General features: G+C 66.8%; 57 protein-coding genes, 1 tRNA gene and 1 pseudogene (1 of these 59 only partly in view). 28 read left to right on the top strand and 31 right to left on the bottom strand.

Features of this window, described 5'->3' with window-relative positions:
- Positions 1-595: the 5' portion of a homoserine kinase gene (thrB, locus tag IEY31_RS14690; RefSeq protein WP_188973293.1), read on the bottom strand. Its footprint begins 314 nt before the window's first position; 595 of the gene's 909 nt are visible here — the first part of the coding sequence; the start codon lies at positions 593-595; its stop codon lies beyond the left edge, outside the window.
- Between the two features lie 391 nt (positions 596-986).
- On the opposite strand from thrB, the gene IEY31_RS14685 reads away from it, so the two are divergent.
- Positions 987-1,256 carry a GlsB/YeaQ/YmgE family stress response membrane protein gene (locus tag IEY31_RS14685; RefSeq protein WP_188973291.1) on the top strand — a complete coding sequence of 90 codons (270 nt, stop codon included), beginning with the start codon at positions 987-989 and terminating at the stop codon, positions 1,254-1,256.
- Positions 1,257-1,566: 310 nt separating this feature from the next.
- Positions 1,567-2,607 carry a DUF4357 domain-containing protein gene (locus tag IEY31_RS14680; RefSeq protein ID WP_188973289.1) on the top strand — a complete coding sequence of 347 codons (1,041 nt, stop codon included), beginning with the start codon at positions 1,567-1,569 and terminating at the stop codon, positions 2,605-2,607.
- Between the two features lie 140 nt (positions 2,608-2,747).
- On the opposite strand, the gene paaI is transcribed toward IEY31_RS14680, so the two are convergent.
- The gene (gene paaI / locus IEY31_RS14675) at positions 2,748-3,122 is read right to left on the bottom strand and encodes a hydroxyphenylacetyl-CoA thioesterase PaaI (protein WP_188973288.1); all 375 of its coding nucleotides are present in this window, start codon (positions 3,120-3,122) and stop codon (positions 2,748-2,750) included.
- A gap of 129 nt (positions 3,123-3,251) precedes the next feature.
- On the opposite strand from paaI, the gene IEY31_RS14670 reads away from it, so the two are divergent.
- From IEY31_RS14670 to IEY31_RS14635, 8 genes are all read left to right on the top strand, one after another.
- Positions 3,252-4,292, top strand: a complete 1,041-nt coding sequence (locus IEY31_RS14670; protein WP_188973286.1) for an NAD(P)/FAD-dependent oxidoreductase — start codon at positions 3,252-3,254, stop codon at positions 4,290-4,292.
- Positions 4,285-5,142 carry an HpcH/HpaI aldolase/citrate lyase family protein gene (locus IEY31_RS14665; RefSeq protein ID WP_188973284.1) on the top strand — a complete coding sequence of 286 codons (858 nt, stop codon included), beginning with the start codon at positions 4,285-4,287 and terminating at the stop codon, positions 5,140-5,142. The genes IEY31_RS14670 and IEY31_RS14665 overlap by 8 nt, the downstream gene beginning before the upstream one ends.
- A gap of 205 nt (positions 5,143-5,347) precedes the next feature.
- Positions 5,348-6,004, top strand: a complete 657-nt coding sequence (gene trhA, locus IEY31_RS14660; RefSeq protein ID WP_188973282.1) for a PAQR family membrane homeostasis protein TrhA — start codon at positions 5,348-5,350, stop codon at positions 6,002-6,004.
- Between the two features lie 129 nt (positions 6,005-6,133).
- Positions 6,134-6,580, top strand: coding sequence for a DUF3197 domain-containing protein (locus tag IEY31_RS14655; protein WP_188973280.1), 447 nt, complete (start codon positions 6,134-6,136; stop codon positions 6,578-6,580).
- A gap of 524 nt (positions 6,581-7,104) precedes the next feature.
- Positions 7,105-9,873, top strand: coding sequence for a sensor domain-containing protein (locus tag IEY31_RS14650; protein WP_229723654.1), 2,769 nt, complete (start codon positions 7,105-7,107; stop codon positions 9,871-9,873).
- A gap of 114 nt (positions 9,874-9,987) precedes the next feature.
- Positions 9,988-10,362, top strand: coding sequence for a nuclear transport factor 2 family protein (locus IEY31_RS14645; protein ID WP_188973276.1), 375 nt, complete (start codon positions 9,988-9,990; stop codon positions 10,360-10,362).
- 80 nt (positions 10,363-10,442) lie between these two features.
- A complete protein-coding gene (gene rlmB, locus IEY31_RS14640) occupies positions 10,443-11,171 on the top strand; it encodes a 23S rRNA (guanosine(2251)-2'-O)-methyltransferase RlmB (protein ID WP_188973274.1) in 729 nt (242 codons plus the stop codon).
- A complete protein-coding gene (locus IEY31_RS14635; protein ID WP_229723653.1) occupies positions 11,168-12,079 on the top strand; it encodes an aldose 1-epimerase in 912 nt (303 codons plus the stop codon). The genes rlmB and IEY31_RS14635 overlap by 4 nt, the downstream gene beginning before the upstream one ends.
- 27 nt (positions 12,080-12,106) lie before the next feature.
- On the opposite strand, the gene IEY31_RS14630 is transcribed toward IEY31_RS14635, so the two are convergent.
- The 3 genes from IEY31_RS14630 to IEY31_RS14620 all read right to left on the bottom strand — a co-directional run bounded on the left by IEY31_RS14630 (position 12,107) and on the right by IEY31_RS14620 (position 14,498).
- The gene (locus tag IEY31_RS14630; RefSeq protein WP_188973272.1) at positions 12,107-12,343 is read right to left on the bottom strand and encodes a hypothetical protein; all 237 of its coding nucleotides are present in this window, start codon (positions 12,341-12,343) and stop codon (positions 12,107-12,109) included.
- 88 nt (positions 12,344-12,431) lie between these two features.
- Complete coding sequence (locus IEY31_RS14625; RefSeq protein ID WP_188973270.1) at positions 12,432-13,502, bottom strand: S1C family serine protease; 1,071 nt, start codon at positions 13,500-13,502, stop codon at positions 12,432-12,434.
- A 117-nt stretch (positions 13,503-13,619) separates the two neighbouring features.
- Positions 13,620-14,498 (bottom strand): N-acetylglucosamine kinase, encoded by an 879-nt coding sequence (locus IEY31_RS14620; protein WP_188973268.1) that lies wholly within the window; start codon positions 14,496-14,498, stop codon positions 13,620-13,622.
- A gap of 100 nt (positions 14,499-14,598) precedes the next feature.
- Here IEY31_RS14620 and IEY31_RS14615 point away from each other — a divergent pair, with 100 nt between their 5' ends.
- From IEY31_RS14615 to IEY31_RS18765, 9 genes are all read left to right on the top strand, one after another.
- Positions 14,599-15,087 (top strand): EVE domain-containing protein, encoded by a 489-nt coding sequence (locus IEY31_RS14615; RefSeq protein WP_188973266.1) that lies wholly within the window; start codon positions 14,599-14,601, stop codon positions 15,085-15,087.
- A 241-nt stretch (positions 15,088-15,328) separates the two neighbouring features.
- Positions 15,329-15,955 (top strand): 1-acyl-sn-glycerol-3-phosphate acyltransferase, encoded by a 627-nt coding sequence (locus IEY31_RS14610; RefSeq protein ID WP_188973264.1) that lies wholly within the window; start codon positions 15,329-15,331, stop codon positions 15,953-15,955.
- A gap of 171 nt (positions 15,956-16,126) precedes the next feature.
- The gene (locus IEY31_RS14605) at positions 16,127-16,900 is read left to right on the top strand and encodes an ABC transporter ATP-binding protein (protein WP_188973322.1); all 774 of its coding nucleotides are present in this window, start codon (positions 16,127-16,129) and stop codon (positions 16,898-16,900) included.
- Positions 16,897-17,643, top strand: a complete 747-nt coding sequence (locus IEY31_RS14600) for an ABC transporter ATP-binding protein (RefSeq protein ID WP_188973261.1) — start codon at positions 16,897-16,899, stop codon at positions 17,641-17,643. Before IEY31_RS14605 ends, IEY31_RS14600 begins: the two co-directional genes overlap by 4 nt.
- Positions 17,644-17,676: 33 nt before the next feature.
- Positions 17,677-18,900, top strand: a complete 1,224-nt coding sequence (locus IEY31_RS14595) for an ABC transporter substrate-binding protein (RefSeq protein WP_188973259.1) — start codon at positions 17,677-17,679, stop codon at positions 18,898-18,900.
- A gap of 83 nt (positions 18,901-18,983) precedes the next feature.
- Complete coding sequence (locus IEY31_RS14590) at positions 18,984-19,874, top strand: branched-chain amino acid ABC transporter permease (protein WP_188973257.1); 891 nt, start codon at positions 18,984-18,986, stop codon at positions 19,872-19,874.
- The gene (locus tag IEY31_RS14585; RefSeq protein ID WP_188973255.1) at positions 19,871-20,827 is read left to right on the top strand and encodes a branched-chain amino acid ABC transporter permease; all 957 of its coding nucleotides are present in this window, start codon (positions 19,871-19,873) and stop codon (positions 20,825-20,827) included. The genes IEY31_RS14590 and IEY31_RS14585 overlap by 4 nt, the downstream gene beginning before the upstream one ends.
- A gap of 94 nt (positions 20,828-20,921) precedes the next feature.
- Positions 20,922-21,191 carry a hypothetical protein gene (locus tag IEY31_RS18770; protein WP_229723649.1) on the top strand — a complete coding sequence of 90 codons (270 nt, stop codon included), beginning with the start codon at positions 20,922-20,924 and terminating at the stop codon, positions 21,189-21,191.
- Complete coding sequence (locus IEY31_RS18765) at positions 21,188-21,352, top strand: hypothetical protein (protein ID WP_229723647.1); 165 nt, start codon at positions 21,188-21,190, stop codon at positions 21,350-21,352. The genes IEY31_RS18770 and IEY31_RS18765 overlap by 4 nt, the downstream gene beginning before the upstream one ends.
- A 113-nt stretch (positions 21,353-21,465) precedes the next feature.
- Here the strand turns inward: IEY31_RS18765 and nrdR are convergent, their stop codons facing one another.
- The 6 genes from nrdR to IEY31_RS14550 all read right to left on the bottom strand — a co-directional run bounded on the left by nrdR (position 21,466) and on the right by IEY31_RS14550 (position 25,044).
- Positions 21,466-21,918: a transcriptional regulator NrdR gene (gene nrdR / locus IEY31_RS14575; RefSeq protein WP_188973253.1), complete on the bottom strand. Its 453-nt coding sequence runs from the start codon at positions 21,916-21,918 to the stop codon at positions 21,466-21,468.
- A 13-nt stretch (positions 21,919-21,931) separates the two neighbouring features.
- Positions 21,932-22,672: an SDR family NAD(P)-dependent oxidoreductase gene (locus tag IEY31_RS14570; RefSeq protein ID WP_188973251.1), complete on the bottom strand. Its 741-nt coding sequence runs from the start codon at positions 22,670-22,672 to the stop codon at positions 21,932-21,934.
- A gap of 31 nt (positions 22,673-22,703) precedes the next feature.
- Complete coding sequence (locus tag IEY31_RS14565; protein WP_188973249.1) at positions 22,704-22,910, bottom strand: hypothetical protein; 207 nt, start codon at positions 22,908-22,910, stop codon at positions 22,704-22,706.
- An 83-nt stretch (positions 22,911-22,993) separates the two neighbouring features.
- Positions 22,994-23,704 (bottom strand): heme exporter protein CcmB, encoded by a 711-nt coding sequence (locus IEY31_RS14560; protein ID WP_188973247.1) that lies wholly within the window; start codon positions 23,702-23,704, stop codon positions 22,994-22,996.
- A 21-nt stretch (positions 23,705-23,725) separates the two neighbouring features.
- The gene (locus IEY31_RS14555; protein WP_188973245.1) at positions 23,726-24,376 is read right to left on the bottom strand and encodes an ABC transporter ATP-binding protein; all 651 of its coding nucleotides are present in this window, start codon (positions 24,374-24,376) and stop codon (positions 23,726-23,728) included.
- Positions 24,361-25,044, bottom strand: coding sequence for a cytochrome c biogenesis CcdA family protein (locus IEY31_RS14550; RefSeq protein WP_188973243.1), 684 nt, complete (start codon positions 25,042-25,044; stop codon positions 24,361-24,363). Before IEY31_RS14550 ends, IEY31_RS14555 begins: the two co-directional genes overlap by 16 nt.
- 260 nt (positions 25,045-25,304) lie before the next feature.
- On the opposite strand from IEY31_RS14550, the gene trpE reads away from it, so the two are divergent.
- The 3 genes from trpE to trpD all read left to right on the top strand — a co-directional run bounded on the left by trpE (position 25,305) and on the right by trpD (position 28,484).
- Positions 25,305-26,759: an anthranilate synthase component I gene (trpE, locus tag IEY31_RS14545; protein ID WP_188973241.1), complete on the top strand. Its 1,455-nt coding sequence runs from the start codon at positions 25,305-25,307 to the stop codon at positions 26,757-26,759.
- A 100-nt stretch (positions 26,760-26,859) separates the two neighbouring features.
- On the top strand, positions 26,860-27,486 hold the full coding sequence (locus tag IEY31_RS14540; protein WP_188973239.1) for an anthranilate synthase component II: 627 nt from the start codon (positions 26,860-26,862) through the stop codon (positions 27,484-27,486).
- A complete protein-coding gene (trpD, locus tag IEY31_RS14535; protein ID WP_188973237.1) occupies positions 27,483-28,484 on the top strand; it encodes an anthranilate phosphoribosyltransferase in 1,002 nt (333 codons plus the stop codon). The genes IEY31_RS14540 and trpD overlap by 4 nt, the downstream gene beginning before the upstream one ends.
- Positions 28,485-28,531: 47 nt before the next feature.
- On the opposite strand, the gene IEY31_RS14530 is transcribed toward trpD, so the two are convergent.
- On the bottom strand, positions 28,532-28,993 hold the full coding sequence (locus IEY31_RS14530; protein ID WP_188973235.1) for an Lrp/AsnC family transcriptional regulator: 462 nt from the start codon (positions 28,991-28,993) through the stop codon (positions 28,532-28,534).
- Positions 28,994-29,165: 172 nt separating this feature from the next.
- Here IEY31_RS14530 and IEY31_RS14525 point away from each other — a divergent pair, with 172 nt between their 5' ends.
- Both IEY31_RS14525 and IEY31_RS14520 read left to right on the top strand, forming a co-directional pair.
- On the top strand, positions 29,166-30,602 hold the full coding sequence (locus IEY31_RS14525; RefSeq protein ID WP_188973233.1) for a KamA family radical SAM protein: 1,437 nt from the start codon (positions 29,166-29,168) through the stop codon (positions 30,600-30,602).
- Positions 30,603-30,714: 112 nt separating this feature from the next.
- A complete protein-coding gene (locus IEY31_RS14520; protein WP_188973231.1) occupies positions 30,715-32,088 on the top strand; it encodes an acetyl ornithine aminotransferase family protein in 1,374 nt (457 codons plus the stop codon).
- 464 nt (positions 32,089-32,552) lie between these two features.
- Here IEY31_RS14520 and rraA read toward each other — a convergent pair whose 3' ends face one another.
- The 4 genes from rraA to IEY31_RS14500 are packed head-to-tail and all read right to left on the bottom strand — an operon-like array spanning position 32,553 to position 35,895.
- Positions 32,553-33,035 (bottom strand): ribonuclease E activity regulator RraA, encoded by a 483-nt coding sequence (gene rraA, locus IEY31_RS14515; protein ID WP_188973230.1) that lies wholly within the window; start codon positions 33,033-33,035, stop codon positions 32,553-32,555.
- A 35-nt stretch (positions 33,036-33,070) separates the two neighbouring features.
- Positions 33,071-34,213: an XdhC family protein gene (locus IEY31_RS14510; protein WP_188973228.1), complete on the bottom strand. Its 1,143-nt coding sequence runs from the start codon at positions 34,211-34,213 to the stop codon at positions 33,071-33,073.
- On the bottom strand, positions 34,210-35,424 hold the full coding sequence (locus IEY31_RS14505; protein ID WP_188973226.1) for an MFS transporter: 1,215 nt from the start codon (positions 35,422-35,424) through the stop codon (positions 34,210-34,212). Before IEY31_RS14505 ends, IEY31_RS14510 begins: the two co-directional genes overlap by 4 nt.
- 48 nt (positions 35,425-35,472) lie before the next feature.
- On the bottom strand, positions 35,473-35,895 hold the full coding sequence (locus IEY31_RS14500) for a cobalamin B12-binding domain-containing protein (RefSeq protein WP_188973224.1): 423 nt from the start codon (positions 35,893-35,895) through the stop codon (positions 35,473-35,475).
- A 181-nt stretch (positions 35,896-36,076) separates the two neighbouring features.
- On the opposite strand from IEY31_RS14500, the gene IEY31_RS14495 reads away from it, so the two are divergent.
- Positions 36,077-36,152, top strand: a tRNA-Ala gene (locus IEY31_RS14495).
- Positions 36,153-36,434: 282 nt separating this feature from the next.
- Here IEY31_RS14495 and IEY31_RS14490 read toward each other — a convergent pair.
- From IEY31_RS14490 to IEY31_RS14430, 13 genes are all read right to left on the bottom strand, one after another.
- Positions 36,435-37,976 carry an ABC transporter substrate-binding protein gene (locus IEY31_RS14490; protein ID WP_188973222.1) on the bottom strand — a complete coding sequence of 514 codons (1,542 nt, stop codon included), beginning with the start codon at positions 37,974-37,976 and terminating at the stop codon, positions 36,435-36,437.
- 41 nt (positions 37,977-38,017) lie between these two features.
- The gene (locus IEY31_RS14485; RefSeq protein WP_188973220.1) at positions 38,018-38,893 is read right to left on the bottom strand and encodes an ABC transporter permease; all 876 of its coding nucleotides are present in this window, start codon (positions 38,891-38,893) and stop codon (positions 38,018-38,020) included.
- Entirely contained in the window at positions 38,890-39,843 is a 954-nt protein-coding gene (locus IEY31_RS14480) for an ABC transporter permease (RefSeq protein ID WP_188973218.1), read from the bottom strand. Before IEY31_RS14480 ends, IEY31_RS14485 begins: the two co-directional genes overlap by 4 nt.
- Positions 39,840-40,124 carry a cupin domain-containing protein gene (locus IEY31_RS14475; protein ID WP_188973216.1) on the bottom strand — a complete coding sequence of 95 codons (285 nt, stop codon included), beginning with the start codon at positions 40,122-40,124 and terminating at the stop codon, positions 39,840-39,842. The genes IEY31_RS14480 and IEY31_RS14475 overlap by 4 nt, the downstream gene beginning before the upstream one ends.
- A 70-nt stretch (positions 40,125-40,194) precedes the next feature.
- Positions 40,195-41,397 (bottom strand): M24 family metallopeptidase, encoded by a 1,203-nt coding sequence (locus tag IEY31_RS14470; protein ID WP_188973214.1) that lies wholly within the window; start codon positions 41,395-41,397, stop codon positions 40,195-40,197.
- Positions 41,394-42,251, bottom strand: a complete 858-nt coding sequence (locus tag IEY31_RS14465) for an alpha/beta fold hydrolase (RefSeq protein WP_188973212.1) — start codon at positions 42,249-42,251, stop codon at positions 41,394-41,396. Before IEY31_RS14465 ends, IEY31_RS14470 begins: the two co-directional genes overlap by 4 nt.
- Positions 42,248-43,489, bottom strand: coding sequence for a dipeptidase (locus tag IEY31_RS14460; RefSeq protein ID WP_188973210.1), 1,242 nt, complete (start codon positions 43,487-43,489; stop codon positions 42,248-42,250). The genes IEY31_RS14465 and IEY31_RS14460 overlap by 4 nt, the downstream gene beginning before the upstream one ends.
- A gap of 51 nt (positions 43,490-43,540) precedes the next feature.
- Positions 43,541-45,106 carry an ABC transporter substrate-binding protein gene (locus IEY31_RS14455; RefSeq protein WP_188973208.1) on the bottom strand — a complete coding sequence of 522 codons (1,566 nt, stop codon included), beginning with the start codon at positions 45,104-45,106 and terminating at the stop codon, positions 43,541-43,543.
- Positions 45,099-46,517 carry a M20/M25/M40 family metallo-hydrolase gene (locus tag IEY31_RS14450; protein ID WP_188973206.1) on the bottom strand — a complete coding sequence of 473 codons (1,419 nt, stop codon included), beginning with the start codon at positions 46,515-46,517 and terminating at the stop codon, positions 45,099-45,101. Before IEY31_RS14450 ends, IEY31_RS14455 begins: the two co-directional genes overlap by 8 nt.
- A gap of 33 nt (positions 46,518-46,550) precedes the next feature.
- Complete coding sequence (locus tag IEY31_RS14445; RefSeq protein WP_188973204.1) at positions 46,551-47,408, bottom strand: ABC transporter permease; 858 nt, start codon at positions 47,406-47,408, stop codon at positions 46,551-46,553.
- Positions 47,408-48,361, bottom strand: coding sequence for an ABC transporter permease (locus IEY31_RS14440; protein WP_188973202.1), 954 nt, complete (start codon positions 48,359-48,361; stop codon positions 47,408-47,410). Before IEY31_RS14440 ends, IEY31_RS14445 begins: the two co-directional genes overlap by 1 nt.
- A gap of 51 nt (positions 48,362-48,412) precedes the next feature.
- The gene (locus tag IEY31_RS14435; RefSeq protein WP_188973200.1) at positions 48,413-49,966 is read right to left on the bottom strand and encodes an ABC transporter substrate-binding protein; all 1,554 of its coding nucleotides are present in this window, start codon (positions 49,964-49,966) and stop codon (positions 48,413-48,415) included.
- Positions 49,967-50,047: 81 nt separating this feature from the next.
- On the bottom strand, positions 50,048-51,802 hold the full coding sequence (locus IEY31_RS14430; protein WP_188973198.1) for a M28 family peptidase: 1,755 nt from the start codon (positions 51,800-51,802) through the stop codon (positions 50,048-50,050).
- Positions 51,803-51,882: 80 nt separating this feature from the next.
- On the opposite strand from IEY31_RS14430, the gene IEY31_RS14425 reads away from it, so the two are divergent.
- Both IEY31_RS14425 and IEY31_RS14420 read left to right on the top strand, forming a co-directional pair.
- Complete coding sequence (locus tag IEY31_RS14425) at positions 51,883-52,701, top strand: IclR family transcriptional regulator (RefSeq protein WP_188973196.1); 819 nt, start codon at positions 51,883-51,885, stop codon at positions 52,699-52,701.
- Positions 52,698-53,060, top strand: a complete 363-nt coding sequence (locus IEY31_RS14420) for a hypothetical protein (RefSeq protein ID WP_188973194.1) — start codon at positions 52,698-52,700, stop codon at positions 53,058-53,060. The genes IEY31_RS14425 and IEY31_RS14420 overlap by 4 nt, the downstream gene beginning before the upstream one ends.
- Here the strand turns inward: IEY31_RS14420 and IEY31_RS14415 are convergent.
- Positions 53,044-53,901: a metal ABC transporter solute-binding protein, Zn/Mn family gene (locus IEY31_RS14415; RefSeq protein WP_188973192.1), complete on the bottom strand. Its 858-nt coding sequence runs from the start codon at positions 53,899-53,901 to the stop codon at positions 53,044-53,046. The genes IEY31_RS14420 and IEY31_RS14415 overlap by 17 nt on opposite strands.
- 139 nt (positions 53,902-54,040) lie before the next feature.
- Between IEY31_RS14415 and trxB the strand changes: the two genes are divergently transcribed.
- Positions 54,041-55,018 carry a thioredoxin-disulfide reductase gene (gene trxB / locus IEY31_RS14410; protein ID WP_188973190.1) on the top strand — a complete coding sequence of 326 codons (978 nt, stop codon included), beginning with the start codon at positions 54,041-54,043 and terminating at the stop codon, positions 55,016-55,018.
- 12 nt (positions 55,019-55,030) lie between these two features.
- On the opposite strand, the pseudogene IEY31_RS18760 reads toward trxB, so the two are convergent.
- Positions 55,031-55,215: pseudogene (locus tag IEY31_RS18760) on the bottom strand (IS630-like element ISAva6 family transposase); the annotation flags it as partial.

Here is a 55,215-nt window from a genome sequence, read left to right as displayed (position 1 = left end):
CAGCGTGCGACAGCGCGTGGACAGCGTCCGCCCGGCTGTACTCGCGCGGCAGTACGGCGCGGGCCTTGCTGGTACTGAGTTCAAAGTCTGGAATCAGCACGGTCACGCCCAGATTCGCGGGCGGGTCCAGCCGCACGTAATGCGTGCCCAGCTTGTCCAGCGTCGCCACCACGATGCCGCCGAACAGCGCCGGAGCCACGTTGTCGGGGTGGCCCTCCTCGCGGGCAGCCACGTCCAGCACGGCGCCGCTGTCCAGCGGGCGGCCCAGCAACTCGTTGGCGGCCACGATGCCGGCCACCAGGGCGGCGGCGCTGCTGCCCAGGCCGCGGGCCAGCGGCACCTCGCTGCTGATCTCGATGCGGGCGGGCGGCAGCATCAGGCCAGTGCGCCGTGCCACCAGCAGCATCGCCTGATACACATAGTTGCTCTCGTCGGCGGGCGTGCCCTCCAGCCCCGGTCCCAGCGGCACCACCTGGGTTGTGCTGCCTGGAGAGACGCGCAGGGTGGTGTACAGCGGCACGCTCAGACCCAGGCTGTCAAAGCCCGGTCCTAGGTTGGCGCTGCTGGCCGGAGCACGCACGGTGAAGGCGGTCATGCGGGGCCGTCTACCCGAAACAGTGCAGGCAGCACGGTGGGGCCTCCAGATAAAGAGCAGGGCCACACTGGGCCAGACAGACACATGCGCCCATGCTAAACGTCCGTAGGCTGGAAAGTGCCGCGAGGGCAAGACAAATGCCGGTGCCTCCGGCACTGTTTGCGCTCCGCGCCCATCCCCCGGAACGTCAAGGCAACATCAGAAATGAGTGGCAGAGTATAGATTTCTGAGAAGATGGCTTAAGCGGACTTGAATAGTCAGTTAATCCACCTTTGCGCCATCTTCAGAAAGTATGTTTGGCTGCATTTGGTGGCTGTGCCGAGTTTCATGCTTCACCCACAACGAGTATTCAACGTTGGAAATCTAACGACTTTGAAAGGGGGTCACGAACATGGGTTGGATCATTACTATTCTGGTAGGTGCACTCTGCGGTTGGCTGGCAAGCATGATCATGAACACCAACGCACAGCAGGGCGCAATCGCCAACATTCTGATCGGGATCGTGGGCGCACTGCTCGCCACATGGATCTTCGGCGGACTGCTGAACATCGGCGGCGCGACAGTAGCGGGCGATGGCTTCAGCTTCTGGAGCATCATCTGGGGCGTGGTTGGCAGCGTGATTCTGATCGCCATCCTCAAGGCCCTGAAAGTTCTGCGCTAAGCCTCCTCTCTAACGGTTCCAACGTTTCCGGGCATCCTCAGGGTGTCCGGATTTTCTGTGTTTCATCCTTATGACATCTCGCCGAGAAGGGATAGTTCCGGCCTGAACAGGATTCGACGCTCACCCGGCAGGGAACATGCCTTTCCCTTCAATAAATTTCGAGGTTGATACGGAATTTGGCGACATATCCCCAGGCAGGAGACCCTTGATCTGGCCGAGCGCCTCCCTGCGCGAGCACGGCCTCAGCCTCACATGCTGGGCGGGAAATAGCGTGCGGTTACAGCTGCGCCGCTGCTAAACTCGCCCGCAGATGTCAGGCATTCAGGAGCGGATTCGGGAGGCAGTGGCGGCCATCGGCGCGTGGCTTGCCCAGAGCCCCAATCCCGGCGAGGCCATTGTCCGTCAGGCGATTGTGCTACGGGTGCTGCACGCTGCCGGATTCGACATCTGGAATCCGGCAGAGGTGGTGCCGGAGGAAACCAATGCCACGGGCAACCGTTCGGACTTTCTGATTCGCGCCGGGACAGGCAGGTTCGCCCTGGAAATCAAGGGCATGAACGTCACGCTGGGGGCGCCGCAGTTCCAGCAGGCGTCTACATACGCCGTCAACGAAGGCACGCGCTGGGCCATCGTGACCAACGGGCGCGTGTGGATCGCTATAGACGAGCATCTGCCGGGCCGCTGGGAAGAACGGGTGGCGTTGAAACTGGAACTGGGTCAGGAGGGCCACACCTTCGCCGACGATCTGGCGGCCCTGCTGGACGCGGAGATGTGGCGCGTCGACGGTTTTGCGGACGCCGTGCAGAACATCAAGAACTGCCAGCAGCAACGGCTGGACGCGGCCCGCATCCTGAAGGAGAAGACGCCACTGGTGCAGGCCTTTCAGCAAGAACACGAGATTGGCTCCTTCGAGAGTGCGGTCAGGCTGGCGGCGCAACTCGGCACCATCACCGAAGCCGAGCGCGACGTGTTGCTGGGTGTGCCGTCGCAGACGAAAATTGTTCATCTGCCCCGGGAAATTCACTTCACGTACTGCCTTCTCGGGGCCGAGGCCCACGCCATCTACCGGCCTGCTGATGGAACCTGGACCGTGCAGGCGGGAAGTACAGCCCTGAACCGCGTGCTGGGTGAGAGCGGAACCAATGCGAGGGGAATTCGGGGCCGCAGGCAGGGTTACACGAAGGCTGGGCAGCTCGTTGAGAGGAGCGCCGAGCTGCTGGAATACGTCCAAGACGTGACCTATAAGAGTCCCAGTGCAGCTGCTATGGATATCTCCGGCGCGTCTCGCAACGGCTGGGCGTGCTGGAAAGATGCCCAGGGCCGTCCGGCCCAGCACCACCGCCCTGAATAAGTCTCATACGGATTCCGTCTGTTTCGTTAACAAACCGGGAGGGCGCAGGTTTGCCAACTCCACTCCCGGAACCCGTTCTACTCGTTCTCGCTTCGCTCGGATTTTCATCGTTATTGCAAACGATTCAATCGGAGCCCGTATCAGCTCGCCTGACCCTCCCGCACCCGCCTGGAAACTGTCCCCATAAACAGTGCCAGCACCTCGCCCTCCTCGCCGCGCCGGACCTCCACCCGGTACGTTGCCAGGGTGCGGCCCACGCGTTCCGGGGTGGCGACGGCCACCAGTTCGTCTCCGGGTGTTGCGGCGCGGAAGAAGCTCAGGTGGGTGTCCACGGCCACCGCCTGCGCCTCCAGATTGCTGATCACCGCGAACGCCTCGTCAGCCAGACTGAAGATCAGGCCGCCGTGGGCGGTACCGTGCATGTTCAGGCCCGATGCCGTGACTTGGGCGCGGACGCGAGTGCGCTGCGGCGCGGCTTCCAGCACGGTCAGTCCCAGCAGATCGGCGTAATTCATGCGAGCAGGCTAGAGCATGGCGCGTTACCCTGGGCAGCATGAAACGGCCTATGAAGTTCCTGCTGGCGCTGCTGCCTTTCCTGCTGGTGTCAGGCGCTGCGCGTCCTGTCCGGCCTAAAGGCGCGGCCCATGCCTGCTAAGCCGGACGTGCTGGTGGTGGGGGCCGGGCTGGCCGGGCTGGCGCTGGCCCATGACCTGCGGGGCCGGGGCCAGACGGTGCGCGTGCTGGACAAGTCGCGTGGGGTCTCAGGCCGCGCCGCCACCCGCCGCACGCCGCCGCCGGAGGCCCGGCTGGATCACGGCGCACGCTACTTCACCGCCCGGCATCCCCGCGCCGTGGCGCTGGCCGAGGGCGGCGTGACCGCCGGCTGGAACCGCGTGTGGGCGCAGGGGTTTGCGGCCTGGGAGGACGGGCAGATTGCGCCGCCGCCGCCGGACGGCCACCCGCGTTATGCCCCGCCCCTGGGCATGAGCACCCTGGGCCGCGAGCTGGCGCGGGGGCTGGACGTGCAGACCGGGTTGGAGGTGAGCAGCCTGGAACGTCTGCCCGGCGGCTGGCGCGTGCATTCGCGTGACGGCGTGGCGGGCGAGGCCGCGCGGCTGGTGCTGAACCTTCCCGCCCCGCAGGCCCTGGCCCTGCTGGAGCCGTTGCTGCTGGAGCTGGGTAGGGACGGTCTGGGAGATCTGCAGGCGACCGCCGCGACGCTGCGCCGCGTGGAGTACGCCCCGTGCTGGGCGGCGGGTGTGGTGCTGGAGCAGGACACCGGGGCCGACTGGCCGGCCCTGAGCCTGCGCGGCCACCCGGTGCTGGACTGGATCGCCCGCGAACACACCAAGCGTGCCGGAGATCACCCGCCCGCGTTGATGTTGCAGGCCTCGGCGGCGTGGTCCCGCGCCAACCTGGAACGCCGCTCGGACGAGGTCCTGCCCGAACTGCTGGCGGCAGCGGCCGGGGTGCTGGGCCAGGAACTCCGGCCAGTTCACGCCTTTGCCCACCGCTGGCGCTACGCCACACCTGAATGCCGAGCGCCCGGCCCCTGCCTGTGGCACGCTCCGTACGGTCTGGGGCTGTGTGGCGACGGTTTCACGCCCGATGGTCACGGCCCGCGCGTGGAGGCCGCCCTGCTGAGCGGCTGGGCGCTGGCGGCACGGATGGGCAGCGATGACTGATCACGCGGTCTCTGGCCCTCTGCGTTCCATGCTGTACGTGCCGGGCGACAAGCCCCGCGCCATCGAGAAGGCCCGCGGCCTGGCCGCCGACGCCGTGATTCTGGATCTGGAAGATGCTGTGGCCCCCGAACACAAGGCCGAAGCCCGTGCCAACGTGCGCGCGGCGTTGCTGGCCGGCGGCTGGCGCGTGCCGGTGCTGGTGCGGGTGAACGGGCAGGGCACCCCCTGGGAACACGAGGACCGCGAGATGGCGTTGCTGTCGGGCGCGTCGGGTCTGGTGCTGCCCAAGGTGGAAGACGCCCGCGCCGCCTCCGAACTGTCGCTGGGCCGCCCGCTGTGGGCCATGATTGAGACGCCCGCAGGCGTGCTGAACGCCCCGGCCATCGCCGCCGTGCCGGGGGTGGCGGGCCTGCTGGTGGGGGCCAACGATCTGGCCCGCGCCCTGCGGACGCGCCCGCACCCGGACCGCTTACCTCTGCTGCATGCCCTGTCGGCGGTGGTGCTGGCCGCCCGCGCCCACGGCAAGCTGCCGCTGGACGCCGTGTTCAACGACGTGCGTGACCCGGCAGGGTTTGCCCGCGAATGCGCGCAGGGCCGCGCCCTGGGCTTTGCCGGGAAGACTGTGATCCACCCGGACCAGCTTGGCCCGGCCAATGCGGCCTACGGCGTGACTGAAGAGGAGGTTCAGCAGGCCCGCGCGTTGCTGGCCGCCTGGGCCGAGGGCCGCTCCGCTGGCAAGAGCGTGGTGACCTTTGGCGGCGCCCTGGTCGAGCAGATGCACGCCGACGAGGCGCAGGAGGTGCTGGCATTGTGGGCGGCCACCCAGGAGGGCGGGGCAGAAAGCGGCTGACCACCGCGGCCACGTCTGATACGGGCTCCGATTGAATCGTTTGCAAAACGATGAAAATCCGAACGAAGCGAGAACGGGTAGAACGGATTCCGGGAGTGGAGTTGGCAAACCGGCGCCCTCCCGGTTTGTTAACGAAACAGACGGAATCCGTATGAACTGCGTCCCGGACCACCAAGCCTGCGGGCAGGAGGCGTAGCCTGGGGATATGAGACGCCTCCTGCTCGCCCCGCGTGAACCGGTGAACGCCCTGACCCACTGGGCCGGCGCCGTGGCGGCGCTGATCGTGCTGGGGCCACTGCTGTGGTGGGCGCACTCGCGCGGGCTGGCGCTGTGGCCCTTCGTGGTTTTCGGCGTCAGCATGGTGGCGTTGTATTCGGCCAGCGCGAGCTACCACTCGTTTGGCCGCAGCGAGCACAGCATGCTGTGGCTGCGGAAACTGGACCACGCGGGCATCTTCTTGCTGATCGCGGGCAGCTACACGCCCATCGCGTACTTCGGGCTGCATGGCCTGTGGCAAAGCGTGGTGTTGTGGGTGGTGTGGGGCATTGCACTGACCGGCATCGTGCTGAAGCTGGTCACCATGCGTCTGCCGCGCTGGGTCAGCACGCTGCTGTACGTGGGGATGGGCTGGCTAGCCGTGATCTTCCTGCCGCAACTGGTCCGCAACCTGCCTGCCGCTGCCATTTTCTGGCTGGCCGCCGGAGGCGTGCTGTACACCCTGGGGGCACTGGTCTACGGAACCCGGCTGATCAGGCCGCGCGAGCAGGGCTTCTGGCGGCACTGGGGCTTTCACGAGATCTGGCACCTGTTCGTGCTGGGCGGCACCGGGGCGCACGTGGCGATGATGTTCAGCCTGCGCTGAGCCCAGGCTTTCTGCCCGCGTCCTGTCCGTGGGGCGGCGCAACAGACGGGAGCGGTGCGAAACGTCGCGTTTTCCCCGCCTGACAGGGCGTCAGCGCTGGACACACTGCTTCTTCGCTACACTGCGCCCATGCAAATTGCCGATCCGCTGGGCCTCCCCGGGGCGCCGCAAGAGACCCTGAATGCCGTTCTGGCCCATCTGGAGCAGCACCCGTCGGGTGGCGCGGGGGGGCCGGCGGGCCAGCTGATTCTGGTAACGGACCGCCAGGGCGAGCGCGACCGCGCAGGCTACGCGGCGGTGCTGATCGTGGGTTCCGTGGCGACGGTGGTGGCCACCGCCTTCGGGCCGCGTTTCGGGCGGCCGGGCATGGAGGCGCTGGTGCAGCTGGTGCACTGGGCGCAGGAACGCGAGTGGATGGTGCGCGAGACGGTCCTGAACAGTTCCGATTTCACGCGGGTGATCGACGAGCCGGACGCTGCCGAGGTGGGCAGGCTGGTGGCCGCCAGTTCCCCCAGCGACACGGGCATCTATCTGGTGTGGCCCGCCGCCTGGAAAGAGGAGAGCTGGCAGGCCTGAGCGCTGGCCCCCGGCAGGAGGCAAGCGGCCAGAACCGTGCCTGCCCCTGACCTTTGACCGCTGACCAGCTCCAGGCACTGGCCTGAGAAGGGCAGTGGTGGCTCCTGTCGTGCCCTGGCTCCTTCTTCCGGGCGCACGGCGGCCGTGTTCATGGGAGAGCCGCAGCGACACGCCTGAATGACGGCGTCTGGATGGAAAAGCCGCGCCTGGACGGCGGCGGGAATCGGAAGCAGGGGGAGGCGGCCAGGCAGGGGGCCCGTGTGGCTGGGCCTTTCCGCCTGAGCCCCGGTTCACTTGCTGCACGGTGGGTCAGCGGCACGCGTGTCTAACGCGTTTTCTTGAATGATTGGGGTAAGAGTTCGGGTGGCAGGATGGCACCCAGGTGATCCCTGCCTGCGGCCTTCCCCATGCGGCTGCCCCTGCGATTCTTCTCGCCTCTGCTTTTCCTGCCGCCCCCTGCGTGCTGCGTTTGCCTGTCAGGACCCAATAATTCACAGCGTCTGTGGACGCGAGGTAACTTCAGCGTGACTCACTCCCTGTCCAAATCCGCTCCGGCCACCTTCCAGACCAGCCCGGCCCCGCCCGGCGCCCTCCAGCCCAACGCGGCGCTGTTCACGGCCCTGAGCGATCTGTTGCGTGCCCACGCGCCGCAGGCAGCGCTGCTGGCGCGGGTGGGCGACGCGGTGTTGCGCCTGGAAGACGGCGGCCTGGAAGACGGCGGGCCGGAACTGGAGCCGCCCGAGGCGTGGCTGGAGGGCGGCGAGATGACCTGGCTGTCCCGCGACGGCGAGCTGCTGGGGCTGCTGTGGAGCGAGGACGGGCCGGTGTCGCCCACGGCGGTGGAGGTGCTGACCATGCTGCTGGCGGCCTCGCGGCCAGACGGCGCGGTGCGCGAGGCCGAGGTGCTGGTCACGCAGCTGCCGGTGGCGACGGCCTGGCTGACGCCGGAGCTGACCTTCCGGCGCGTCAGCCGTCCATTTCTGGAACTGCTGGGCCTGAGTGACACCGAGGTGCTGGGCCGCACGGTGGCCGAGGTGCTGCCGGGCCGCCCGGAGCTGCTGCTGACGCTGCAGGGGGCGGTCTCGGGCCGCTCGGTGCACCTGTCCGACGAGGCGCTGCCCCCGGTGGGGGCACAGGCAGACACGGCCGGCGGCAAGGTGCGCTGGGTGCGCGGCGAGGCCCGGCCCTACCTGGGCGGCTGGGGCGCCGGCGTGATGCTGACCCTGCAGGATGTGAGCGGTGAATACGAGCGGGCCGCGGGGGTCTCGGCGCTGCTGGACACCCGCACGCCCGCCGCGCTGCTGACCGAGGCCGGCGTGGTCTTGCATGCCAGCCACGGCCTGAGCGAACTGGCCCCGCAGGTGGCGGGCCAGCCGGCACCGGTGCTGGTCGGCGCGCCGCTGTGGGCCTGGGCCGGCTTCGAGGGTGCGCCCTCGGCGGCGGTTCATAACCTGGTGCGGCTGGCCGCAGGCGGCGGCCCGGCGCAGGCCGACGTGAGGCTGGCCAGCGGCGAGGTGCTGACCCTGAACGTGCGCCGGTCCTCCGAGAATGGGCTGCTGGTGGCCGAGAGCGCAGGCGCGCAGGCCGGCGGCCCGGCCCCGCTGGGCATGATCTCGCAGGTGCTGGCGTTGTCCGAGGACGCCGCCGTTCTGGTGGACGCTGCGGGCCGGGCGCAGCTGATCAACGACCCCGCGGCGGCGCTGCTGGGGGTGGAGGCCGCCCGACTGGTGGGCCTGGGGCTGACGCGGGTGCTGGGCGAGCTGGGCGTCAAGGTCTTCTCGCCGCAGGGGCAGCCGCTGGCCCTGCCCGAGTGGCGGAGTCTGCCGGCCCCGTCGTGCCGCGAGGTGCTGCTGGCGCTGCCCGGCCACTCGCTGCGCCACATGGAGCTGCGCCTCACGCCTGTCGGGGCAGAGGCAGGGCGCAAGGACGGGGGCAGCCGCGCCGCCGCGCCGGCGGGAGGCGGCCTGCTGCTGACCCTGCGCGACGTGACGATGCTGCGCCGTGCCGAGGCCAAGATGCACCACGACGCCCGCCACGACTCCTTGACCGGGCTGCGCAACCGCGTCGGCCTGCGCGAGGATCTGACGGCTATGGACCGCACGCCGCCGACCCCCGGCGCGCTGGTGTGCCTGAACATCGACGGGTTCGGTGCCCTGAACACCGCCCTGGGCCGGGTGGCCTGTGACCGGCTGCTGATTGGTCTGGCCGCCCGCCTGAGCGACCAGGTGGGGGGACCGGGCGGCGCGGTGGCGCGGCTGGAGGGCGGCACCTTTGCCGTGCTGCTGCCCCACCTGGAAAGCCACGACGCCATGGAAGCTGTGCAGCGGGCCTTGAGTGCCCCGCTACGCTGCGGCCCACGCGAGACGGCCCTGACCTTCGGGCTGGGGGTGGCGGCGCTGGACGGGGGAACGGCGGAGGATATCCTCTCCAACGCGGAGATCGCGGTGCGCCACGCCCGCCAGCAGGGGCGCGGCGGCATCGGCTTCTTCACGCCGGCCCTGCGCGCCGGGGTCAGAAACGCCTACGCGCTGGAAGAGGACCTGGGCGGCGCGCTGGCGGCCCACGAGTTCACGCTGCTGTACCAGCCGGTGCTGAATCTCGGGACCGGGCGTGCGCTGGGGGCCGAGGCGCTGCTGCGCTGGCAGCACCCTCAGCTGGGCCTGCTGTCGCCCGCCAGTTTCCTGGAGGCCGCGGGCCGCAGTGACCTGATCGCCCGGATCGGGGAATGGGTGGTCGAGGAAGCCGTCGCCAGCCGGGACCGCGTGCGTGCCGGCGCGGCCGGGCAGTCCGCAGCGGCCGGAGCGTGGCAGGTCAGCGTCAACCTGAGCCTGGAAGAGCTGCGCCGCAGCGAGGGTCTGGACCGCCTGCTGCCGGTGCTCCGCACCCACGGCGCCCCGGACATCGAGGTCACGGCGGGCAGCCTGCTGGACCACAGCGAGGAAACGCTGGACATGCTGGAGCAGCTGCGCGGCTACGGCGCCCGGCTGTGCGTGGACGATTTCGGTGACGGTGCGGGCAGCAACCTCAGCGCACTGATCCGCTTTCCGCTGGACGTCATCAAGCTGCACCCCACCCTGATCGCCCGGCTGCCCGATGACCCGCGGGTGGTCACGCTGGTGGCCTCCACCATTGAGCTGGCGCACCGCCTGGGCCTGAAGGTGGTGGCGGTGGGCGTGGAGCGGGCCGAGCAACTGGACGTATTGCGCGACCTGGGCTGCGACGCCGCGCAGGGCTACGTGGTCTGCCCGCCGCTGCCCGAGGCCGAGCTGCTGGCGTGGCTCGCAGCGCGCTGAGGCCCCTGGTCCACAGCCTGAACACAGCTCAGACCGGGCCGGGGCAGCTTCACCAAACTTTTTGAAGGTAAGGGGTCACACCCTCTGCAGACAGGCCGGATGGTCTGGTGAAGCATGACCACCACTGAACAGTTCATGACCGCCCTGCAAAACGCCGAATCCAGCGGCGATCCGTCCGAACTGGTGGCGCTGCACGCCGGGGACGTCACCCTGAACAACCTGACCAGCAAGACCTGGACAGGGACCGAGGGCGCGCAGGAGTTCTGGGAGCGCTACCTGAGCGATTTCGAGACCATCCACAGCGAATTCACCCACCACCACGAGAGCGGCGGCCAGGGCGTGATGGAATGGAACGCCACGGGCAAGCTCAAGAACGGCGGCGACATCGAGTACCGGGGCGTGAGCATCATCGAGATCATGGACGGCAAGGTGGGGGCCTTCCGCACCTACTACGACAGCGCCGCCTTCGTGAACCCGGCGCAGGAGTAATCCCCGCCCAGCGCCCACCGGCCCTCCCCCGGTGGAGGGCCTTGTGCTGGCCGGGGGCCGGCTTGCCTTAGACTGCGCCCATGTTGCTGTATGGAAGGAATCCGGTGCTGGAAGCCCTGAAGGATGGGCGGGTGGGCGAGGTGCTGGTGGCGCGCGGCGTCGAGGAGAGTTTCGTGGCCGAGCTGAAGGCCGCGCTGGGAGAGAGCGGCGTCAGGCTGCGCTTTGCCCCGCGCATCGAGCTGGATCAGCTGGCCGGCACCACCGCCCACCAGGGCGTGATGGCTGAAGTTGAGGACCTGGCCTGGGCCAGTGTGGACGACATTCTGGACCGCGCCGAGGCTAGGGGCGAGGAACTGCTGATCGTGCTGCTGGACGGCATCACCGATCCGCGCAACTTTGGGGCCATCATCCGCAGCGCCGAGGTGCTGGGCGCGCACGGGGTGGTGGTGGAGGAGCGCCGCAGCGCGCCGCTGTCGCCGGTGGTGGCCAAGACGGCGGCGGGCGCCACCAGTTACCTGCCGGTGGCGCAGACCAAGAACCTGCCCCGGCTGATCGACGCCCTCAAGGAGGACCGGGTGTGGGTGTACGGCGCGGCCGGTGAATCGGCGCAGGACGTGACCAAGACCGACTTCAGCGGGCGCGTGGCGCTGGTGGTGGGCGCGGAGGGCGAGGGCCTGCGCCGGCTGGTGCGCGAGAAATGCGATGTGCTGGTGGGCATTCCCACGCGTGGGCAGGTGGACAGCCTCAACGCCTCGGTAGCGGCGGGCATCCTGATTCACGAGGTGATGCGCGGGCGCGGTAAGGCGTGAGCTGGCGCACCGAGACGGTGTCCAGCGCCGCAATGACGCTGGAGGTGCTGCCGGACCTGGGGGCCAGCATCCTGAACCTGCGTGCCGCGTCGGGCCGTCCGGTGCTGCGTGCGGTGAACCCGACCACCGTGCAGACCAGCAGCCAGTGCGCCAGCTTCGTGCTGCTGCCCTACTCCAACCGCATCCGGGACGCGTGCTTTGCCTTTGAGGGTCACGACGTGCAGTTGCAGCCCAACACCGGGGCAGGGCTGGCCCAGCACGGCGACGTCCGCAACCGCCCGTGGACGGTCACGCGGGCCTCGGACAGCCATCTGGTGTGCACCTTCGACAGCCGGGACCACGCCGACATCAACTGGCCCTGGGCCTTTACCGCCCAGGTGGAATACCGTCTGCACGGTCCCCACCTGGACACCACCGTGACGCTGACCAACGCCGACACCCGCGACATGCCCGCTGGCATGGGCCTGCACCCCTACTTCCAGCGCCTGCAGGACGGCATCGACCCGGCGCTGGCCTTTGATGCCCCGCTGACCTACGACACCGACAGCCGCAGCCTCACAGTGGGCGGCGCCCGGGAGGTCCGTCCGCAGGAGGATTACCGAACGCCGGCCCATATCGGGACACGGCAGATTGACCGGACCTTCACCGCCTGGGACGGAATTGTCCGGCTGGACTGGGCAGCGGGCGGCAGGCCACCACGGGCGCTGGTCCAGACCGCCGACAACCCTTACTCACACCTGGTGGTCTTCACCGCGCCCGACGGCAGCCTGGCGCTGGAACCGGTTTCACACGCCACCGACGCCTTCAATCTGGCGGCGCAGGGCGTGGCCGGTGTGGACATGCGGGTGCTGTCGCCGGGGCAAAGCCTGGCCGGCACGGCGCGGATCACGCTGGAAGGGGTGTGGTAGGCAGCTGACGCTGAAGGCCTGGCAGGTTCAGGCCGCGTTGGTGGCCAGCAGTTCGCCGTCCGCGTCGCGCAGCTCGAAGCCGGGACGAGGGCGGTCAGACAGCCAGCGCAGGGCGTCCAGCAGATCGTCGGTCTCGCGCATGACTTCCGGCTGCTGGGGGCCGCCGGGAACCGCGTCACCGGTCCAGACGATGCGGTAGGCGCGGGGGGTGGAGGGTGGCGTCCAGGGCGCGCCCGCCTCTTCCTTCACGAAGGCTCTAGACATCCTCTCAGGCTAGGGTGTGGGAATGAAGTGTGGGTAGGCGCGGGCTAAGGCCCCCTTTAGAGCGTCTGCCTTCAGAGAGGGCTGCGGTTTATTCGCGCGGGCTGGGGAGGGTGGCCCGCGCCACCAGCGTGATGCGGGTTTCCCTGGGCTGGTTGCCGCGCAGGTAGCCCACCGTCACGGTGTCGCCGACCTCGCCGCCCCGCAGCGCGAGGATGACCTCGTTGGCGTCACGGGTGCGCCGCCCGTCCACGGTGGTAATGGTGTCGCCCAGCTTCAGCAGGTTGCCGCCCGCGTCGTACTCGCCGCCCTGCAGTCCGGCGCGGGCGGCGGGACTGCCGCCTACCACCCGCGCGATCACGCCGCCTGCCGGGTCAGTCAGGCCGCTGTGAAAACTGTCCAGTTCGATGCCCACCACCGGGGTATCGCGTTTCTCGCCGGTCCGCAGCGCCGTGATCAGGTTGTCGCCGTCCACCACCGGCACCGCGTAGCTGCGCCGGGTGATGCCGCTGCTGTCCACGCTGATGTAGCTGACCACGCCAATCGCGTTGCCCAGCCCGTCGATGATCGGGCCGCCGCTGTCGCCGGGGGCCAGCGGGGCGTTCATCTCCAGCGTGCCCTGCGGGAAATCGGCGCGGGCCGCCGCCGCGTCCAGCCGCAGCAGGCGGCCACGCCGGGGTTGCAGGAAGTCGCCGCCGCTGTTGCCCACCGCCAGCACCGTCTCGCCCACACGCGGGGCGCGGCTGGCCAGAGGCAGAAAGGGGAAGGGGCCGCGTCCCTGCACTTCCAGCAGCGCCACGTCGGCCCGCGCGTCAAAGGCCGTCACCCTGGCGCGGTACGACTGCCCCGACAGCGTGCTGACCTGAAACAGCGTGCCCAGACTCACGACGTGGTAGGCGGTCAGCACCTGCCCGGTCTCGCTGATGAAAAAGCCGGTGCCGATGCCCGCCTCGCGCGTGCGGGGGTCCAGGCTCTCGACGCGCACGGTGGCGGGGCGGACCTTCTCGAACAGCGCCTGGGTGTCCTTGGGCAGCGTGTTGGGCAGGGTGGCCGACACCTGCGGCTGTCGGGGCACCAGCTCGAATTTCGGCTGCCAGTTAGGCAGCAGATAAGCGCCCAGCGCCAGAATCAGCAGGACGGGAAGCCAGGGCGAAGCGCGCACGCACGCAGTCTAGGGCGCCCCGCATACGGGCAAGGTAGGCAAAGCCACGCAACCTCCGGTGTCCTTCCCCGGCAGTGGCTCAGCGGCGGGCGGGCGGGGGCTCAGACAGGCCAGGACTCAGACGTTTCTGGATTCGGGTGGGCCGGGCGCCAGGGCCAGGGCGCCCAGCAACGGCTCGGCCCCCGGCAGCACCGTCAGCGTGTCCCCGATCTGCGCCACAAACGCGGCCCGCACCAGCGGATTGAAGCTGCCGCCGCACAGCGCGACCTCGTGGCTGCCGCTGCGGTTCAGCACCGCCCGACCCAGCCGCGCAAGCTCAGCCCCGGCGCGGCGTTGAATCTCCTGGGCCTCCGGGTCGCCGTCCACCGCCGCCGCGTACACAGCGGGGGCCAGCCGAGCCAGCGCGGCGCGGCCCTCGCCGTACACGTGGGCGCGGATGTCCGGCCAGTGCCGGGAACCGATGGCCCCGAACAGGCCGGCGGCCAGCCGGCTTTCAGCCTGTCCCTCGTCCAGGCCGCGCAGCGCCGCCTTGAGGCCCTGCCGGCCCTGCCAGAACGCCCCGCCCGCGTCGTCGATCAGAAAGCCGTGGCCACCGGCCCGCAGCACCTTGCCCGCCGCCGTGCGGTGGTAGGCCATGCTGCCGGTTCCGGCATACACCAGGGTGCCCCCACCCCCCGGGAAGTGCGCGGCATGGGCCAGATGCATGTCGTCGGTGACGTGCAGTGCGGCCACGGGCAACCCGAAGGTGTCCGACAGCATGGCCTCGATCAACGGCGCGAGGTCCCTCTGTAGCCCGGTGACGCCCACCACCACCGCCGAGGGCGGCGTGGGCATGGCGGCGCGAATGCCGGCCAGCCCCTCAGTCATGCGCCCACGGGCCTCCGGCGTGTACAGGTGGCCGGACAGGGGTGCGTAAACGCCTCTGGCCGTGGGTTCCCCGCCGGAGAACAGCGCCCACTTGCTGCTACTCGCGCCCATATCGATGCCCAGAATCATGGGTGCCTGAGACTCCAGGACAACGTGCCGTTCATGCCTGGAGTGTAATTGACGGCGACACGCGGGACCTGCCACCCCTTCCGGCCTTACCCTGACCCCCATGTCCCACTGGCTCCTCAAATCCGAACCCGACGTCTTTGGCTACCCCGATCTGGAACGCGTGGGCCGCGAACCCTGGAACGGCGTCCGCAACTACCAGGCGCGTAATTTTCTGCGGCAGATGATGGTGGGCGACCTCTGCCTCTTCTACCACTCGCGCAGCAAGGCGCCGGGCATTGCGGGCGTGGCGCGGATCACGCGGGCCGCGCACACGGATGATCTGCAATTTGACCCGGCCAGCGCGTACTTTGACCCCATTTCTGACCCGCAGCAGCCGCGCTGGAGCATGGTGGAAGTGGAAGCCGTCCAGGCCTTTCCCGAAGTGCTGACGCTGGACACCATCCGCGCCCTGCCCGAGTGGGAGACTTCGCCCCTGACCCGCAAGGGTGCGCGCCTGAGCGTGCTGCCCGTGACGGCGGAGCAATTCGGGGCGGCGCTGACGGCGGCGGGGCTGAATGCGGTGGGGCTAGAGCGGGCAGCACGCCCGTAATTCAACTGTCAGAGGTCACTCGTCACACTGCGGTATGGAATCCGTCATCGCCGGACTGGCCATCGTTTTCTCGCTGCTGCTTGCCTCCCTGCAAAGGGAACCGGAGCGCCAGACGGTGCGGGTGCGCGTCAGGAACCGGCGCGGCTGACCGTCACCCCGGGGAGCCGCGCCGTGCCAGCCCGGGCCACCCCGCTGCACCACGCGACAGACTTCCGGCAGACGCCGCGTCTATACTCGCCCGGTGTCTGTAACGTGGCAGAGCCGCCCGCACACGCTGGGTTCGCGCGTGTCGCTCCTTCTTCTGCGGCTGGCGGGCTGGACGCCCGTGCTGGAGCCGCCGCCGATGGGCGGGGTCAAGTTCGTCACCGCCGCTGCGCCGCACACCAGCAATCTGGATTTCTGGCCGGGACTGTTCTGGAAGTGGGCCACCCGCATTCCGCTGCACTGGGTGGGCAAGCGTGAGCTGTTCGGCTTTCCGCATGGGATCTTTATGCGGGCGGTGGGCGGCATTGCCCTGGACCGCCGCCGCGCCGGGGGCAATTTCGTGGACGCCGCGGTCTCGGTGATCGAACGCGAACAGGAGATCGTGCTGCTTGTCGCGCCGGAGGGCAGCCGGGGGCAGGCGGGCTACTGGAAGACCGGCTTTTACTACATGGCCCTGGAGGCGGACGTGCCGATTGCCGTGACCGCGCTGGACTGGCCGCGCAAACGCATTGGCATCGTGGGGTACGTGCAGCCGACAGGCGACCTGAAGGCCGACTTTGTGCGGATCGCCGCGCTGCTGGAGGGCGTGCGGGGCCGCGTCGCCGGCAACGAGACGCCCGTGATTCCCAGACCTGATGACCAGGCTGGGCCCGGCCCGGCCTGAGCAGGCGTCCGCGTGCAGGCGCTTGTCGGTCCAGGCCCGGCGGTGTAACGCCGGTGTGACGCCGGGGCGCTACACTCTGCGGCGTACCACAATCAGCACAGTACTAAGGAGGACGATGCTCGACTTTGCATCCAGACGTTACTCGTGACGGCGCAGACCCTGTCGCAGGCCATGAAAAGCGTGGGCCACGGGCCGAGCGTGGCCCTTGAGGCCCGGAATCTGGTCAAGGATTTCCGGGGCTTCCGCGCCACCAACGACGTCAGCCTCGACATTCACGAGGGCGAGATTCACGCCATCATCGGCCCCAACGGGGCAGGCAAGACCACCCTTTTCAACCTGCTGTCGGGTTTTCTGAAACCCACGTCCGGTGAGGTGCGCCTGTTCGGCGAGCGCATCGACACCCTGCCCCCCCACCGGATCGTGCGGCGGGGGCTGTCGCGCTCGTTTCAGATCAGCAGCGTGTTTCCCACCATGACCGTGCGGGAAAACCTGCTGGTGGCGCTGCAATCCCGCAGCCGCCTGCCGGGCCAGTTCTGGACGCCGATCTCACGGCTGGAAACGCTGGGGCCACAGGCCGACGCGATTCTCTCGGACGTGGGACTGGCCGACTCGCACGCGCGGCTGGCCGCAGACCTGAGCCACGGCGAGAAGCGGCAGCTGGAAATCGGCATCTCGCTGACCCAGGACCCGCGCGTGCTGCTGCTGGACGAACCCACCTCCGGCATGGGCTCGGAAGGCATTGCCCGCGTCAAGGCCCTGGTCCGGCAGGTGGCGCGCGGGCGCACGGTGGTGCTGGTGGAACACAACATGAGCGTGGTGGCCGAGCTGGCGGACCGCATCACGGTGTTGCAGTACGGCGCGCTGCTGGCCAGCGGCAGCTACGACGAGGTGCGTCAGGATCCCCGCGTGATCGAGGCGTACCTGGGCGACGAGGCGGACGAATGACCGCGCCACATCCCTCCGTGCTCAACGCCGCCCCACCCTCCAGCCCTCCGCCCCTGCTTCAGGTGCGGGACCTGAACGCCTACTACGGCCAGAGCCACGTCCTGCACGGCGTCAACCTGCATGTCCAGCCGGGCGAGATCGTCAGCCTGATCGGGCGCAACGGGGCCGGCAAGACCACCACCCTGCGCAGCATCATGGGAGCGCTGCGCTCGCGCACGGGCAGCGTCACCTTTGACGGCCAGGACATCCTGCGCCTGCCCAGCAACCGGGTGGCCGCACGCGGACTGGCCTGGGTGCCGGAAGAACGCGCCATCATGAGCACCCTGACCGTGCGCGAGAACCTGGAACTGCCGCCGGCCCGTCCCGGCGGCTGGACCACCGAGCGCGCCTACGAGGCGTTTCCGGTGCTGCGCGAGCGTGGCCATCACCCCGGCAGCAAACTCTCGGGCGGCGAGCAGCAGATGCTGGCGATCGTGCGCGTTCTGCGCAGCGCCCCCCGGCTGCTGCTGCTGGACGAGCCCAGCGAGGGCCTGGCCCCGGTGATCGTGCAGCGCATCGGCGACATCATCCAGGAACTGCGTGCCGAGGGCCTGTCGGTGCTGCTGGTGGAACAGAACCTGAAATTCGCCACCCGCCTGGCCGACCGCCACTACGTCTTCGTGGACGGCGAGATCGTCGAGGAGATTTCCCGCCCCGACGCCCTGGCCCGGCGCGACGACCTGCTGCGCTACCTGAGCGTCTAACCCGACTTCTATTCCCCTTCGGAGGATTCCAACATGAAAAAAACCAGACTGACCGCCATCCTCGCCACCGCCGCCCTGTTCTCCGTGACCGCCGCCCTGGCGCAGGGCGCCAAGCTCAGCGATAACGTCATCAAGGTGGGCGTGCTCACCGACCTTTCGGGCGTGTACTCGGAGCTGTCCGGCCCCGGCAGCGTCCGGGCCGCGCAGATGGCCGCGGATGACTTTATGGCTGCCAATGCCGCATACAAGGGCAAGGTGCAGGTGGTCGGCGTGGACCACCAGAACAAGGCCGACGTTGCCAGCAACAAGGCGGCCGAGATGATTGACCGCCAGAATGTCGACGTCCTGATGGATCTGCCCACGAGTTCCGCTGCATTGGCGGCTTCCGAGATCGCCAAGAACAAGAAGATTCCGGTGATGGTGGTTACTGGCGGCACCACCGCGCTGACCAACGAGAAGTGCAGCAAGTACACCTTCCACTACGCCTACGACAACTACATGCTCGCCAACGGCACGGGCAGTGCCGTGACCAAGCGCGGCGGCGACAGCTGGTACGTGATCTACCCCAACTACGCCTTTGGGCAGGATCTGGATCGTCAGATGACGGCCGCCATCAAGGAGAACGGCGGCAAGATGGTGACCGCCAGCGACGCCACCCCGTTCCCCAACACCGACTTCTCCTCGTACCTGCTGAAGGCCCAGAGCCTTAAACCCAAGATCTTCGGAACCATGCAGGCCGGCAACGATCTGGTCAACGTGGTCAAGCAGTACAACGAGTTCGGCCTGAAGAAGCAGGGCATTGGCCTGGGGATCGGGCTGCTGTTCGAGACCGATGTGGCTGCGCTGGGACAGGACGCCTTCGCAGGCGCGCTGGCCACTGTGCCGTGGTACTGGAACCTCGATCAGCGCAGCCGTGACTGGGCGGCCAAGTTTGAAAAGTCCTTCGGCAAGAAGCCCACCTGGGCGCAGGCCGGGGTCTACAGCGCCACCACCACCTACTTGCAGGCTGTGGCGCGTGCCAAGAGCGACAATGGCGACGCCGTGGTCAAGGCCCTGGAAGGCCACCGCTTCAGCGACTTCTTTGCCCGCAGCGCGTACATCCGCCCGCAGGACCACCGCGTGACGCTGGACGTGTACACCGTGCAGGTCAAGCCCAAGGCGCAGGCCAAGGAAGCCGGCGACATCTTTACCAAGGTGGCCACCATTCCGTCCGCCAGGGCCTTCACGCCGCTGGCCGAAAGCAAGTGCAAGTTCTGAGGAACGGATAGGGGGATTTGGGGGCCGGGACGCTTAAACCGGGCGTCCCCGGCCCCCACCCCTTTTAACGTCATGGACAACAGATGAATACACAACTGCTGCTGATTCAAGTGTTCAACGGGCTGGTCAACGGGGCGTTCTACGCTCTGCTGAGTCTGGGCCTGGCGGTGATCTTCGGGATGCTGCGGATCGTCAACTTCATGCACGGGGCGCTGTACATGCTGGGTGCCTTTGCCGCCTTTGCGCTGGGCCAGGCCTTCGGGCTGGGCTTCTGGCCCGCACTGATCCTGGCCCCGCTGATCGTGGGGGCGCTGGGCATGGTGCTGGAGCGCACGCTGCTCTCGCGGCTGTATGGCCTGGAACCCAGTTACAACCTTCTCCTGACCTTCGGTCTGACGCTGCTGACCCAGGATCTGGTGAAACAGGTGATGCTGTCGCAGTTCGCGGTGTCCAGTGCGCCGTACACCACGCCGGACATCCTGACCGGCGTGGTCAATCTGGGCTTCGTGGTCTTTCCCAAGTACCGCCTGTTCGTGATCGCGCTGACGCTGGTGATCTGTCTGGTGACGTGGTTCGTGATCGAGAAGACGCGGGTGGGCGCGATTATCCGCGCCAGCACCGAGAATCCAGGCGTCACGCGGGCCTTCGGCATCGACGTGAGCAAGTGGGTCACGGGCGTCTTCGGCGTGGGCGTGGGGCTGGCCGGGCTGGCCGGCGTGCTGGCCGCGCCGATCTACTCGGTGGAGCCGTACATGGGCGCGGAGCTGATCATCACCACCTTTGCGGTGGTCGTTATCGGCGGGCTGGGCAGCATCCTGGGCAGCATCGTGACCGGCTTCGCGGTAGGCGTGCTGGCGGCGGTCGGCGCGGCCATCTACCCGCCGATTGCCAACACGCTGGTCTTTATCCTGATGGCCTTTGTGCTGCTGGTGCGCCCCAGCGGGTTGTTCGGGTTGCCGGAGGGAACGCGGTGACCGCCCTTCCCCGTACCGCCGCCCGCAACGACCGCGAGCGCACCATCCGCGCCGCGTGGATGATCGGACTGGGCCTGCTGCTGCTGATCCTGCCCCGGCTGATCTATCCGGTGCTGGCGCTGGACATCCTGGCCTGGGGGCTGTTCGCCGTGGCGTTCGACCTGCTGTTCGGCTTCTCCGGCCTGCTGTCTTTCGGCCACGCCGCTTTCTGGGGCAGCAGCGCCTATGTCACCGCCTATCTGCTGTCCAACGGTCAAAGCGTGCCGGTGGCCATGCTGGGCGGCACCCTCAGTGCGCTGGTGCTGGCTGTGCCCATCGCGTACCTCAGCGTCCGCAGCGCGGGCATCTACTTCAGCATGATCACGCTGGCCTTCGCGCAGATGGTCTACTTCGTGGCGTTGCAGTGGACCGACGTGACAGGCGGCGAGAACGGCCTCCAGGGCTTCGAGCGCCCCAGCCTGTTCGGACTGGACTTCAGCGACAGCGTCACGCGCTACTACTTCTGTCTGGCGGTGTTCGCGCTGGGGTTCTACATTGCCTACCGCACGGTTCGCAGTCCCTTCGGGCAGGCGCAGCAGGCGGTGCGCGACAACGAGCAGCGCGCCCAGAGCATCGGCTACAACCCGGTGCGCTTCAAGTTCACCGCCTTCCTGATCAGCGCCGGGCTGGCCGGGCTGGCCGGCAGCATGTACACCTTCGGCCACGGCGTGGTCAGCCTGGACGTGACCAAGTGGACCACCAGCGGCGAGGTCGTGATGATGACCCTGCTGGGCGGGACCACCACGCTGTTCGGCCCGGCGGTGGGGGCGGGGCTGGTGCTGCTGCTCCGGGATCAGCTGACCACTTCCAGCCTGCCTGTGGGCATCGTGACCGGCATCGTCTTTGTGGCCGTGGTGCTGTTCTTCCGCGCCGGAGTGGTCGGCACGATACAGGGCTGGCTGCGCCGCCGCTGACGCTCTCGTTCGCTGTTGCCCCCGCCACGTGCGGGGGCTTTTATTGTTGTGGGCCAGCTGGCGCAGTTCAGCGCCAGCTCTCGGGATGACGGACGTGACCTCCCACCTGACTTCCGGCGAAATACCTGAAATGGACGAACTGTTGCGCCTCTACAGCTCGGTGGGCTGGACGGCCTACGCCGGTGACCCGGAGGCGCTGGCCCGCGCCGTTCAGCAATCCTCGTTCGTGTGGACTGCGCGCGACGAGAACGGTGAGTTGATCGGTCTGGTGCGCGGCTTGACCGATGACATCAGCATTTTGTGGGTTCAGACCCTCCTGATCAATCCCCGCTGGCAACGCATGGCGTGGGCCGCGCACCGATGAACGCCATGCTTGAGCGCTACGTTCATGTCCGCCAGATGGTTCTTCTGACCAGCGACGGCCCTGAACAGGCGGCGTTTTACCGCTCACTCGGCTTTGCAAATGTCCGCGACGTTCCCGAATTGAATGCCCTCTACCGGACGAATATGCAGTCGGGGGATTGAGAGCCCTACAAAAACACTGCCCCAGCGCGGAAATTCTAGGTCGATGTATCAATTTGACACGCGCTGCATCCCACGCTATATTGTTTCCATCACCGTCCGAGAGGGCGGATTTTTTATTGCTCGTCCCGGTCCTTGAGTCCCCGGATCTCCTCGATAAAGCGTTCCAGGCTGTCGAAGTCGCGGTAGACGCTGGCAAAGCGGATGTAGGCCACATCGTCCAGCGGGCGCAGGAAGGTCATGGCCCGCTTGCCGATCTCCTCGCTGGCGATCTCGGCGGCCCCCACCTCGTCCTCGAAGCCGTAGGCGAAGGCGCGCAGGGCCTCGGGCTCGACCGGGCGTTTCTCGGTGGCCAGCGCCAGGCCGCGCAGCAGCTTGTCGGGATTGAAGGCCTCGCGCGGGCCGCTGCGCTTGACCACCATCAGCGGTTCAAGCTGGGCGCGTTCGTAGGTGGTAAACCGCCGGGCGCAGTTCAGGCACTCGCGGCGGCGGCGGATGCTGGCCCCGTCGTCGCTGGGGCGCGAATTGACCACCTTGGAATCGGGGGCCGAGCAGTAGGGGCATTTCATGCGGGGCGGCCCGTCACAGCGCGTTCAGCACGCTGGTGACTTCAGGCAGGCGGACCTTGGGGGCGGGCGGCAGCGGCACGTCCATCACGTTGCCGCGCAGGTGGCTCAATCTGGGCGTGGCCAGGGCCAGCACGGCGTCGGCCAGCGGGCGGTCCAGCGCCTCGTCGCCGCAACTGGCGCGCGAGGGCAACAGCATGTTCAGGCGCAGGTCCTCACGCGCCGCCGCCTCCACCAGGCCGCGAATCGCGCCGCGCTGCGGGTGGGCCTGCAAGCCCGGCTCGTCGCCGTGGGGACCGATGATGGTCAGCCAGGTGCCGGGCAGGCGGCGGCCCAGAATCTGCGCGATGGCCACGCTGCTCTTGACGTTGCTGTTGAACAGCTCCATCCACTCGTTCTCGCTGAGCATGGTGAAACTGGCGTGCGTGCGCTTGTCGGCCAGATGAACGATGCCGTGCAGCGCCCCGAAGATTTCCAGGATGCGGCTCTGGGCGCTCAGCCAGTCCAGCGGCACGCTCACGTCGGCCTTGATGGGAATGGAGTGTCCGCCGGAATGCTCCAGGGCGCTGGCCTGCGCCGAGAGCGTCTCGCTGTTGTTGCCGATCAATACCACGCTGGCCCCGAGCCGCGCCAGGGCAGTGCTGATCATCTTGCCGTAGCCCGCGTCGGCCCCGGTCACGGCAATCACCTGCCCGGCCAGCACCTCGCGGTAGGGGGTCCCGGCGCCGCGGTCCTGAGAGGGGGAGGGGTCCGTCATGCGGCCCAGCATAGCGCCCTGACCCCCGGCGTTATCCCGCCTGCGGCAGCGGCCGCAGCGCCGTGAGCGGCGGGTCGCCCGCGCGGTGGCCCTTGCCGCAGGCGTGGCACCAGTACCCCTGATCGCCGTCGCGCAGGTCGTGCAGGGTCATGGACAGGCTGCAGTCGGGGCAGACGTGAGCGTATCCGCGTCCGCTGGCCGGGTACGGATCGGCCTCGTTACGTAATAAACGCTTCATATTCTTATATTAACAGAATAGGGCCGCGTGTCAAACGCTGGGCGGCGGCGTGGGCTTCCCCTCGGGGTGGGTGATGCGGGGCGTCAGCCTTCGACGGCGTACGGAAACAGCAACGTCGCCAGGATGATCGTGCCCACGTCAAAGGCAGTCAGGAAGATGATCCACGGCCACACCTCCGCCAGCGGCAGGCCTTCGAGCAGGCCCGAGGTGGCCCGCACGGTGGCGATCACCACCGGCACCAGAATCGGGAAGGCCAGCGCGGGCAGCAGCGCCTCGCGGGCGCGCAGGCTGACGGTGATGGAGCCGTAGAAGGTGGTGCCTGCCGCGAAACCCAGCACCCCCAGTCCCGTGACCAGGGCCAGCAGCGACCAGGGCGTCGGCACGCATTCGCGGCCCGGCGCACAGTCCGCGCCCGCCGCGCCAAACAGCAGCAGCCCGGCCGGAAGTGTGAAGGCCGCCACCAGCAGCAGTGGCCCCAGCACGCCCAGCAGTTTGCCCAGGTACAGCGCCCCATGCGGTCCCGGATACAGCGTGAGCTGTTCCAGTGCCCCGGCCTCCTGCTCCTGCGCGAAGGCGCGCTGCGCGCCCACGGCGGCGGCCAGGGCCAGGGCGGTCCACACCGCCCCCGAGGCCACCCCCGCCGTCTGCGACAGCGTGCGCCCCACGTTGCCGCCCAGCGCCAGCCCCAGCACCAGCAGCACCAGCCCGGCGAAAAAGGCGGTGGCCAGCAGCGTGTCCCGCGTGCGGCCGGCGACGCGCAGGTCCTTGGCGGCAAGGTGGAAGATGGTGCTCATCTGTCCGCGTGGCCTTCCGCGCTACGCCTCATGCAAGATCCCAGCCGCCAGCCGCAGCGCCCGTGGGGCGACCTGCCGGGCCAGTTCCGGCTCGTGGGCGGCGACGATCAGCGTGACGCCCCCGGCGCGCAGTTCGCCCAGCAGCTCCAGAACCAGCCCCCGGCCTGCCGTATCCAGGTTGGCGAAGGGTTCGTCCACCAGCGTGACCGGGCGGGCCAGCAGGTGGGCGCGGGCCAGCGCCAGCCGCTTGCGCATTCCCGCCGAGAGAAAGCGGACGCGGCGGCTGGCAGCGGTTTCCAGGGTCACGCGCCGCAGCGCCGCCGCCACGTCTCCGGTCTGGCCGTGCATCTTCAGGGCGAATTCCAGATTCTCGGCGCAGCTCAGGTCCGGATACAGGCCCGCGTCCACCGGCATCAGGTGAATGTGGTCGCGCACCGCCCGCGAGTCGCGCAGGTCAAAACCCATCACCCGCCCCTCGCCGCGCGTGGGCCGCAGCCCGGAGGCCAGCAGGCGCAGCAGCGTGGTCTTGCCGGCCCCGTTCTCGCCCAGAAGCGTGATCCCCTCACCGGCCAGCACGTCCAGAGTCACGCCGCGCAGGATGACCTCGCGGCCCAGCCTCAGCCACAGGTCGCGCAGTTGCAGGGCGGGCGACCCAGTTAGACCCTCAGCCACGCGGGCGTCACCTCGTAGAAGAACGTGGCCAGCCGGGTGAACTGCCCGGTCAGCATCAGCACGCCCACCAGCACCAGGATGCCGCCGCCCACCCGCTCAAAGATGCCGGCGTAGCGGTTCAGGCGGCGCAGGTTCAGCCGGTTCCACAGCAGCGCGGCCAGCAGGAACGGCACGGCCAGTCCCAGCGTGTACGCGGCCAGCAGCGCCACGCCGGTGCCCAGGCTGGCGCTGCTGGCCGCCAGCCCCAGGATGCTGCCCAGCGCCGGACCCAGGCAGGGGCTCCAGCCGAAGGCAAAGGCCGCGCCCAGCGCCACCGGTCCGTAGCCCCCGGCGTCGGCCAGGGCGCGGGTGTCGCGCATCAGGATGGGCAGGCGGATCACGCCCAGCATCACCAGACCAAAGAAGATGATCAGGACAGCCGCGATCTGCCCCAGCAGGTACTTGTGCGGCGCGATCAGGGCGCCCAGGCTGCTGGCGGTGGCCCCCAGCGCGATGAACACCAGGCCGAAGCCCGCAATAAAGCCCAGCGCCCGCCCCAGAGGTGCCCGCGCCCCGCCGATCACGCCCAGGTAACTGGGCACCAGCGGCAGCACGCAGGGGCTGAGAAACGAGATCAGCCCCGCCAGAAACGCCAGCGTCAGCGTCGGGGAACCAGCGGGTAGGGACATGCGGCGAGTCTAGCGGCTCCGGGAAAAAAGCGAGGGGGCGGGCGTCCCTGGGGCGGGCCGCTGGGCACGCAGTCACGCTGTCTTCCCCCCGACGCCCTGGCCGCGCTATGCTTCTGGAATGACCGTCAGCCGCGCGTGGTGGTGGCCCAGTTTCACCTGGGTCTAACGCGCTGCTGCTTTTTTTTGCCGTGTCCGACGCGCCCAGGTGGTTTCCAGACCGCCGGGCGCTTTTTTTGGCCCCACCCCTGAACAGGAGACCCATGACCCAGACCGCCACCGATCCATCCCTGTCTGCCAGACCCGTCAGCGCCGTGGCCGTGCAGGAGCTGAACGCCGACCTGGACACGCCGGTCAGCGCCTACCTGAAAGTCACCGACGGCGCGAAGAAATTGAGTTTTCTGCTGGAAAGCGTGGAGGGCGGCGAACGTCAGGCCCGCTACTCGTTCATCGGCGTGGGCGAGGTGGGACGCTTCACGCTGCGCGGAAGGCAAGCCACCCTGAGCGGTGTCCTGGGCGATGAGACACTGCAAACGGATGATCCGCTGGACGTGCTGTACAGCCGTGTCCTGCGGCCCGTCGCATTGCCTGCCGAGAAGTTCAACGGCCTCCCACCCTTTTTCGGCGGCGCGGTGGGCTACGCCGCCTACGACATTATCCGCGTCTACGAGGAGTTGCCCGACGACAACCCCGACGAGTTGGAGGTCCCCGACGCGCTGTTCATTGTCCCCGAGGGCCTCGTTATTTTTGACCACCTGCGGCACAAGCTGTACGCGGTGGCCATCTCCGGGAGCCAGGCCGAGGCCGAGCGCATCGTGCAGGCACTGGAAGCTGATCTGCGCGGTTCATTGCCGGACGTGCCGGGGCGCGAGCGGGCCGAGCCGATGACCTTTTCCAGCAACTTCACGCCCGAGGGCTATCAGGCCGCCGTGCGCCGTTGCATCGGGTATGTCCACGCCGGGGACGTCTTTCAGGTGGTGCCCTCCCAGCGCTTCTCAGCGGACCTGACCGTCCATCCCTTCGCGCTGTACCGGGCGTTGCGCGGCATCAACCCCAGCCCGTATCTGGGTTTTCTGAATCTGGGCGAGGTGACGCTGGTGGCCAGCAGCCCCGAGAGCCTGCTGCGCAGCGACGGCGTGGGCATCGTGACCCGCCCGATCGCCGGCACCCGCCCGCGCGGCAAGACGCCCGCCGAGGACAACGCGCTGGCCGCCGAACTCCTCTTGGACGAGAAGGAACGCGCCGAACACCTGATGCTGGTGGATCTGGGCCGCAACGACATTGGCCGGGTGGCCGAGTACGGCAGCGTGACGGTGGAGGACGCCTTTACCATCGAGCGCTACAGCCACGTGATGCATATCGTCAGCGGCGTGCGGGGCCGGCTGCGCGGGGGACAGACGCCGCTGCACGCCCTGGCCAGTGTCCTGCCGATGGGCACGGTGTCCGGCGCACCCAAGATCCGGGCGATGGAGATCATCGACGAGGTGGAACCTGTGCGGCGTGGACCATACGGCGGCAGCTTTGGCTACATCGCCTTCGACGGCAGCCTGGACATGGCCCTGACCCTGCGGACGATGGTGATTGCAAATGGCAGACTGCACATCCAGGCCGGGGCCGGCATCGTGGCCGACTCTGACCCAGTGGCCGAGGAAGAGGAAACGCGCAGCAAGGCGGCAGCGCTGATGCGGGCGGCGGAACGGGCGGCGGCGGGGCTGTGACGGGTGGCAAGGGCCAGATGAAAGCCATGCCCGCTGCTGAGCCGCTGCCTCACCTGAGTGCTGGAAAGTTTTCTCAAATGGACATGCCTGGAGATCATCAATGACCCACATCCTCCTGATCGACAATTACGACTCCTTCACCTACAACCTCGTCCAGTACTTTGGCGAACTGGGCTGTGAACTGACCGTCTGGCGCAACGATGCGTTCACGCTTGAGGACGTGGAGCAACTGAATCCAGACGCCATCGTGGTGTCGCCCGGTCCCTGCACGCCGCTGGAAGCGGGCCTGAGCGTGGAGGTGATCCGGGCGTTCGCGCCGCGATACCCGCTGCTGGGCGTGTGTCTGGGCCACCAGAGCATCGGCGAGGCGTTCGGGGCCACCGTCAGGCGTGCGCCGATTCCGGTGCATGGCAAGACCAGCCGGGTGGCACACGACGGCCAGCACCTGTTTGCTGGCATTGAGGGAGAGGCCAGCGTGACCCGCTACCACAGCCTGATCGTGGAGGATCTGCCGCCGGAACTGCTGGCGACGGCCTGGGCCACCGATCAGACGCCGGGGGGCGAGTACCGCGCCCTGATGGCCCTGCGCCACCGCGATTACCCCGTGTTCGGCGTGCAGTTTCACCCCGAGAGCATCGCCACCGAGGACGGCAAGACAATGATCCGCAACTTTCTGAATGAGGTGGAGCGGCACCGGGCGGCCCAGGTCAGGGCGGTGGAGGCATGATCCACGCCCGCTTGATGAACGGCGAGATTCTGTCGCAGCCCGAGGCAGCGGCCTTCATGCGCGAGGTGATGGCCGGGGAAATGAGCGGGGTGCGGATGGCGGCGGCCCTGGCTGCGTTGCGGGTGCGCGGCGAGACGCCGGGCGAGATCGCCGGCTTTGCCCAGGCCATGCGCGAGAACGCCGTGCGGGTCAATGTCCGCCCGCGCGAGGTGCTGCTGGATGTGGTGGGCACCGGGGGGGACGGGGCGCATACCTTCAACATCAGCACCACGACGGCGTTTGTGGTGGCGGGAGCGGGGGTGCCTGTCGCCAAGCACGGCAACCGCGCTGCCAGCAGCCGCGCGGGCAGTGCAGACGTGCTGGAGGCGCTGGGCGTCAATCTGGACGCCCCTCCCGAAGTGATCGAGGACGCTGTGAACACGCTGGGCGTGGGCTTTATGTTCGCCCGCAATTACCATCCGGCGTTGCGCTACGCCGCGCCCGTCCGTTCCGATCTGGCCGCCCGCACCGTGTTTAACATCCTGGGCCCGCTGAGCAACCCGGCGGGGGCCACCCACCTGGTGGTGGGGGTCTTTAAGCCGGAGCTGACGCGCACGCTGGCCGAGGTCCTGCGGCTGCTGGGGGCCAAGGGAGCCACCATCGTTTACGGCGATGGTCTGGACGAGTTCACCGTCTGCGGCGTCAACACGGTGTCCGGCCTGCGGGACGGCGAGATCATTGACCGCACCCTGCACCCGGAAGAGGTGGGGCTGGCCCTGCATCCACGCGAATCTCTGGTGGGCGGCACCCCTGCCGAGAACGCCGGAATTACCCGCGCCCTGCTGACCGGCGGCGGCACCGAGGCGCAGCGCGACATCGTGGCCCTCAATTCCGGGGCAGCGCTGCGCACGGCGGGCCACGTGGCCAGCATCCATGAGGGCGTGGCCCAGGCCCGCGAGATCATGCGCGGCGGGCAGGGCTGGGACGTGTTGCAGAAATACGCGGCGCTGACGCGGTAGGGAGACTGCGGGCAGCTGCCTGGCCGCTGCTTCCGTCTTGACTCGCTTTACCTCGGCGGCAGCAGCAGTTTGCCTTCCAGCGGCGTGCTCAGCACGATGGAGGTGTCGCAGGTAAAGCCCATGCCGATCAGATCCCCCAGCATGGTTTCCAGCGCGCCCACGTCCGGCACGGCCACCTTCAGGATGCAGGAGTTGTCGCCGGTCACGCTGTGGCACTCCAGCACACCGTCGTGGGCGGTGGCCCAGCGCACCAGCGTGGGATCGTTGCGCCCGCTGTCCTGCACGCCGATAAAAGCGGTGATGGTGCGTCCCAGCGGCTTGCTCGCGACGCGCACGCCGTAGCCCAGGATCACGCCCGCGTCCTCTAAACGCCGCACGCGCTCGGTCACCGCCGGGGCCGACAGCCCCACCCGGCGGCCCAGCTCACGCATCGAGAGTCGCGAGTCGGTCTGCAGTTCCTGCAAAATCCGGTGATCCAGGGAGTCCAGAGCGCTGCCAGTCTGTCGCATGTCCAGAGCTTAGCACCGCAGTTGGCATATGCAAGGTCAGACATGGCATTTGCCAGAGAAACGGTCCCCTGACCCCGCCGATCTCCCGGCCTGCGCTCCTTCCAATGCTGGGGGCAGAACATGAAGAATGGAGACCTAGCAACTCACGTTTCTTTCTCCCTGGAGGCCTCAGATGTCCAACGCCCTCATCCACCCGCAGGCGACTGTTCGCAGTCAGCAGATGCTGCCCCGTGGCCACCGCGCCCCCAAGTGGGCCGACGTTCCCGACGAAAAATGGTACGACTGGAAATGGCAGCTCAAGAACCGCATCAACTCGGTTTCTGAACTGGAAGAGGTGATCCGCCTGACCGAGAGCGAACATGCCGGGGCCAGCGCCGAGGGCATCTTCCGCCTCGACATCACGCCGTACTTTGCTTCCCTGATGGACGCGGACGATCCCACCTGCCCGGTGCGCCGTCAGGTGATTCCCACGCATCACGAGCTGGAGCCGTTCATGTCCATGATGGAGGACTCGCTGGCCGAGGACAAGCACAGTCCCGTCCCCGGCCTGGTCCACCGTTATCCAGACCGCGTGCTGATGCTGGTCACCACCCAGTGCGCCAGCTACTGCCGTTACTGCACGCGCAGCCGCATCGTGGGTGACCCCACCGAGACCTTCAACCCCGCCGAGTACGAGGCGCAGCTGAACTACCTGCGCAACACGCCCCAGGTGCGCGACGTGCTGCTGTCCGGGGGCGATCCGCTGACCCTCGCCCCCAAGGTGCTGGGCCGCCTGCTGGCCGAGCTGCGCAAGATCGAGCACATCGAGATCATCCGTATCGGCACCCGCGTGCCGGTGTTCATGCCCATGCGGGTGACCGAGGAACTGTGCGACGTTCTGGCGGAAAACCATCCGCTGTGGATGAACATTCACGTCAACCACCCGAAAGAAATCACGCCGGAGGTGGCCGACGCCTGTGACCGCCTGACCCGCGCGGGCGTGCCGCTGGGCAACCAGAGCGTGCTCCTCCGGGGCATCAACGATCACCCGGTGATCATGCAGAAGCTGCTGCGCGAGCTGGTCAAGATTCGCGTGCGGCCCTACTACATCTACCAGTGCGACCTCGTTCACGGCGCGGGCCACCTGCGGACCACCGTCAGCAAGGGGCTGGAGATCATGGAGAGCCTGCGCGGGCACACCTCCGGTTACAGCATCCCCACCTATGTGGTGGACGCGCCCGGCGGCGGCGGCAAGATTCCGGTTGCGCCCAACTATGTGCTGAGCCACAGCCCCGACAAGCTGATTCTGCGCAACTTCGAGGGCTACATCGCCGCGTACACCGAACCCACCGACTACACCGGGCCGGACATGATGGTTCCCGACGACTGGGAGCGCAAGGAACCCGGTCAGAGCGGCATTTACGGCCTGATGCAGGGCGAGCGCATCTCCATTGAACCTGCCGGATTCAGCGACACGCACCACCGCCCCGGCGGGGTCAGCCACCGCCTGAACAGCCGCGAGGACAAGTGGGCGGCATATGGCGTGGGCGCACCAAACCCGGCCAGTGTCAGCGACACCTCGCCGGACGGGAAGGTCAACGTACCGATTCCGGTGCACAGCGGGGACTGACAGAAGATAGAGACAAGATGGGGATGGGGCATGTTTCTCAGCTCTAACTGGAATGCTGCCCCGTCGTCATTGCCTGCCGTTTCCCAACGCGTTTAACTTGTAAGGAGCCACCATGACCACTGCCACCAAGGCCCGCCAGCCCATCCTCAAAACGTCCCTCCCCGGCCCCAGGACCAGGGCCATCATGGAGCGCGATGCCCAGCACCTCTCCACGTCCTACGTGCGCCCCTATCCCTTCGTGCCGGACCACGGCGAGGGCGTGTGGCTCAGTGATCCGGACGGCAACACCATGCTGGATTTCTTCGCGGGCATCGCCGTGTCCACCACCGGCCACGCCCACCCGCATGTCGTGAAGGCCGTGCAGGAGCAGGTCACTAAGTTCACGCACGTCTGCCTGTCCGACTACCCGCAGGAGATCACCACCAGTCTGGCCGAGCGGCTGGTCAAGCATGTGGAAAGACCGGGTGAGAAATGGCGCGTCTTCTTCGGCAACTCGGGCGCGGAGGCCGTGGAGGCCGCCGTCAAGCTGGCGCGCAACCACACCGGACGGGCGCACATCATCTCCACCATGGGCAGCTTCCACGGGCGCACCTACGGCGCGATCACGCTGACCGGCAGCAAGACCAAGTACAAGCGCGGCTTCGGCCCGCTGCTGCCCGCTGTGTCGCATGTGCCGTACCCCAACCCCTTCCGCCCGCCGCTGGGGTCCACCCCCGAAGCCTGCGGTCAGGCTGTGCTAAACCACATCCGTGAGCTGTTCGTGGGCGTCATTCCCTCCGATGAAGTGGCGGCCATCATTGTGGAACCCATGCAGGGCGAGGGCGGGTACATCGTGCCGCCCGCCGACTTCCTGCCAGGGTTGCGCCAGTTGTGCGACGAGCACGGCATCATGCTGATCTACGACGAGGTGCAGGCCGGCATGGGCCGCACGGGGAAGATGTTCTCGTACCAGCAGTTCGAGCAATACGGCGAGGTTCAGCCGGACATCATCACGGTGGCCAAGGGCATCGCTTCGGGCATGCCCATTTCCGCACTGCTGGCGAAGGAATCGGTCATGACCTGGCCCGTGGGCTCGCACGGCAGCACCTACGGCGGCAATCCGGTGGCGGCGGCAGCGGCCCACGCCACCCTGGACCTGATCGAAGGTGTGGTCAAGCATCCCGGCTGCGGCGAGAGCCTGATGCAGAACGCCGCCGATGTGGGCGCGTACCTGCTGTCCGAATTGAAGGCCATGCAGTCCGAGTTTCCTTTCCTGGGCGACGTGCGCGGTCAGGGCCTGTTCATCGGCCTGGAGTTTGTGAAGCCTGACGGCAGCCCAGACGGTGCGCTGCGTGACCGCGCCAGCACCGCCATCTTCGAGCGTGGCCTGCTGAACCTGGACTGCGGTGAGGCCGTGATTCGCGTCAGCCCGCCCCTGATCCTGACCCGTGAGGACGCGGAAACCGGGCTGGAGATTATGCGGGAAGCGTTACGGGGCCTGAGCTAAGCGACTGTTGGCAGTCCACTCGCCCAGCTCTGGTTATTCAGAAAGTTGGGCGGGCGGGCTGTTCTTTGTTTCGCTCTAAAAAACCACGTCGTACACGTCGTCCAGTGTCAACGTCGCGCCGAGATACGGTAATTTAATCTCGCCCGGTGCTGTCAACAGGTTCGCAGGTGGCAACGACATCCGGGGAGTCATACACCCGTTTACCGGTGGGCGTGGTGCGGCTCACGCACCCATTTGAGGCGTTAACCTTGCAATGTTGCCTGTGGGCCTGGGCGATATTCAGGGTTACCTCGCCATATCGACTGTCGGTCCCCGCCTGTACCAGCGTGTCGCCGTGCAGCGCGTGCACGTAGCCGCCGCCCTACCCCCGCTTGCTTGACCGGGCTAAGTTTCTCGCTCGCCAGGTACTTTTCCTCGGTCATGTGCTGCACTACACGTCCAGGCATACGGCCGTTGGGCTGTGGTCAGTTCGTTTCTGAAGTCAGCACGCAGATCCCGTCCTCGTCGGCGTGAATCATGTCGCCGGGCCGCACTGTTGCGCCCGCGAAAGTCAGGGCCACAGCCTGCTCGCCCAGGCTTGCCTTGCCGCTGCGGCGGGGATGAACGGCCAGCGCCCGGATGCCGATGGGCATGCCAGCGAGCTGCGCCGTGTCGCGCACGCAGCCGTGGACGATAATGCCTGCCCAGCCGTTCTGCACGCCCAGCCCGGCCAGCTGATCGCCCACCAGCGCGCAGTTCAGACTGCCGCCGCCGTCTACCACCAGCACGCGGCCCTCGCCCGGCGTCTCCAGCGTGGCGCGTACCAGGGTGTTGTTCTCGTAGACGCGCAGGGTCAGGGCGGGACCGCTGAACCTCGGGTTCTCTCCGAAATTCTGGAACACGGGGGCGAACACCTGGGCTTCCGGGTGGGCGTCGCACAGGTCCGAGGTGGGGATGAAGGGAGTCATGCCGTATTGAACGCTCCCGGCAGACAGACGGGCGGTTACTGCTCCGGGGACGCTTCAGGCGCCGGACCCAGCGCGGGACTTGGGGCGTGCGTGTGGGCGTCGTGGATGCGCCCGGCGTGGCCGCTCAGGAAGCCGCCGCTGTAGCCGCGCCGCCACGCCATCAGCTCGGCCAGGATGCTCAGGGCCACTTCTTCCGGAGCCTCGGCCCCCAGGCGCAGGCCCACGGGGGCGCGCAGGCGGGACCGGGCCTCGGCACTGAAGGTCACGCCCTCCGTTTCCAGCTCGTCCAGCAGGCCCTGGGCGCGGCTCAGCGGCCCCAGCACACCCACGTAGGGTGCGCCGGAGTTCAGCGCGTGCTGCAAGCAGACGCGGTCCCGGTCCAGATGGTGGTTCATGATCAGCAGGCTGGCGCGGGCGGGCGGCACGAACTGCCCCAGGTCCTCCGGGGCCAGGTCATGCAGGGTGGCCCCCGGAAAACGCCCAGGCGTGAGGTACGCGCGGCGCGGGTCAATGACGTGGACCTCGTAGCCTAGGTCATGCGCCCCACGGGCCAGCGGCATGGCGTCGTGGCCTGCCCCGTACAGCACCAGCACCGGCGGCGGCGTGCTGATGTCGATGAAGATGGGCGTGCCGTCCGGTGCAGCCAGCGTCACGGCGCGCGGCTCCAGCTGTCCCAGGCGTTCCTGCGCGGCCTGCACGGCAAAGTCGTGCAGCGGGGCGGGGGAGAGGTGGCCCTGGGTTTCCCCATCCGGCCTGATCAGCAGGCGGCCCTCACTCTTCAGCGGCACGGCCAGCGCCGCCAGTTCCCCTTTTTCCAGCGCTGCGAGCCACGCACCCATCACAGGATCTTCCCGCTCCACCCGTTCCACGCGCACGTCCACGCTGCCGCCGCAGCCGATGCCCAGGCCCCAGGTAGCGTCTTCCGAGAGGTCATAGTGGGTGACGGTGGGGGTGCCGCTGCGGATCACCTCCAGCGCCACCTCCACCACCTCCGCCTCCAGACAGCCGCCGGAGAGCATGCACACCTGCGCGCCGTCCTCCAGCACCAGCATTCGTGTGCCCTCGCGGCGGTAGGCGCTGCCCTGCACGCCCACAACGGTGGCGATGGCAGCGCGCTGGCCCCGCGCCGTGGCGGCGTTCAGGGCGTCCAGCAGGGCGCGGGTTTCGGCGGCGTTCATGCGGCCTTCTGGACAGGCGCAGCCGACTTTCCGGCCCGCCACGCACTGAACAGTGGCAGCAGCGCTAACACCGCGCAGCTGTAGGCCAGCATCGGGAATCCGGCGCGGGCGATCACGAAGCCGCCCAGCAGGGTGCCCGCGCCCGCTGTGATGTACCCCAGACCGTCGGTGACGCCTTGCACGGCGGGAAAGCGGGTCAGCGACTTGCTGCCTGACACGAAAGCCAGGTTCCAGCCCAGCCCCAGCAGGAACATGCTCAGGCCCAGCGCCCCGGCGCCCGGCAGCGCAGCGGTCAGGGCCGCCGTGGACAGCAGCACTGCGCCGCCCACGTAGCCAACGCGCACGCCCAGCCGGTCGATCAGCGGCCCGGTCAGCCAGCCGAAGCCGAACATGCCCAGAATGTGCCCGCTGATCAGCGCGGCAATGCTGCTGTGGTCCATGCCCATGTTGTGTGCCCGCAGCGGGGTCAGGCTCATCAATGTGACCATCAGGCCCTGCGCGGTGGCCAGCGCCAGCGCGGTGCTGCGGACGCCGGGCACCCGGAACGCCTCCGAAAACGTGGGGGCCTTGCGGGTGGCCCCGGCGACGGTGGCCACGGCGGGTTCACGCACCGGGGTCCACAGCAGCATCAGCAGCGCGGCCACGCCCAGCAACCCGCCGCCCACCAGCCAGCCCACGATTTCCGGCGTGGTGCCGAAGGTGACGGCCAGCCGCTCAATCGGGCGCGAGAAGCCGGTCATTAAAAACGAGCCCAGCACGCTCATCAGCATCAGCGCGCCCAGGGCTGTGCCCCGGCGGTTGTCCGGTACGCTCTCGGCGGCGGCGTAGCGGGCCTGCTGGTAGCCGCCCTGCGCCGCGCCCATCATGGACGCGCCCACCAGAAACAGCGGCGTGAGGCCCAGCTTGCCCCCGAAAAAGCCCAGCACCGCGCCCAGTGTGCCCAGGGCAAAGGCCAGCCCCAGCCCCAGCCGACGCCCCGAACGCAGCATCAGCGCGCCGAAGAATCCTGCCGACAGCGCCGCTGACACGCTGATCAGCGTGCTGGGCAGGCCCGACAGGGTGCCGAAACCCAGCGTGCCCATGATGATGCTGGCCAGGATGGTGCTGACGGTGGTGGCGCCGGTTGCCAGGGCCTGCGCGGCGTACAGCGGCACCAGACGGCCCAACTCGATGCGGGAGGTGGGCTGGGCTGCAGGTACGGCTTTACTCACGGTGGGGGGTGCAGGACGTGGGCCTGTGGTCGCTGCCCAACCGCCCGGTCATTCCTCCCCCTGCGCCCGCCAGCGTTCGCCCACGGCCCCCTTGAGGTAGGTGGCCGCGTCCTCGGTGTTCGCGCCGGGCGTGAAGACCCGGCCCACCCCCAGTTCCTTGAGCTTGGGCAGATCCTGATCGGGAATGATGCCGCCGCCGAAGACGATGATGTCGGTGGCGTCCTTTTCCCTGAGCAGCGCCATCACGTCGCGGAAGTAGTGCATGTGCGCTCCCGAAAGCACGCTCAGGCCGATGGCGTCCACGTCCTCCTGCACGGCGGCGTTGACGATCATCTCGGCGGTCTGGCGCAGGCCGGTGTAGATCACTTCCATTCCGGCGTCGCGCAGGGCGCGGGCCACCACTTTCGCGCCCCGGTCATGGCCGTCCATGCCCGGCTTGGCGATCAGGACCCGTATTCGGCGGTCTGTCATATGTCTGCTCCTCCTGTACCGATCTAACGGGCGTTTGGCCGCCATTCTAGGGCAATCGGCGTGTGCCGGGGCCAAGCCGCCGGCGGGAGGCCGGTGCGGTGCACCACGTCGCCGTGTCACCTGCATTGCAAGCCTGTGGGGCGCGTGCTAGAGTCTTTTTCGCCTGAACCATCTGGCGTAGGGGGCCATAGCTCAGCTGGGAGAGCGCGTCGTTCGCAATGACGAGGTCAGCAGTTCGATCCTGCTTGGCTCCACCACAACAAGAGTCCGTCATTGACGGACTTTTTGCTTTTGGACAGGGCTTTGCCTGGCTTTGCCTGGACACCAGTTCATCCCGGCTTCTTCCAGGAGATGTACCACATCCGTTCTGGTGGGTTTTTGCTGTTGGAGCTATTGTTAACCCTGCCTATGATCTCGGCTCTCCGGAAGATAGGATGAACCCAAGAAAATGGGCGTGAACGTCGAGACATTCACCCCCACCTCTGGAAGTCCTACTTATGACCGTCTGCCGGTGGCCGCCGCTTACCCCTGGTCAGCGTTCAGCGTTTGAGCCAAGCGGTCCGCAGCCCGATGTAGCTGGTGTTCGGGAAGTGCGCGTAGCCCTGAACGGCCTTACGCGCGGCCTCGTACTGGGTGCTGGAGTAGAGGAAGACCATCGGCGAGAGGTCCACCAGGCGTTTTTGCACGTCCACGTACAGCTTCTTGCGGGCCGCAGGATCGGCCACCTGGCGGCCCTGATCCAGCCACTTGTCGATGGTGGCGTCCTTGAAGTTGGTCAGGTTGCCGCCCGAATCGGAAGCAAACGGCGTGTACAGGTAGTCGTCCGGGTCGCCCTGGCCGCTCTCGCCCAGGATGGTGGCGGTGTATTTCTTCGCCAGGATGTCGGGCAGGAACACACTCCATTCCAGGGCATTGATGTTGACCTTGATCCCGATGGGCGCGAGTTGCGCCTGGATGATCTCGGCGGGCACCCGCAGGAAGTCGTAGGTGCTGGTCACCTTGAGGTCCAGTGTGAAGCCGTTCGGGAAGCCTGCCTCTTTAAGCAGGGCGCGGGCCTTGTCGAGATTGGGCTTGCCGTAGCTGGCGTCCGGCGAGGCGTAGTAATTGCCGTCCGGAAACACCGTGCCGGGCGAGGCAATCCCGCCCACACCCAGCAGCGCGACGTCCACGATCTCCTGGTTGTTGAGGGCGTAGGCGATAGCGCGGCGCACCTTGGGGTTGTCCAGCGGTTTCTGCGCCACATTGAAGAACAGCGCGCGGTAATTGGCGGCGGGGCCGCCCAGCACATTCACGTCAGCGTCGGACTTGAGCGTCTGGATCGAGGTGGAGGGCACGTACTCGATCCAGTCCACGTTGCCGGTCCGCAGGGCGGTCATGCGCGCCGTGGCGTCGGGCAGATACGAGTAGGTGATGCCGTCGAGATACGGCAGCTTGTTGCCCTTGGCGTCCTTGCCCCAGAAGTTGGGATTCTTCCTGAGCACCATGCGGGTCTGCGGCACGTACTCGACAAAAGAGAAGGGACCGGTGCCGACAGGCTTGGTGTTGAGGGTAGCCGCCGCCTCCTTCGGCACGATCACGTTCAGGGTAAAGGCCAGCTTGCTCAGCAGCGGGGAGAAGGGCTTGCTCAGGGTAACCACGGCGGTGGTCTTGTTCGGCGCAGTCACGCTCTTGATCAGCTCGAAGTCACCGCTGCGTGGGGACTTGGTGGCGGGGTCCTTGATGCGGTTGATCGAGTACACCACGTCGCTGGCCTCAAAAGCCCGTCCATTGTGGAATTTCACGCCGCTGCGCAGGGTGAAGGTCCAGGTCAGCCCGTCCTTGCTCGTCGTCCACTTGGTTGCCAGCGACGGCACGATCTTGCCGCTGGGATCAAAGGCCACCAGGGTGTCGTAGACGTTTTCCAGTTGGTTGCGCGTGGACGTTGCCTGCGTGACATGCGGATCGAGCCCCACAGGATCAGCCTGCATCCCTGCACGCAGGACGCCCCCGGCAGTCTGTGCCTGGGCGGTCGTGGCCGCGCCAGTGAGCAGGAGCAGTGTGCTGAGACCGAGGATGCGGGCAGTGTGCTTCTTCGTGGACATAAGTCCTCCTGTAGGAGACGTGCAACGGGTGTACAAAGAGTCTAGCGGCCCAGCCGGGGATCGAGGGCGTCGCGCAGGGCGTCCCCCAGCAGGTTAAAACCCAGCACCGTGACCATGATCGCCAGTCCCGGGGCCACCGAGATCCAGGCATTGAGTTCCAGGAAAGGCCGTCCATCGGCGATCATCTGGCCCCAGGCGGGGGCGGGCGGCTGCGTGCCCAGGCCCAGGAAACTCAGGGCGGCCTCGCCGAGAATGGCGTAGGCCAGCCGCAGCGTGACCTCCACCATGATCGGCCCCAGCGAGTTGGGCAGGACATGTCGCCACAGCAACCGGGCGTCCGACGCGCCCAGCGCGGTGCTGGCCTCGACAAACATGGCCTCGCGGCTGCGCAGCACGGCGGCCCGCACCACCCGGGCGAACGGCGCGGTAAAGGCCACCGCGATCGCCAGCGTCAGGTTCCAGAAGCCGCCGCCCAGGAAGGCCAGCAGGGCAATGGCCAGCAAAATCGCCGGGAAGGCCAGCAGCACGTCGGTCAGGCGCATGATTAGGGTGTCCACCCATTTCAGGTAAAAGCCCGCCAGTGCGCCCAGCAGCCCGCCAACGATCAGCGCGAAGGACACGCTGAGAACGCTGACCGACAGGCTGATGCGGCTGCCGTAGATCACCCTGGAGAGCAGATCGCGTCCATACAGATCCGTGCCGAGCCAGTGGCGCAGCGACGGCCCCTGCATCCGGTCGGCGGGCAGGTATTTCACCGGGTCGTACGGGGAAATCTGGGCGGCGAAAACGGCACAGATCACCACCAGCACCACCAGCGCCAGCCCCACCACGCCGCTGGGCGTGCGGAAAAAGAGCTGCGCGGCGCGGCGGGTGGGCGAACGCGGAACGGCGAACCCGGGCTGAGAGGCGGCGCTCACGAGTAGCGCACCCGGCTGTCGATCACGCCGTACAGGACGTCCACCACCACATTGACCAGCACGTAGCTCACCGCGATCCACAGCACCGCGCCCTGCACCACCGGGTAGTCGCGCAGATTGATGCCCTCCAGCGCGAAACGCCCGATCCCAGGCAGGCCGAACAGTTGCTCGATGATCACCGCCCCGCCCAGCAGGTTGCCCACCTGGAGGCCAATCACCGTGATCACCGGAATCAGGGCGTTGCGCAGGGCGTGGCGAATCACCACAGAGCCGCCACTCAGTCCCTTGGCATGGGCGGTACGGATATAGTCCTGCGACAGCACGTCCAGCAGGCTGGCCCGCACGATCCGGGTGGTGGCGGCGGCCAGCCCGAAGCTCAGGGCCAGCGCGGGGAGAAACAGGCTCTTGAGGTTGCCGATCAGCGACTCGCCCGGTGAGATGTAGCCGTTGGGGGGGAACCAGCCGAGGTTGAGGCTGAACAGCAAGATCAGCAGGATCGCCAGCCAGAACTCCGGCGCGGCCAGGCCGACAAGGACGAAGGAGCTGGAAATCAGGTCGGCCGCCCTGCCCCGCTTAAGCGCGGCCAGGATGCCCAGCGGCAGGCCCACCAGCACGGCGAACAGCAGGGCCATCGCTGAAAGTTGCAGCGTGACCGGGAAACGCAGCAGCAGATCGGTGAAGACGGGCCGATCTGTGCGGAGACTGACGCCAAAGTCGCCGCGCAGCAGCGCCCCGAACCAGCTCAGGAACTGCATCCAGATCGGTTGATCCAGGCCGAACAGACGGCGCATCTCGGCCTGCTGCGCGGCGCTGACGTTGCCTTCCAGACCGATCAGTTGCGTGACCACGTCACCGGGGATCAGCCGCAGCAGGGTGAAAACCAGCACCCCGACACCGAAGGCAGCCAGCAGGGCCAGCAGCACGCGCCGGACCAGCCAGCCTCCGGTCAAGGTTTTTCCAGCAGCACGTAGCTGAGGGTCACGGCCTCCAGCACCTCGGCCTCATGAACCTCCCCCGCCGGGATCAGGGTCACGTCGCCGCCGCGCAAGGTGTAGCTCTGACCACCGCTGACGGCGCGCAGCACGCCGCTGTGAATGAACGAGATCTCGTCCTGCTCATGGCTGTTGGGCGGCAGCACCGTTCCCGCGGGAAAACTGAGCTGGCCGATGCGGGCGGGCAGGGCGGAGAATTCTCCGACGTTGACACTCTCGCTCATGGTGAGCCGTTCCATGCGTCCTCCTTTGTCTTTGCGGCTTCCACTATGGCGTCCCGACAGCGGGATGGGCCGGAGGCAGGCAGGGTCAGGCAGGCAAAGTGAGACTGTCCAGATCACGCGGGTAATCGGTCAACAGCTCCATGCCTGTGTCTGTGATCAGGATGGTATCGGAATGACGGAAACCGCCCAGTCCCGGCACATACAGCCCCGGCTCGACGCTCAGCACCATGCCCGGCTCCAGGGGGCGGCTGTCGCCGATGTCCAGGAATGGACTCTCGTGAATGCGCTGCCCCAGGCTATGGCCGACGTGGTGGCGCCAGTGGTCCCAGAGCTGTTCGCGCTCGTAATATGCCCGGACAGCCTCATCGACGTCCGCGCAGGTCCGGCCAGGCCGCAACGTCTCGAACGCGATGTCCTGCAAGTTGAGCATGTGCTGAAAGAAGCGCCGCTGCTCGCCACTGGCCTCGCCGACGAACATGGTGCGCTCCAGCTCGCTGATGTAGCCCCAGACGGCGGCCCCGGCCCCGGTGACCAGGGTGTCGCCGTGCTGGAACGTCGCCCCGGTGGTCATGGCATGTGGCAGGGCGCTGTGGACGCCGATCTGTCCCCGGTACAGCGCCACCGCGCCGCTCATCCAGCGGTTCTGGCCCCGGTAGGTGTCGCCCAGCGCGGCGATCATGGCGGCGGTGGCCTCCTTGGTGGCGCGGGCCTCGACCTCAGTCTCGTTCTCGCCGACGCGGGTGTACTGCTGAAGCAGACGGTGGGCGTGTGCACCCCAGCGGGCGCTTTCCCGGATGAGCGTCACCTCAGCGGGCGATTTGAGCGCCATCTGATGGTCCAGGCCGCGCGACACCCGCTGAATTTTGGCCCCTGGCAGCGCCTCGCTGAGCGCCGGGCCGTCATAGCCCATCACGGGCGGATAGCCATCATGGTCCACGCCGATGGCCGCTTTCTCCAGGCCCAGGCCGGTCAGCAGATCCGCCAGTTGCCGCAGCGGGTGATGCTGGCCCGGAAACTCCGGGTAGTCGGCCACGCGCTCGGCCTCGCTGACCTGCTGGGCGTGTTCGCGCTCCAGGCGGGGAACGAACAGGATGCGCTCGCCCTCCCGCGTGATGACCAGGGCCACCGGCCGCTCGGTGGGGAAAAACGCGAAGCCGCAGTAATAGAAGATGAACTGATCGTCGAACAGCACCAGGGCGTCTTGCGGCGACTCCAGATGATCGAAGGCCGTCTTCGCCCGCGCGGCACGTTCTTCGCGGCTGATCGGGCCGGGGGTCTGTTCCGTCACGCGTTCACCGCCGAGATATGACGGGTCAGAAATCCACGCACCGTCTGGAGGTAGAGCGGCTGCTCCTCAAGCTGTGGTGAATGCCCGCTGTGCTCAAAGACCACCAGTTCACTGTTCGGCAGATGCGCGGCCAGTTCTTCGCTGGCCTCCAGCGGCGTGATCCAGTCGTGGCGGCCCACCGTGACCAGCACCGGGACCTTGATTTCCCGCAGGCGGGCCACCAGGTCATACTCCGGCTGATTGCGGCTGAACGCCCAGTTGTGTGTTGCGTAGCGGAAGGGTATCCGGGCCAGACGCTCGGCCTCGGCGGCGGGGTCACGTTCCACGGTGTAGAGCGGCTGGATCTGCGCGAAGCTGGCACGGAAATCGTCGTTGTCGCGCATCTGTCCGGAAAACAGGCGGTCCAGCGACGCCTCATCCATGGGAAATTCACTGTCCATCGCCCGTTTTTTGCTGGTGTCCTGGAAGCGGTTGCTGGCCGCCGTGTCGCGCAGGATCACCGCCTGGAGGTTCTGCGGATGCGCCAGCGCGTATTCCAGGGCCAGGAAGCCGCCGTAACTGCCGCCCAGCACCACGATCTTGCCGAGATTCAGCGTCTCACGCAGCGCCTCCAGATCGGCCACGAACTGCGCGTGAGAATACGGCTCGCTGCCCTCCGACTGGCCGTTGCCGCGCTGATCGTAGGAGATCAGGCGGTACCCGTCGGTCAGGGGCTGAAAGGCAGCCCAGTCCCCGGCGCGACTGCTCATGCCGGGACCACCGTGCAGGGTGACGATGGTGGCCTTCTGGTTTTTACTGGCCCCGGAATCGTCATAGACGAGCTTCACGCCGTTGACAGTGACGCTCTCGCTCATCGGTACCAGGCCTCTTTCAGAACGCGCATCACGTTGCCGCCGACCGCCTTGGCGATGTCCCCGTCGCTGTAGCCATGTTTCACCAGCCAGCGCACGATGTTCGGGAACGCCTCGGCCGGATTCTCGATGCCGTCGACATACTCGACCTTGTCGTACTGCAGGTGCCCACGGGAAGCGCCGATGGACAGCGCGTCGGTCAGGGCGGTATGCAGCCCCACATGATCGCCGAACAGCACGTCCGGCCCAAAGGCGACATGGTCGATGCCCACCAGATTCACGCAGTACTCGAAATGCTCCATGAAGGACTCGATGGAGTGGCGCGGGTGCTGCTCGGTCAGGGTGGTGTGCGGCGCGGCCTCGATGCCGATCACGCCGCCCTTCTCGGCGCAGGCGCGAATCACGTCGTCGGGCTTGAGCCGGTTGGAGTTCCACAGCGCGCGCGCCCCGGCGTGCGTGATGAAGATCGGCTTCTCGCTGACCTCGATGGTGTCCAGCGCGGTCTGATCACCGCTGTGGCTGACGTCGATGGCGATCCCGAGTCTGTTCATGCGTTTCACGGCCTGCCGCCCAAATACGGTCAACCCGCCGTCGCGCGGTTCCTTGAGCCCTGCCCCCAGCGCATTGCCCTCGCTGTAGGCGATGCCCATGCAGCGCACGCCCAGCCCGTACAGGATGTCCAGGCGGTCCAGCTCGTTCTCGATCATGGCCGCGCCTTCCAGCGAGACGATAAAGGCGATCTGGCCGTTCTTCTTGGCATTGACGATGTCCTCGGTGGTGCGGCACGGCACGACCATCTCCTGGTGCGCGATGTCCGACAGGCGCATGCCCAGATCAAAGATCACGTCGTCCCACTTCCAGCCGCCGCGCGAGGTGATCATGGCTGTGCCGTTCATCAGGTTGTCGAACACCGCGTCCAGGCCCGAGACGCTCAGGCCCTCGTAACCGGTGAAGTCCCGGCCCCAGCGGCGGAACTCCAGGAACTGGCTGAGGTCCTGTGGGGCCACAAAGCAGTGGTCGTGCAGCGAGATCATCAACTGTTCCTGGAACAGCCGCCGCACGCGGGCCTCCTGCTCATCCGTAACCTCGACGCGGCGACTGGGCACGCGGCCAAGTTCCGGCGCGAGCGGATACACCTTGTAGTCCTCACCCGGCGTGAGGTACGAGAACGACTTGTAGCCGCTGTAGTTCTTCTGCTGCATGGGGGGCTGTATGGTCTGGGCGTCCTTGAGATCGGTCATGCTGACTCCTGGCTTTGAAGGCGAGAATGAAACGGGGGGCTGCGCCGTGGGTTACTTCTCCACCGTGTCGAGCTTCTCAGAGCCCGTGGGACTGGGGACCCAGCCCTTAATGCCCGCGCCGCTGGCAACGAGCAGGCGGGAATGCACGATCGGAATCCGCACGGCCTCCTTGAACATGATCTCGTCCACCTTCTGGTACAGCGGCAGGCGCTGGGCGGGGCTGGACAACTTGCGCGCACTTTCCAGCGCGGTGTTGGCTTCCGGGCTGTTCCAGCTGATGTCGGTGGTGGAGCCGGGGGCGATCAGGTAGGTGTAGGCGCTGTCGGGATCGGTGACGTACACGAAGCCCAGCATGAACGCCTGGAACTTGCCGTCCTGGCGGTCTTGCAGATACTTGGCCCAGTCCTCGGTCTTCAGGTTGACCTTGATGCCGATGGCCGAGAGGTCGGCGGCCATCGCCTCGGCGATGGGCTTGGGCGTGGGGTAGTACGGACGGCTGACCGGCATGTACCACAGGTCCAGCGTGAAGCCGTTGGGGTAACCGGCGTCGGCCAACATCTTTTTGGCGGCGGCCGGGTCAAATTTGTAGTCGGTCACGCTCTTGGCATAGTTCTTGGCCAGGGGCGGCGGCAACAGGTGGCCGTCGGTGATGCCCAGACCGTTCCAGAAGGTCTCCACGATGGCTTTCTTGTTCAGCGCGCTGGCAATTGCGGTGCGGACGCGCACGTCGGCCAGCGGTTTGTAACTGGTGTTCAGGCCCAGGTAACCCAGATTCAGCGCCGGGCGCAGCACCGCGTTCAGCTTGGTGTTGGTCTGGATCGACTTGAGCTGGTCGGGCAGCAGTTCGGCGGCGATGTCCACCCCGCCGGTGAGCAGCTCGTTGAGGCGGCTGCTGGGGTCCTTGACGAAGCGGAACAGCAGCGCTTCGGACTTCGGCAGCCCGGCGCGGAAGTAGTTGGGGTTGCTGACCAGGTCGACGTTGACGCCGCTGGTCCATTTCTTCAGCATGAAGGGCCCGGTGCCCACGGCAATGCCCGCAGGCGTGCCGTACTGGGCCGGATTCTTCTTGATGGCCGTCGGGGAAGCGATGCCGAACAGCCCGGAATCCGCCAGGATCGAACCCAGGGCGGGATACGGTTTGTCCAGAATGATGTCGATGGCGTACTGGTTGCGGACCTTGATGTCCTTGACGAGCGAGCCGGCCTCACCCTTGAAGCCGCCCAGGTTGTTCTTCCAGCCCAGGAACGGCTTTTTCGCGCCGAATTCGTTGCTGGGGTCCCACCAGCGCATGAAGTTGAAGCGCACTGCTTCGGCATTCAGCGGTGTGCCGTCGTGAAATTTGACGTTCTGGCGCAGGTAAAAGGTCCAGGTCAGGCTGTCGTTGCTGACCGTCCAGCGCAGCGCCAGCTCTGGTTGCAGCTCCACAGTGCCGGGTTTGAAGCTGATCAGGCTGTTGTAGATCTGAGTGGTCACGTAGGCGGTGTTGCCGTCGGCAGTCACGCTGGGGTCGAGGCTGATGGGTTCGCCGCTCAGCCCGAATACGATGGTTTTCGCGGACGCGCCGCCGGCCATCAGGAGTCCCGCCAGAAGCCATTTGCTCACGCTTGTTCTATTCATGCTGTTCTCCTTGTGGGGCCGCTGGCCCCCGTGTGAATTCATCCAGAAAGGTGACCATCGAACGCTCGAACGCCAGGATGCCCGCCACCGTGCAGTACTCGTTGCTGGAATGCTGCCGCGAGCCGTGTCCCAGCCCCCCCGTGACGTAGGGCAGGCCCAGCAGGCGCTCAAACACGTAGTACGGGGCGCTGCCGGGGTTGATCGGCCACAGCTCCAGTTCGCCGTGCAATCCCTGGTAGGTGCGGATCATGGCCTGCACCGCGGGCTCGTCCAGGCTGAGTTTCGACCAGGGATACTTGTTGTAGACCTTGATCTCGATGTCAGTGAATCCCCCCCTGTCCAGGTGGGCGCGCAACCCGGCCAGCACCTTGTCGGGGTCCATGTTGGGGACCATCCGCACGTCCACCTTGGCCGTCGCCTGGTGCGGCAGCACGGTTTTGGTTTCCGGTCCGGTGTAGCCCGCGAACAGGCCGTCGATGTTGAGTTGCGGCTGCGAGAACAGGCGGTGCCAGGCCTGGCGGTCATCACTGTCCTTGAGTCGGCGAACCGCATAGGCGTCGCGGAACACTCCGGCGTCGAACCGACCTGCGTCGATCTGCTGGTCAAGAAGGGCCGCTTCCCGTTCGGAAAGTGGGTGGACATCGTCAAAGAAGCCGTCGACCAGGATGTTCTCGTCGTCGTCCACGAAGCTGGCCAGCGCCCGCGTCAGCCGCCACACCGGGCTTTTCACCCAGGCGTTGTAGCTGCCGTGAATGCCGCGTTCGCTGGGGCCACCCCACTCGCCGCCGGTGCAGATCAGCTCGACGTACAGCATGCCCTTAGTGCCCAGCACCAGGCTGGGCATCCCGGCCTCGTCCTGTTCAAAGAAGGGAAAGAGGACCGCGTCGGCGCGCTTGAGCTTCTCCGCGTACTGTTCGGCAAAAGCGGGAAAGGAGCGGCTGCCCATCTCCTCCTCGCCCTCAACGGCAAACAGCAGGTTGACGGGCAGTTTTCCTTCGACCCGCACGATGGCGCGCATGGCCGTGAAGAAGGCGGCCAGCGGCCCCTTGGTGTTCACTGCGCCCCGGCAGATGATGCTTGGCCCCAATCCCGGGAGGTCGTGGATCTCGGCCCCGAACGGCTCCGCGATCCAGCCGTCCTCGTCGGTGGGCATCACGTCATACATGCCGTAGATCAGCAGCGTCTTGGGGGCGTCCTGCCACAACTCGCCGTACACGATGGGATGGCCCGGCGTCTGCACCACCTCGGCCTCGCCGCCCAGTCCGGCGATCAGGTCGGCCACGGCCTGCGCGGTTTCGGCGATGCCCTCTCCGGTGTAGCTGATGCTGGGCTGTCGCAGAAACCGGCGGATGTCCTCCAGATCCTGATCGAAATGCTGCTGCAGGTCGGCGTGAATGGCGTTGACGTTCATCTTCCTCCTTGTCATGCGGCTAGGGCGAGTCGTTCAGCGTCCTTGGGGATCGCTGGCGTCGCGTAGGCCGTCGCCGAGCAGATTGAAGGCGACGACGGTGATCAGGATCAGAGCGCCGGGGTACACCGCCAGCCACGGGGACGAGTACATGTAGTTCTGCGCGCCGGTCAGCATGTTTCCCCAGCTGGCATCCGGCGGCTGAATGCCCACCCCCAGAAAAGACAGCGCCGACTCGGTCAGGATGGCGAACGAGATGCCGATGGTGGCGTTGACGATCATGGTGGGGTACACCTGTGGCAGCACATGGCGCCACAGCACCCGCAGCTCGGACGCGCCCAGCGCGCGCGCCGCCTCCACGCTGAGTTCCTCGCGCTCACGCAGCACCTCGCCGCGCACCAGCCGTGCCAGCCCCATCCAGGAGGTCAGCCCGATAACCAGCACCAGCTGGATCAGCCCTGCCCCGAAAAAGGTCAGGGCCAGCAGGCTGATAAAAAAACCTGGAATCGCCAGCATGCCGTCGGTCAGGCGCATGAGAACGGCGTCCGTGGCCCCCCGGAAGAATCCGGACAGCCCACCGATCAACACGCCGAACACCAGTGAAACGGCTACCGCAAAGAAACCTACCGCCAGCGACACCCGTCCGCCCAGCATCAGGCGAATCAGCACGTCACGGCCGTTTTCGTCGGTTCCCAGGGGATGGTCCCAGCTTGGTCCGGCAAACTGCCGGGAAAAGTCGATGGCCTCCGGCGACGCGCGGTAGACCAGCGGCCCCAGCAGCGCGAAGGCGACGATCAGCAGCAGCACCGCCAGAGACCCCACGGCGGTGGGATTGCGCCGCAGTTTCTGGACGCTGCGGCGGGCAGGGGAGAGGGCCAGGGCCGGCTGCACCATCAGGCCTCCGCCCGCACGCGTGGGTCGAGCCAGGGGTACATCAGGTCGATCAGCAGATTGAACGTCACCACGGCCAGGGCCACGAACAGCGTGATGCCCATGATCAGCGGGTAGTCGCGCCCCAGCGCGGCTTCCACGCTCAGGCGGCCCATGCCCGGCCAGCCGAAGATGGTCTCGGTGATGGCCGCGCCCCCGATCAGGCGCGGCAACTGCAGGCCCACGGCCGTCAGAATCGGAATGGCGGCGTTGCGCAGAACGTGGCGGTATCGCAGAGCCCATTGCCCCACCCCCTTGGCGCGTGCGGTCCGCACATAGTCCTGGGTGCTGACGGTGCGCGTGCTGGAGCGGGTGTAGCGCAGGATCTCGGCGATGCTGGCGGCCGACAGCACCACGGCGGGCAGAATCAGGTGTCGCAGCAGATCGCCGAGGTTACCCTCCTGGCCGGCGGTATTCATGCCGCCCGCAGGCAGGAGCCGCCAGGTCACCGCGAACAGGATGATCAGCAGCAAGCCGAACCAGAACACCGGCACCGCCACGAAAACCAGGCTGACGGTACTCGTGATCCGGTCAAAGGCGCTGCCGGGGCGCAGGCCGCTGGCCAGGCCCAGGGGCAGCGCCACCACCAGCGTGAGCAGCAGCGAGGTTCCCGCCAGAATCAGGGTGTTGGGCAGCCGGGTCATGATGATGTCGGTGGTGGGCGCGCCGTACAGGAAGCTGTTGCCCAGGTTGCCGCGCGCTGTCTGACCCGCCCACTTGGTGAACTGGATGGGCAGCGGATCGTTCAGGCCCAGCCGCTCCTCGATGGCCTGGCGCTCCACAGCGGACAGCTTGGGATCGGCCAGCAGTGACGGCCCACCGGGAGCGAGACGCACCACGAAGAAGGTGATGATGCCGACCATGACCAGCACGATCAGGGCATGAAACACCCGCCTGATCAGGTATGAAAGCGTCATCTTCCCTCCTTCAAGAAGTTTCGTGGCGTCCGGCGGCGGTGCTGCACCCCCCTACCTCAACTGGAAGTCCTCGCTGTGGCGCAGCGCGTCGCGGATGCCCAGGTCCGGCACACCACCCAGGTTCTTGCGAAGGGCCTGCAGCTCCTTGGGGTAGTACAGCACCAGCACGGGCGGATCGGTCATTTCCAGGCGCTGAAAGCTGTTGTAGATCTGCTGACGCAGCGCCACATTCGCCGTCTCGCGCCCTCGCTTGAGCAGTTCGTCGGCCCTGGGGTTGGAGAAGAAGGCGTTGTTGTTGTCCTGGCCAGTGGCGTAGTAGGCGTACTGGTCCGGGTCAGGTGGCGTGGTCCACCAGATCAGGTTGGCGTCGTATTTGCCGGGGATCAGATAGTCGCGCACCAGCGTGGCAAATTCCAGCGGCTGCAGCGTCACGTCCATCCCGATCTTCTTCAGGTCCTGCTGCACCGCCAACGCTGCCTGTTCGCGGCTGGGGTTGCCGCGGTCGACGATCAGGGTGAACTTGAACGGCTCGCCCTTGGCATTCACCAGTTGCCCCTTGGCGTCCGGCTTCCAGCCTGCCTGGGCCAGCAGCGCCTTGGCGCGGGCGGGATCGTACTGAATCGGCTTGATGGTCTTGTCGTAGTACTTTTTCAGTGCGGTGGGCAGCGTGCCGGTGGGGTAGTCGGCGTAGCCCTTGAGCACGCCGTCGATGATGGCCTTGCGGTTGACCGCGTACTGCATGGACTCACGCACCTTGGCCGGAGCAAACAGCGGGTTTTTCTGGTTGAAGAAGACCAGGAAGTGCTGCACCGCGTTGGCCTGCTTCAGCGTGATGTTGGGGTCGTTTTGCAGGCTGGTCAGGCTGTTGGGCTCGACGTTCACCCAGTCGAGTTCACCGGACCGCAGTTGGGCCACCTGCGCGTTGATGTCGGGGACCACCTTGAAAACCATGCCGGCCAGCTTGGGCTTGTTGCCGTAGTAGTCCTTATTGGCTTCCAGAGTGATGCTGGCCCCCGGGACCACCCGCGTCACCTTGAAGGGCCCGGTGCCGATGGGTGTGGAGCGGTTGAAAGCTGTAGCGTCGTTCAGAGGCTTGCCGTCCAGCAGATGCTTGGGCAGGATGCCCGCGTTGTGGCCCAGCAGTGTCAGGAACGGCGCGAAGGGACGCGAAAGAGTGAACCTGACCGTGGTGGGGTTGACCGCCACGATATCCTTGATCGAGGAAAAATCGGAGACCAGCCGGGACCCGGACTTGGGATCGGTGGCCGCCTTGAAGGTGAACACCACGTCGGCGGCGGTGAACGGCTTGCCGTCGTGCCATTTCACATCGCTCCGCAGGTTGAAGGTGTACACTAGACCGCCGTTGGTGATGGTCCACGACTTGGCGAGGTCGGGTTCGGGCAACAGGTCCTCGTTGGGGCGCACCAGTCCGGGAAAGATGACCTTGTTGATCAGGACCGATCCCAGATCAGGGGCGATCACCGGATTCATGATCGGGTCGTTGATCAGGGGCAACTTCAAGATGCCACTTTGTGCCTGGGCACTGCCTAAGGCCAGGGTGAAACCGAGCGTGAGAAGGCCGACGCTGAACAGACGCTTGGGCATGGGGTTCTCCTTTCCATATCAATGAGGGGCGAGGAAGAACTTGCTTTCGGCTGGACGTGTGCTGAGCAAGAAGCCGGTGCTTCAGCCCGGGACTGGTAAGGCCAGTGCGCGTTCCACCGCGGTGTGCGCCTCGCGCAGGGCGGCCATCACCCGGTTCTGGCCGCGCATCAGGTGGGTGCGGTAAAAGCCGATGCGCTCAGGGGAGGCGTGGGGCAGGTCCTCGGCCACGGCCAGGTCCGGAAGCGGCGGGATCGACTCGGCGGGATCGTGGAAGAAAGCCGCCTCACGCGTGAAGTTCACCCGCACCAGTTGACGGGCCAGGCACATCTGGGCCTCGTTGATGGCGCGCACGCTGGCCGAGTTGAGCGGCTGATCTTTCAGGCTGTCGGCCTGCGCTCCAAGCTGCACCACGGCGGAACGCAGGCGGGCGATCTCTGCGCGCAGCGGCTCGAAGCTGAAGTGGTCACCCGCCGCCGCCTGGTAGCGCTCGACGGTGACGCGGAAATCATCCAGCGTGAGCGTGAAATCAAAAGGAATCACGGTGCTGTTGGCGGTTCGCATGGCGGCCAGCAGATAGATGCGGATGTCCTTGAGCAGGATGTCGCGGTCCGCGATCTCCAGCAGGTCGTCCTCGGTGTGCCAGGCGATGTTGCCGCCGCAACCCCCCACGGCGTAATAGTCCTTCTCAGCGCGCAGCTCGTCAGGCATGGTGGACAGCAGCATGAAGTACCCGCTGAGGCCGATGTTGTTGAACGAGTAGTCTCCAGCCTGATGGGGCCGCTCGGCGCGCAGCTCCTTGCCGGTCACGTCGCGGATCAGTTCGGCGGCGAAGCGCTCGGTTTCGGGCATCAGGCTCACGTCCTGGTACTCGGTGGCCCAGCGGCAGCCAGGGGAATCACAGTTGACCTGTGCGATGCAGTGCTCATCGAGTTCCAGCCCGAAAGCGTCCGAGTACCAGGTGCTGCCGGCGTAGCGCCCGGTGGAGTGCCCCGGCCACCACGCGATCTTGACGCTGCGCCGCAGGTTGTCCCTGTTGGCCCACAGCACCCGCGCGATCTCCAGCAAGGTCGCGTCGCCCACCGCGTTGTCACCGATGCCGTAGTCCCAGGAATCGTAGTGGCCGTGGAGCAGCACGAACTTTTCCGTATCTTCTGTACCTGGGATGGTCACGACGGGAACCGGGGACTCGAACCAGCCTTCGTTCAGGTCGGTTTTCAGGGTGACCTCGCCGCCGGCGCGGGCCCACTCGATCAGGCGCTGCCCGTCCTCGGCGTTCACGTTGACCACTGCCACGCCCGGCTTGCGCGGCAGGTCGTACAGGTCCGGGCTGCCCCAGATGGTGGTGCAGACGCCCCAGTGGGCGCGCTTTCCAGGGTTGATGGCGATGACGGCCAGCGCGCCGCGCCGTTCCAGATCGCTGACCTTGCCTGGCATCCCGAAGCCTTCGCTGACCACGATCTTGCCGCGCACGTCCATCTCGTCCACCGCCGCCTGACGCGAGAACAGGTCGTCGGCGTCCAGCGCGTAGCCGCTGGGCTGATAGACCAGGGGCGCACTCAAGCCCTCCGGAAAGACGGCGCTCATCGCCATCGCTTTGGCGAACAGGGTGGTGTCGCCGATGGTCACGCTGGCTGAGCGCGGGATGCTCAGGAACAGTTCGGGATGGTGGATGTCGACGGGAACGCCATGCTGGGCCAGACGTTCGGCGATCAGCGCGGCTGCCTGCTTCACGTCCTCGGGATCTTCACGCTTGAGGGTGGTGAACCGTTCGATCAGTTCCCACGGAGTGTCGAGGTTGACGGCGTCCAGGATGGCCTGCTCTGCTGAGCTGATCATGGTCTCCCCTCTTGTGGTTCATTGTATGAACCAACGATTCACTAAATGACTTGTGTAGGTCGCTAGTGTGTGGGAAGCGCATGAAAAAGTCAAGTGACCCCCTTCAGACCACCGGACCCACGTATGGCATCACCGTCCTCGAGTCCGCCCTTCAGGTGCTGGAGGCCGTTGGAGAACATCCTGGCCTCAAAGCCCGTCAACTGGCTGAGCTGACGGGGCTGACCAAGAGCAAGGTCTTCCGCATCATCCGAACGCTGGAGAGTCTCGGCTACGTGACCGTCGACGCAGATCATGCCAGCGTGCTGGGCCGCAGCGCGTACCTGTTGGGCAAACGCGCCGAACAGCAGTGGTCACTGTCGAAGGCTGCCACGCCGGTTCTGGATGAGCTGGCGGCCCTGACCATGGAAAACGTACATCTGGTTGTGCGCGAGGGACTTCATTCGCTGGTCCTGGACGTCCGGATTTCGCCTCAACCCATCCGCATGTACGCGCAGGTGGGGCGCATCGGGCCACTTCACGCCGGCGGCACCCCCAAAGTTCTGCTGGCCCACGCACCTCAAGAGGTGGTCGAGCAGGTCTTGCACTCCAGTCTGGATCAGTTCACCGGCACCACCGTCAACAACGCAGAGGACCTGCAGGCCATCCTTCGCCGGATCCGGACCGACGGCTATCATCTCGCGCTTTCTGATCTCGAAGAGGACACGTTCTCGATCGCCGCACCGGTCTTTGACCACCACGGTCAGGTGATTGCCGCGCTGAGCGTTGCTGGCCCAATGATGCGGCTTGATCCCACCAAGCGTCGTGATTTTATTTCTGCGGTGGTGGGCGCTGCACGCCGACTGTCCCAGGCGCTGGGGTACCGTGGGGACCTGTCGTCGCTGAGCCGGGCGGCGGATTGAGCTTCGACCAGGTCGGCCGCAAACTGGCCTGGAAAGATGCCTTTGTGTTTGAGATCGAGGGGTGCAAAGTAGTGGGACGCTGTGGCTGCGTCCTTCCCGTGCGTCAGGCGTTCCCCGTCCTCAACGGTGCGGTAAAACGCCAGCAGTGTCCGGATGTCGGTGTATCCGAGGTCAGCGGCAACAATCTCGAGTGCAACGCCGCGTTTCCGCCGCATGGTGGTCAATGTCCGGCGCAGCGCCTGAATCGTCAGGGTCCGGACTGGTTCAACCGGGTCCAGAGACTTTTGCGTCTGGACGCCGGGGCTGCATGTCGCAGGCTTCTGGCTGGCGCCCTCGCTCCGCTCAGCGCAGCGCCTTGACCATGCTGTCCACATTGAAACGGAACGCCTTCAGGAATGTGCCGCCGGCGCTGCCCGGTGCGCCCAGCGCGTCGGTGTACAGCGGCGGGGCGATGCGCGCGCCCGTTTCGCTGGCCAGCGCCTCGGCCAGCCGGGTGTTCACGGTGTTTTCGGTGAAGATCACCCTGGCCCCGCTTTTCTTCACCGCTGAGATCAGCGCCGCGAGTTCCCGTGCGCTGGGCTCGCGCTCGGTGCTGAGGCCGGGAATCACCGCCCCCACAATCGTCAGGCCGTAGCGGTCCGCAAGGTAGTTCAGCGCGTCATGGTTGGTCACGATCTGGCGCCTGCTGGCGGGCAGCGTGGCGAACTGTTTTCTGGCATACGCGTCAGCCTCGCTCAGCTTGCCGAGGTACGCGGCAGCGTTGCTGGCATAGGTGGTTTTCCCTGCCGGGTCCAGCGCCGTCAACGCCTTCTGCGCGTTCCTGACGTAACCCGCCGCCAGTTCCAGGTTCCACCAGGCATGGGGGTCGCTGCCGCCGTCCTGCCGCAGCAGCTTCAGGCCCGCCGTCAACGGCCTGACCGGCACGCCAGGCGCGGATTTCTGCAACTGCGGCAGCCACGGCTCCAGGCCCGCGCCGTTGGCGAACAACACACGGCTCCGACTCAGGCTGCGAATCACGCCGGTGGACGGCTGGAAGGTGTGGGTGTCTGTGCCGGCGGGAACGATGGTGTTGACGGCCACCCGCGCCCCACCGACGTTACCGACGAGGTCGGCAATGATGGAGGTGGTGACGCTGACCGGCATGGGCGCGGCAGAGGCCACCCCGGAAAGCAGCAGGAAAAGGGCAAGCGGTCTGATCATCCGAGAATGATAATTCATTATCAATAATTGAACAAGCCCCGTTCGCTGTGTGGAGACAGGTCTCGTCCGATCCATGCTTTAAAAAGTAAACTGTGCGTGCTTAACCAACATGTTGGTTGGGCGGTGGTACGCTGTTTTCATGACCACCACCCTTCCCCAAACACAGGACTATGACGTCGTGATCGTCGGCGGCGGCCCCGCCGGACTGACGGCTGCCATCTACACGGGGCGTGCCAGCCTCAGCACCCTGATTCTGGAAAAGGGGCTGCCCGGCGGCCAGATCGCCCAGACCGAGGAGGTCGAGAACTACCCCGGCTTTCCCGAGCCGATCAGCGGCATGGAACTCGCAGGGCGGATGCAGCAGCAGGCCGAGAAATTCGGCGGCAAGATCGAGATGGACGAGGTTGAGGCCATCGAGCAGACCGGCGATGCCCACTACCCCTTTGTGGTGAAGGGCTATGGCGGCAACTACCGTGCCAAGAGCGTGATTCTGGCGACGGGCGCCAACCCCAAGCGCCTGAACGTGCCGGGCGAGGAGGAGTTCTGGGGCCGGGGCGTCAGCACCTGCGCCACCTGTGACGGCTTCTTCTACCGGGGCAAGAAGGTGGTCGTGATCGGTGGGGGAGACGCCGCCGTGGAGGAAGGCCTGTTCCTGACCAAGTTCGCGGATGAGGTCACCCTGATCCACCGCCGCGACACCCTGCGTGCCAACAAGGTGGCCCAGGCCCGGGCGTTTGCCAACCCCAAGATGAAGTTCATCTGGGACACCGCCGTCGAGGAGATTCAGGGCGACGGCGCGGTCAGTGGCGTGCGCATGAGGAACCTCAAGACGGGCGAGGTCAGCGACATGGCAATAGACGGCGTGTTCATCTTCATCGGCCACGTGCCGAACACCGAGTTCGTCAAGGACACCGTCAGGTTGCGCGAGGACGGTTACGTCGACGTCACCGACGAGATTTACACCAGCGTGCCGCTGCTGTTCGCGGCGGGTGATGTCAGCGACTACATCTACCGTCAACTGGGCACCAGCGTCGGCGCAGGCACCCGCGCCGCCATGAGCGCCGAACGTGCGCTGGCGGCGCTGGAAGTGGCCGGGGCGGAGACGGCGGCCGACTGATACGAATCCCGGTTAATTTGTTACACGAGGCCACCAATGGAAGAGGGTCAGGGAGCGCACCCGTTCACACTGACCTTCCAGCCACCGACACCGGGCCGCGAGCCGCTCAGTCAGGGCGTCCAGGGTGGGGAAATGTCGGTTTTTCAGGGGCATATCGGTGAGCGACCACAAGCGTTCGGCCGGTTGCAACTCTGGAG

This window comes from Deinococcus aerolatus, assembly GCF_014647055.1.
Taxonomy (GTDB): Bacteria; Deinococcota; Deinococci; order Deinococcales; family Deinococcaceae; genus Deinococcus; species Deinococcus aerolatus.
This window is presented reverse-complemented; position numbering and strand designations above follow the sequence as displayed.

Coding starts and splice junctions, on each gene's coding strand:
- IEY31_RS14605 (WP_188973322.1), top strand. CDS start 16,127: ATGAAAAGCGTGGGCCACGGGCCGAGCGTGGCCCTTGAGGCCCGGAAT.
- paaI (WP_188973288.1), bottom strand. CDS start 3,122: ATGAATTACGCCGATCTGCTGGGACTGACCGTGCTGGAAGCCGCGCCG.
- IEY31_RS14620 (WP_188973268.1), bottom strand. CDS start 14,498: ATGATTCTGGGCATCGATATGGGCGCGAGTAGCAGCAAGTGGGCGCTG.
- IEY31_RS14460 (WP_188973210.1), bottom strand. CDS start 43,489: ATGACCGATCTCAAGGACGCCCAGACCATACAGCCCCCCATGCAGCAG.
- IEY31_RS14670 (WP_188973286.1), top strand. CDS start 3,252: ATGCCTGCTAAGCCGGACGTGCTGGTGGTGGGGGCCGGGCTGGCCGGG.
- IEY31_RS14595 (WP_188973259.1), top strand. CDS start 17,677: ATGAAAAAAACCAGACTGACCGCCATCCTCGCCACCGCCGCCCTGTTC.
- IEY31_RS14645 (WP_188973276.1), top strand. CDS start 9,988: ATGACCACCACTGAACAGTTCATGACCGCCCTGCAAAACGCCGAATCC.
- IEY31_RS14630 (WP_188973272.1), bottom strand. CDS start 12,343: ATGTCTAGAGCCTTCGTGAAGGAAGAGGCGGGCGCGCCCTGGACGCCA.
- IEY31_RS14425 (WP_188973196.1), top strand. CDS start 51,883: ATGAAAAAGTCAAGTGACCCCCTTCAGACCACCGGACCCACGTATGGC.
- IEY31_RS14475 (WP_188973216.1), bottom strand. CDS start 40,124: ATGGAACGGCTCACCATGAGCGAGAGTGTCAACGTCGGAGAATTCTCC.
- trhA (WP_188973282.1), top strand. CDS start 5,348: ATGAGACGCCTCCTGCTCGCCCCGCGTGAACCGGTGAACGCCCTGACC.
- IEY31_RS14510 (WP_188973228.1), bottom strand. CDS start 34,213: ATGAACGCCGCCGAAACCCGCGCCCTGCTGGACGCCCTGAACGCCGCC.
- IEY31_RS14665 (WP_188973284.1), top strand. CDS start 4,285: ATGACTGATCACGCGGTCTCTGGCCCTCTGCGTTCCATGCTGTACGTG.
- rraA (WP_188973230.1), bottom strand. CDS start 33,035: ATGACTCCCTTCATCCCCACCTCGGACCTGTGCGACGCCCACCCGGAA.
- IEY31_RS14655 (WP_188973280.1), top strand. CDS start 6,134: ATGCAAATTGCCGATCCGCTGGGCCTCCCCGGGGCGCCGCAAGAGACC.
- IEY31_RS14615 (WP_188973266.1), top strand. CDS start 14,599: ATGTCCCACTGGCTCCTCAAATCCGAACCCGACGTCTTTGGCTACCCC.
- IEY31_RS14540 (WP_188973239.1), top strand. CDS start 26,860: ATGACCCACATCCTCCTGATCGACAATTACGACTCCTTCACCTACAAC.
- IEY31_RS14465 (WP_188973212.1), bottom strand. CDS start 42,251: ATGAGCGAGAGCGTCACTGTCAACGGCGTGAAGCTCGTCTATGACGAT.
- IEY31_RS14590 (WP_188973257.1), top strand. CDS start 18,984: ATGAATACACAACTGCTGCTGATTCAAGTGTTCAACGGGCTGGTCAAC.
- IEY31_RS14600 (WP_188973261.1), top strand. CDS start 16,897: ATGACCGCGCCACATCCCTCCGTGCTCAACGCCGCCCCACCCTCCAGC.
- IEY31_RS18765 (WP_229723647.1), top strand. CDS start 21,188: ATGAACGCCATGCTTGAGCGCTACGTTCATGTCCGCCAGATGGTTCTT.
- IEY31_RS14570 (WP_188973251.1), bottom strand. CDS start 22,672: ATGACGGACCCCTCCCCCTCTCAGGACCGCGGCGCCGGGACCCCCTAC.
- IEY31_RS14525 (WP_188973233.1), top strand. CDS start 29,166: ATGTCCAACGCCCTCATCCACCCGCAGGCGACTGTTCGCAGTCAGCAG.
- trpD (WP_188973237.1), top strand. CDS start 27,483: ATGATCCACGCCCGCTTGATGAACGGCGAGATTCTGTCGCAGCCCGAG.
- IEY31_RS14440 (WP_188973202.1), bottom strand. CDS start 48,361: ATGACGCTTTCATACCTGATCAGGCGGGTGTTTCATGCCCTGATCGTG.
- IEY31_RS14435 (WP_188973200.1), bottom strand. CDS start 49,966: ATGCCCAAGCGTCTGTTCAGCGTCGGCCTTCTCACGCTCGGTTTCACC.
- trxB (WP_188973190.1), top strand. CDS start 54,041: ATGACCACCACCCTTCCCCAAACACAGGACTATGACGTCGTGATCGTC.
- rlmB (WP_188973274.1), top strand. CDS start 10,443: ATGTTGCTGTATGGAAGGAATCCGGTGCTGGAAGCCCTGAAGGATGGG.
- IEY31_RS14565 (WP_188973249.1), bottom strand. CDS start 22,910: ATGAAGCGTTTATTACGTAACGAGGCCGATCCGTACCCGGCCAGCGGA.
- IEY31_RS14490 (WP_188973222.1), bottom strand. CDS start 37,976: ATGTCCACGAAGAAGCACACTGCCCGCATCCTCGGTCTCAGCACACTG.
- IEY31_RS14530 (WP_188973235.1), bottom strand. CDS start 28,993: ATGCGACAGACTGGCAGCGCTCTGGACTCCCTGGATCACCGGATTTTG.
- nrdR (WP_188973253.1), bottom strand. CDS start 21,918: ATGAAATGCCCCTACTGCTCGGCCCCCGATTCCAAGGTGGTCAATTCG.
- IEY31_RS14450 (WP_188973206.1), bottom strand. CDS start 46,517: ATGAACGTCAACGCCATTCACGCCGACCTGCAGCAGCATTTCGATCAG.
- IEY31_RS14680 (WP_188973289.1), top strand. CDS start 1,567: ATGTCAGGCATTCAGGAGCGGATTCGGGAGGCAGTGGCGGCCATCGGC.
- IEY31_RS14520 (WP_188973231.1), top strand. CDS start 30,715: ATGACCACTGCCACCAAGGCCCGCCAGCCCATCCTCAAAACGTCCCTC.
- IEY31_RS14455 (WP_188973208.1), bottom strand. CDS start 45,106: ATGAATAGAACAAGCGTGAGCAAATGGCTTCTGGCGGGACTCCTGATG.
- IEY31_RS14430 (WP_188973198.1), bottom strand. CDS start 51,802: ATGATCAGCTCAGCAGAGCAGGCCATCCTGGACGCCGTCAACCTCGAC.
- IEY31_RS14685 (WP_188973291.1), top strand. CDS start 987: ATGGGTTGGATCATTACTATTCTGGTAGGTGCACTCTGCGGTTGGCTG.
- IEY31_RS14500 (WP_188973224.1), bottom strand. CDS start 35,895: ATGACAGACCGCCGAATACGGGTCCTGATCGCCAAGCCGGGCATGGAC.
- IEY31_RS14415 (WP_188973192.1), bottom strand. CDS start 53,901: ATGATCAGACCGCTTGCCCTTTTCCTGCTGCTTTCCGGGGTGGCCTCT.
- IEY31_RS14550 (WP_188973243.1), bottom strand. CDS start 25,044: ATGTCCCTACCCGCTGGTTCCCCGACGCTGACGCTGGCGTTTCTGGCG.
- trpE (WP_188973241.1), top strand. CDS start 25,305: ATGACCCAGACCGCCACCGATCCATCCCTGTCTGCCAGACCCGTCAGC.
- IEY31_RS14560 (WP_188973247.1), bottom strand. CDS start 23,704: ATGAGCACCATCTTCCACCTTGCCGCCAAGGACCTGCGCGTCGCCGGC.
- IEY31_RS14445 (WP_188973204.1), bottom strand. CDS start 47,408: ATGGTGCAGCCGGCCCTGGCCCTCTCCCCTGCCCGCCGCAGCGTCCAG.